Here is a 55953-nt window from a genome sequence, read left to right as displayed (position 1 = left end):
TTTTTATCGCTTCCTGCTAAGGGCCAATTTCTATCTCACATCAAATTTGTATGTTGTAAGGCATGACTAAACGCGCCTACAGATACCGGTTTTACCCAACAGCTGAACAAGCAGAGCTGCTTGTAAAGACGTTTGGCTGCGTGCGTTTGGTCTATAACACCCTGCTGCGCTGGCGCACCGATGCGTTCCATAAGGAACAGCAGAAGATCGGCTACACTGCGGTTAGTGCCCACCTGACCGCACTCAAGAAACAGCCGGATCTTGCGTTCCTGAATGAAGTTTCCTGCGTCCCCCTTCAACAGTCCCTGCGCCACCAGCAGAGTGCGTTCAAGAATTTTTTGAAGGGCGGGCCAGGTACCCTACCTTCAAGAAAAAGCGAAACCATCAATCAGCAGAGTTTACGGCATCAGCATTCAAGTACCGGGACGGCGAGCTGTTTCTGGCGAAAAGCAGCGAGCCGCTGAATATCCGCTGGAGTCGTGCCCTGCCGTCTGCCCCTTCTACCGTGACGGTTTCAAGGGATGCAGCCGGGCGCTACTTCGTCTCGTGCCTATGTGAAGTTGAGCCACAAGCCTTGCCCGTCACGCCGAAAATCATCGGTATCGACATGGGCTTGAAAGACCTGTTTGTACCCTCCGAAGGCGAGCCGGTTGCCAATGCTCGCCATACCGCTAAATATGCCTCCCGGCTGGCATTGGCACAACGCCGGCTGAGCCGTAAGGAGTTTGGCTCTGCCAATCGAGCCAGGGCCCGCCAGAAAGTTGCGAGGATTCACGCCAAGATCTCTGATTGCCGACTCGACGGTTTGCACAAGCTGTCGCGCAGACTAATCAACGAAAACCAAGTGGTCTGTGTCGAAAATCTTGCTGTAAAAAACATGATCAGAAATCCCAGGCTAAGCAAAGCTATCGCTGACGCGGGCTGGGGTGAACTGGTCCGCCAGCTGCAATACAAGGGTGCCTGGGCAGGCAGGCAAGTGGTCGCCATAGACCGCTGGTTTCCCAGCTCAAAGCGTTGTTCTGGCTGTGGGTTTGTAATGGACTCGATGCCGCTTAGTGTCCGCTCTTGGGTTTGCCCTCAATGCAAGGCAGAACATGACCGCGACGTGAATGCCGCACTTAATATCAAAGCGGCCGGGCTGGCCGTGTTAGCCCTTGGAGCGAATGTAAGCGGCAGAGGTCAAGTACCTGTGTCCTGTTCGCAGTGAATTGGGAATCTCCGTCCTTCAGGACGGGGAGCAGTCAAAACCTCTGGTCTACTAGCCATTGGTGAAACATCGGCTACGGATTGCGACTTCAGAATCGTCTGGCACTATGCTCTGAATATCAAAGCCAAGGAAATAGGGGAGATGGCGCATGTCTGACGATCAGCGTTCAACCTACGAGCAGAATCTGTCCTTCATAAAGGCCAATGTGGAGCGCTTGCAGCGCGGTGAGGTCTCCATCGATGAGCTAGAAACGCTGACCGCCCAGATGAACCAGGCCTTCAAATTCTGCGAGGATCGACTGACTAGGACACGGCTGACGGTTGCTGAAGCTATGAAGCAGTCTGCCCCTGCCGCCGAGTGCTGACATGAACGCGCCAGCACCAGCGGTGCATATCTCGCTACACAGCTATCTCAAGCAGATCGAAGGGGTGATCAAACGCTCCTTTGCCGAGCATATCTGGGTAGTGGCTGAGCTGAGCGAATTCAATGTCCGCAATGGTGGTACGTGCTGGTTCACCCTGATCGAGAGCGCTGATGGCAAGGAAATCGCCAAGTGTTCGGCTGTGATGTTTGGCAGTGTCTCAAATGTGCAGCTAAGGGCCTTTGAACAGGTTACTGGATCAAAACCGCAGCCCGGCATGAAAGTGATGCTCAAGGTCTGCGCCACGCTACATCCCCAGTATGGCTTCCAGCTGCAGGTCTATGGCATTGACCCGAACTACACGCTGGGTGAGATGCACGCCAAGGTCGAGCAGATACTGGCGCGGTTAAAGGAAGAGGGCATCCACGACCGGCAAAAGGCGCTCGCAGCGCCAGCAGGCTTCTGGCGTATAGCGGTTGTCTCGCCTGATCAAGCCGCGGGGCTTGGTGACTTCCGGCGCGAAGCGGATCTGCTCGAGCGTCATGGTCTTGTGAGCTTTGACTACTACACCGCCACGTTCCAGGGCGAAAAAGCCCCTGAATCGATCAAGCAAGCCTTTCTCCAGCTTTATGAAGAGCATGGCAAGGCACCCTATGACGTGGTGTGTCTGATCCGGGGAGGAGGGGCCAAGGCCGATATGGCATGGCTCAACCACTATGGGCTGGCCAAGCTGATATGCCGCTTGCCTATCCCGGTCTTTACCGGCATAGGCCATGAGCGCGACGAGACCGTGCTCGATCTGGTAGCGCATACCCGTTTCGATACGCCGTCCAAGGTAATCGGATCGATCCTGCGCCATCTCCAACTGGAGTCTGAGGAGCTTGGTAGAAGCATTGAGCTGGCCAGGCAGCTGATCGATCAGACCCTAAGCCGTGAAGAGACCTGTCTCGTCAGCCTGCACGGGCAGTATCAGAACCTCTCCCAGCAAAGGCTAAGCAACGAGACCCTCTCGCTGGCCGAGCTAAGCCACTGCTACCGCCGAGGCGTGGATGACTGCCTGAACCGGCACGAGAGACAAGTGACGCTTTGGCAGACCCAGGCGCAATCCATGATGCGCGAGTTGCTGCAGAGTGCCGGCGATCGCTTGCACAACTATCAGGAGCGATATCTGGCGCAGCTTCCGTCAGCCGTAGCGGAAGAAGAGCAATGTCTAGGTAATTTCCTGACGCAGTATACCTATCTGGCAGAGCGCAAGGCCTCTGATGTAGCCCATGAACTCATGCAGGTAAGGCAAGCCTTGTCCATGCAACTTGATGCTCGACTGGCTGAGGAACAGCGCTGTGTTGACTCACTGGCCGGTCAGTACCAGCTGGCAGCACAGGGAAGCCTTCAGCAGGAGGAAGCCTCGCTACAGCGCTACAAGGATCTTTATGCAGTGCTGGATCCACGAGCAATCATGGCCAAGGGATTTGCGCTGGTTAGGCGGCAGGATGGTCAATTCGTGAGATCAGCCATTGAGGTAACTTCAGGAGATCGGATAGAGATCAGTTTCTTCGATGGGAATAAAGCGGCCATCATTCAACAATGATAAGGATAATGTGCAGCGGTTACTTTTGCGGATACGCGCTTTCCGACTAGTCTGAAATAGGACTTACCGATCACAGGAACAATAAATGCAGAGACTTACATTGCAGGAACGCCGTGAGTGTTTTGTAAAAGCTGCTCGAAAAAGTAAATTCATAACCTTTCTTTTTGTCCTGCTAGGCGTATTCCTCCACTTTATGAACCAGTTGGGCGGCGTACCAACCACAGCAGACATGATTGAACCACTAGCACAACTGATCTTCATTTTCGGCGGTATAGCTGCGTTTGCTGAATTTGGACGTATGTATATTGAGTTCCGTCTCCAAGAAGAGGCTTAAACTGGCCTTATGGACGATGCGTAAACACAAAACCGCCTTCGGGCGGTTTTTTATGCTGTGGGGTCAACTAACAAGGTATGTCATGACATCGATATCAAGCCAAGACCATTCCAAGGTAAACACACTCTTTGAGCTGATCCATCTGCTCCATATGGCTATCAAGCTAGATGGTTTAGAAATACAGGAAGAGGAAATCGTTGACCTGATCGTCGAGATAGCCAACGAGCTGGACGATACGAGCCCGACGCCTTATCTCCACAATGCCCTGATTGATCCGACCCAGCCGATGGAGCCCATCTGCTGGGTGACGCTTTATATGACCCTACTGCCAGCGGTAGGCCGCACGCTGGGACTCTTGATCACAGAAAGTGTTGATCCCCGAGCATGGGTTAAAGAGGACATGAAGCATACCCAGAATCTTGTTAGCGAGTGGTCACGTAATGCAGAACGGGTCATGGCTGACGTTAACAACGCCATGCGTGATCAGGTGGGATTTGATGCTGAGGAGTTGTCTGAGCACATGCAAAGGACAGGCGAAAGCATGGGCCAGGCTGAGGCACGGCTATACAGCCAGCGGTCAGGGTTGAAGACAGTACATTAGGAAAGGTGGCGATATATTAGCTATAAAACAAATCGCTAGTGGAAAGGTAGAAGCGATATCAATTTAACATAACGGTTATTATACGAAGTTATGGGTTAAGCTTTAAAGGCCGTAGTGACCATGACTGTTAATAGCCTCGCTATTTCCGATTAATGCTTTAATCGGAAATCATCAAACTAGCAATTTGAGGCTAGTACATACTACTCAAGGTCATTTGGAACAGCTCTTTTTACAGTTGGCTGTACCACACTATTACAGCATATTGGTTACTCTTCTCGCCTGCATAAGCCCCGCTAAAGCGAAACAACAGACTAATTGCTTTCTCTAGTTAAACGTATCGATAGGCAAACTTCACGTTTAGGCGCTGTTAAAAAAGTATCACATCTCTGACGGTAGATGATTTGTTTGCTTTTTTTAAAGCTGCTCTAATCAAAGCAGCCACCCCGCTGCACGATGTATTGACTATGGTGACGTGCTGCGGATTACAACAACAATAAAAGCTTCCTCAAGCGACTACAGCTATAGAGGAAAAGAGAGCGCACCATGAAAGCGGTAGCAAGTATATTTCTAGTATGTGCCGGCCTGTCGGTTGTGTTGGCTAGTCAAGCGGCTGAAACGCTGACGATTGCGACAGTCAATAATAACGACATGATCCGTATGCAGCGGTTATCGAAGACGTTCGAGGAGCAGAACCCCGAGATTAAGCTCCAGTGGGTCGTATTGGAAGAGAACACCCTCCGGCAACGTCTGACTACCGATATCGCAACCCAAGGTGGTCAGTTTGATATTTTGACCATTGGTACCTACGAAACCCCGCTCTGGGGCGTCAAGGGTTGGCTGGAAACCATGAAAGATCTTCCTGCCAATTACGATCTTGAAGACATCTTTTCTTCTGTACGTGAAGGCCTTTCGGTCAACAACACACTCTATGCTCTGCCCTTTTACGGCGAAAGCACAATCACCTATTACCGCACCGACTTGTTTAAGCAAGCAGGCTTAACTATGCCTGAGCGGCCGACCTGGACTCAGTTAGGTGAGTTTGCAGCCAAGCTACACCATCCTGATAAAGGACAATATGGAATGTGTCTGCGCGGTAAAGCTGGCTGGGGTGAGAACATGGCCTTGCTTACTACGATGGCCAATGCCTTTGGCGCACGCTGGTTTGACGAGAAATGGCAGCCTGAGTTTACGAGTCCTGAATGGACTAACGTGGCCAATTTTTACGTAGATACCTTGAAGAAGTATGGTCCTCCCGGTGTATCCAGTAACGGTTTTAACGAAACCCTTGCTTTGTTTAATAGCGGTAAATGTGCCCTATGGGTGGATGCCAGCGTAGCCGGTTCTTTTATCACAGACAAAACCCAAAGCAAGGTAGCTGATAGCACAGGGTTTGCAGCGGCTCCGCACGAGGTAACCGATAAAGGTTCTTCTTGGCTGTATGCCTGGTCACTGGCGATTCCGTCTACTTCCAAACATAAGGACTCTGCCAAGCGTTTTGTTACTTGGGCAACCTCCAAAGACTACATTCAATTGGTTGCGGAGAAAGATGGCATCACTCATGTACCGCCGGGCACTCGCCAATCTACTTACAACGAGGCCTACCTGCAGGCTGCACCCTTTGCCAGGGTCACCTTACAGATGATGCAAAGCGCTAATCCCCGTGAGCCTTCTGCCAAACCGGTACCTTACGTAGGCATTCAGTACGTGACGATACCTGAGTTCCAATCCATTGGGACGTCAGTAGGAAAGCTGTTCTCAGCGGCGCTGACCGGACAAATGTCCGTACAACAGGCGCTAAAAGCGGCACAGCAATCTACTACTCGTGAAATGAAGCGTGCGGGCTATCCCAAATAGCAAGCTGTGTTGTTATTACTCGCAGTAGCAGCTAGCCGCGCTCCCTTGCGTTGCTAGCTGCTAACCGTACAGTTACGGTTGGAGCCATCATGCATACCAATAATACAACGCTTAAGTCACCCTCGGCATACCAAGCAGCGGGCCCTCTTCCCAAACGTCATCATCAGTTCCGCTCCGGTTGGTTTCTGGTCAGTCCTTCAGTTGCGCTGCTACTGCTGTGGATGATTGTGCCGCTGGGGATGACCATCTACTTCTCGCTGATTCGCTATAACCTCTTGTATCCCGGCGAGAACGACTTTGTCGGGCTGGAAAACTTCGAATACTTCATTACCGACACCGGCTTTATGCCCGGCATGACCAATACCCTGCTGCTGGTAGGCAGCGTACTGTTGATTAGCGTGGTACTGGGTGTGCTGATCTCCGCGCTTCTGGAGGCTACCGAGTTTCTCGGCCGCGGTATCGTCCGGGTGCTTTTGATTTCGCCCTTTTTCATCATGCCCACGGTAAGTGCCCTGATCTGGAAAAACCTGATCTTTCATCCTGTCTCGGGCATCCTGGCGGCTGTGTGGAAGTTCTTTGGCGCACAGCCCATCGACTGGTTGGCCACCCATCCGCTTTTATCCATCATTCTGATTGTGTCCTGGCAGTGGCTACCCTTTGCCATTCTGATCCTGATGACAGCCATGCAGTCGCTGGATCAGGAGCAGAAAGAAGCGGCACGGCTGGACGGCGCCGGGCCGCTTGCCATTTTCTGGCACCTCACCCTACCCCATCTGGCGCGCCCCATTGCCGTCGTGGTGATGATCGAGACGATCTTTCTCCTGTCGGTGTTTGCCGAGATCTTTACTACAACCAGTGGCGGCCCCGGCTTTGCCTCTACCAACCTGGCGTACCTGATCTATAACCAGGCGCTCTTGCAATTTGACGTGGGCATGGCCTCTGCTGGCGGATTGATTGCCGTCGTGATCGCCAACATCGCCGCCATCATCCTGGTTCGGATGCTTGGCAAGAACCTGACCCAACAGTGAGGATGCGACCATGATGACGCTCAAGCAATCCCGGCGCCTGCACAGCGCCCTTCTTGGCACACTAGCCTGGGGCATTGCGCTGGTACTGTTCTTTCCGATCTTCTGGATGATCCTGACCAGCTTCAAGACTGAGATCGATGCCTTCGCGACCCCTCCGCAGTTCCTCTTCATGCCCACGCTGGAAAACTACCTGCACATTCAGGAGCGCAGCGATTATTTCCACTTTGCCTGGAACTCCGTTGCCATCTCCTTTGGCTCTACGGTGCTGGGCTTACTGCTGGCGGTTCCGGCGGCCTATTCGATGGCCTTTCATGAAACGCGCCTGACCAAGCAGACCCTGCTGTGGATGCTCTCGACCAAGATGCTGCCGGCGGTAGGTGTATTGATGCCTATCTACCTGATCACCAAAAGCCTTGGCCTGCTCGACACCAAGCTCTCGCTGATCGTTATCTACACGCTGATCAACCTGCCGATCATGGTCTGGATGGTGTACACCTATTTCAAGGACACCCCCAAGGACATCCTTGAAGCGGCTCGCCTGGATGGCGCAACCACTTTGCAGGAAATCGTTCGGGTGCTGCTACCAATCAGCAAGGGCGGCCTGGCTTCGACTGTTCTGCTATCCCTGATCCTGTGCTGGAACGAGGCGTTCTGGTCGCTCAACCTGACCTCCTCCAGCGCAGCCCCGCTGACCGCCCTGATTGCCTCCTACTCAAGCCCCGAAGGCTTGTTCTGGGCCAAGCTCTCGGCCGTTTCGACACTAGCGTGCGCGCCCATCCTGATCTTTGGCTGGATTAGCCAGAAACAACTGGTACGCGGCCTGTCCTTTGGCGCCGTCAAATAACAACAAGAGGACTTTTGCATGGCTACGCTAAAAATTCGCAACCTGCACAAAGGCTTCGATTCCCTCGAAATCATCAAGGGTATCGATCTGGACATCAACGACCGTGAATTCGTGGTGTTTGTGGGTCCCTCCGGGTGTGGCAAGTCCACTCTGTTGCGTCTGATTGCCGGGCTTGAAGACGTTACCGGTGGCACCATCGAACTGGACGGCCGCGACATTACCGAGGTCAGCCCCGCCAAGCGCGACCTGGCCATGGTGTTTCAGACCTATGCGCTTTATCCCCACATGACCGTACGCAAGAACATGTCCTTTGCGCTGGACCTGGCGGGCATTGCCAAAGCGGACGTTGAGAAGAAAGTTAACGAGGCCGCACGCATCCTGGAGCTGGGCCACCTGCTTGATCGCAAGCCCCGCCAGCTCTCCGGAGGGCAGCGCCAGCGGGTCGCCATTGGCCGAGCCATCGTGCGCAACCCCAAGGTGTTTCTCTTTGACGAGCCGCTGTCCAACCTGGACGCCGCCCTGCGCGTACAGATGCGCCTGGAGCTGGCACGCCTGCACCAGGAACTCAAGGGCACCATGATCTATGTGACCCACGATCAGATAGAGGCCATGACCCTGGCAACCAAGGTTGTTGTGCTCAATGGCGGACGCGTCGAGCAGGTCGGCTCGCCGCTGGAGCTCTATCATCATCCGGCCAACCTGTTTGTTGCAGGCTTTTTAGGAATGCCCAGGATGGCTTTTCTCAAGGCTAGGGTGACTCAGACCGGTGCCCAGTCCACCGAGATCGAGCTGGCCAGCGGGCCTCGCCTGCGCCTGCCCCGTGACGGTCGCAACTTGACCGTGGGCCATGAGGTGAGCCTGGGCATTCGTCCGGAGCATCTGATTATCGAAACGCAAGGGCAGCTCTCCGTGACCACGGATGTTACCGAGCGCCTGGGCAGCGATACCTATTGCCACATGACCACCGACTCGGGCGAGCCACTGACGGTACGTGTCTCAGGGGATTTCTCCTGTGCCTATGGCGAGCGCCTCAAGCTGGTTGTGGACGTCAACTATTGTCATCTGTTCGACGAGCAAGGCCAGGCGGTAAGCCGTGCCATGCAGCAGGCCGCCTGAGCTTTATAAACCCTTCTAATCACCTCAAAAGAGAACGATAGACAAATGAAACGTTTAGAGAACAAGAGCGTGCTCATCACCGGTTCTGCTCGTGGTATAGGCAGAACCTTTGCTGAAGCTTATATCCGTGAAGGCGCCACTGTTGCTATTGCAGATATTAATATTGAGCGTGCTCAGCGTACGGCTGACGAGCTAGGACCAAATGCTTATGCGGTCGAAATGGATGTTACCAGCCAGGCTTCAATTGATAGCACGATTGCCGCTGTTGTTGACAAGGCTGGCAGGCTCGATGTCCTAGTCAATAACGCCGCATTGTTTGATCTGGCACCAATTACCGAAATTACGCGTGAAAGCTATGATCGCCTTTTCTCAATAAACGTAGCTGGCACACTTTTCACACTGCAGGCTGCGGCCAAGCAAATGATTGCTCAGGGACAAGGTGGAAAAATTATTAACATGGCCAGCCAGGCTGGTCGCCGCGGAGAAGCACTGGTCGCTGTGTACTGCGCCACTAAAGCTGCAGTGATCAGCCTGACGCAATCGGCAGGCCTCAACCTTATCAAGCACAAGATAAATGTAAATGCCATTGCGCCTGGAGTGGTTGATGGTGAGCATTGGGAAGGCGTCGACGCGTTGTTTGCAAAATATGAGAACCGCCCCCTTGGTGAAAAGAAACGACTCGTGGGACAGGAAGTGCCTTATGGTCGTATGGGAACTGCCGAAGACCTGACAGGCATGGCTATTTTCTTGGCCTCATCTGAAAGTGATTACGTGGTGGCCCAGACCTATAACGTCGATGGTGGAAACTGGATGAGCTAAGGCCCATTCATAGTGCCCGCTGCGTCTAACAAGGCAGCGGGCACTGAAAATATCATGCCCCAACGTTAGCAAAAAACGACTTGGTGTGAGTATCTCAGACAGCCTGAGAAAGGCTGGTGGAATGATTCCAACTGTTGGCTGTGATTACTGGGAGTTCGTGCCGGCGCGGAAGGTCTGGACCACGACGTGTACAGGTTAAAGCGGCTGCCTCACATGCAAACGCCAACATGGCCTCTATCCTCTCCTGCTCAAGAGTTGCCACTGAGGCTGGGTGATCCAGCCCTTGTTCAGTTAGAAAGGCAATGACGGCAGCCTGAAAGGTATCCCCTGCCCCTACTGTATCCACTGGCGTCAATGGCCGCCCTGGATGTAACCAGTCACCTCGGTTTCGAGTGAAGACGCTAACCCCCTTTTCACCGTGCGTAAGGAGCACCCACTGGCACTGATTACTTAGCCAGTTACGAGCTACAACTGCTGGAGCCTCATTAGGATAGAGCAACTCCAGGTCTTCCTCGCTGACCTTAATGATATGGGCATGCTGAGCAAACGCTGCAATCTGCTTGCGCCATAATCCAACATCTGGTTCGACATTGAGGCGAACATTAGGATCTAGAGTGATCAGGCGTTCTTTTGAAGCATCTGCCACCAACTGATATAAGGCGTCGGCAGTGGGCTGGACTACTAAGGAATAAGAACCCACATGAACGCCTCGAACCTCAGCCTCAAGCTCAGGTAAATGGTGGGGGGCTAACTGCCGGTCAGCTCCCGCCTCACCATAAAAGCTGTAGTGAGGACTGCCCTGTTCATTTACGGTAACCATGCTGAGCGTAGTCGGAGCATTTACTTCCACCAGATAACGCGTCGACACCCCTTCTTCTTGCAAGACCTGTCTAAGTTGTTTCCCCAAGTAGTCGGTTGAAAGACCCGTCAACAAGCCTGCCTTGATACCCAACCGGCTCAGGCCTACTGCTACATTAAAAGGAGATCCGCCCGCTACAGCGTTAAGCCCGACTCGACTAGGAAGAAAACTTGTTTGAGGTTCTACAAACAGGTCGAATAGCGCCTCGCCACCGACTAAAAACATAACGCTACTCCTTAATTGACGAGCCGTTTAAACGCTCGATTGCGCGCGCTTATCCATTACCGGTTTAGAGGATGCGTGCGCAAACCGGTGCCGGTATTCACTAGGGGTTTCATGCATCTCATAGCGGAAATGCCGATTGAAGTTCGACAAATTGGCATATCCCACATCAAAACAGATGTCTGCTATGGTTTTCTGACTTTGTAGAAGCAGACGACACGCACGTTGAATACGTAGCTTACGGACAATGTCTACGAAGGTATGTCCAGACGTGCGCTTGAAAAAGCGGGAAAAAGACGGCTCGCTCATCTTCAGGCGCTGAGCAATTTCGGACATTCTAATCTCGCCAGACAAGTCTTTTAAAATGTACTCAAAGACCTGATTCATACGCGCGGTCGTAAGGCTATCGAGCATCGGAGCATAGTATTGGCTAGCGAGCGTATGGCGCTCGGCCTTATCGGCGAGTGCCAATACCTCCAGCAAGGAAAAGAACAGAGCTAACCGCCCCAGACCTTGGCTTTGGCCTATACGCTCCAAAAGTTCAGCAGCTTTGCGGGCTGCATCTCCTGTAAACTCAATGCCTTGTCTGGCCTGAGCAAACAACTTCCTGAGATTGCCCAGCTCAGGAAGCGTCTCGCTTAAGCGCAATAAGGTGTCGCCATCGAACTGCAACACGACATCGCGGCCGGCGATATGTTGTTCTGCACCTAAATCGCTGATCCAGTCGTGAGGTAAACCAGGCCCGATAAGCGCGACATGGCCTGGGCCAAAGGGACCAATATAGTCCCCAGCAAGTAATTTCCCATTGCCCTGGCGGATCAAATGAACTTCAAACTCGGGGTGATGATTCCAGCGGGCAAGCGGGTATGGGTAATCGTGTTCATACCATCTAAAACTATGCTCTGGCTGGGTAATGATCACTTCCAGCTCTGGACGTCTATCACTCAGTAACGTGTCCTTCATTTGCCCTAGGCTCCGCCCATAATGACGTCAGGCCAAACAGGTGACCTTACTACTGGCCACCAGCTTGTCACAGAGTCCAACCAGATAAGCACGAATACAAACATTAGCCTGCCCAACCTCTGGTAAATTGATGTTACGGATAACAAGCGCCTGCTGCTTTCCCGTGAACAACTCCCCCATGAGTAATCCCTGGTCAAACTGCATGACGTGCAGTGGATCGTCCGACAACCTGTGTATGAGGTTTGGCTTTCTGGACAAGGCCAGGCTGATCGACATGGATAAAATAGGTCAGCACTATGCCAACGGCATACAAGGAGGCATAAATCCAGACAACGCCCTCAACGCCAACGCTGGAAATAGCCAAGGTGGCAATAGCGGGTCCCATGAAGTTGGAGAGCCCAGCTGCCAGGTTATGCGCGGAAATGGCAGCACCTTTATGCTCAGGCGCCATGGCTGGAAAGATTGCCCCCATAGGAACGAATGCCGACACGCCAATGCCCAGCGCAACGGCCGCAATCACAGCGGCAGTAATGCTTGCGCCATAGAGATGAGGTAGATAGTAAAACGATAGGGTTGCCAGTGCGCATCCCGCGCAGCCAAACCAGCGCATTTGGCGTACCCAGCCAATGCGGTCACCAATCAGCCCCCACATGACATTAGTAAAGATGGTGACGATAAATACCAGTCCCCAGATACGAAGCCACTGCTCCATCGTGAAGCCTACCTCTGACGAAGTTAAGAACAGTGGCATGATGACCGGAAAACCGAACAGCGTAAGATTACAGATGATGCGAACTAGCGCTGCAATCAGAATGCTGCGGTTATCAAACAAAATGGTAACGCCCCGGCTGAGCTCACGTAGCCGTTCAGCCGAAGTGAGTGTGTTGGCCGTTCCTCTGCCGTGTTGACCCTTTACCAGAAACAGCACCATCGCACCGGCAATGGCCACCCAGCCAACGGCCATCCATAGCGTTCCCATAAAGCCTATGTGTGGGATGCTGAAACTTGGCAAGTAGGTGCCCAGAAACCCAATACCAATGGAATACATGGTCCAGTACCAACCCATCGCCGAAGCAAGCCTTGCCCGCGGCGCGACCTGAGCGACCCAGACCAGGAAGGCATAGATAAACAGTGGATAAGCCAGTCCACGAATGCCGTAGAACACCACCATGAGCAGGTAATTTTCCTGGCCCAGACCAAATGTCAGGAAGAGGATATGAAAGGCTATCCACGCCACTACACCGATGCGCATGATACGCTGCGGTCCGAAAATCTCAGCCAGTACGCCAGAGCTCCAGCTAGAGAACGCGGCCAGTAAACCGTAGACAGTGAAGAGAAACGAGGCTTGGGTAGGAGAAAAGCCAAGGTCGACGACATAACGTGATAAGAAGGCTAGTTCAATCCCATCACCGGTCATGAACAGAGCAATCGCGACATAGCCCCAGAGCAGGCATAACGGCATGCCCATGAGCAGTCCGCGTGAGTCTTCGCGGTTAACCATAACGCTTTCCTTTGTTGTACTTGTAAGTTCAACTTCCTAACTGGCCTTGGGCCAACATTGGTTGGAAGAAGACAGCATCAACTTACTGATGGAGTAGCTAAAGCGGCTAGCCCCTTTGTTAACGTTCTCCTGATACTTTTTTGCAGTGTTTGGCCTACTCAAGACGGATGCGTTAGGTAAAATTCAGCTAGGCCGCAACACTTTTCCCAGCTTGAGTGCCATTCCGCCCCTGCCTGGGCAAAGCTGTGCAGCCCTATGGGATAGAGGTCGTACATAAGGAAGTTAGTTAAACCTTTATCGAGCAAGAAACGCTTGGGTTGGCGTTAACTAACTTATCGAGTAGGCGGGATAACCGCTTAAGTTCTATTACCATCACCCACCGGAAAACACCTCTAGCCGACTGCTAAGCGAGAGAAGGGATTACAGTACCTGAGGGCGTCAACATGAAATGCGTACGCCCTTATTAGCCGTTCAAAGGTGCCGAAAAAGGGCCGCTACGAGTACGCCGGCTGTGATGGCTGGCAGAGGTTTTTTCGTTAGCAGCATCGTTAGTGCCGTAGTCAACAAAGCCAAGCGCGCGGCATTGTCGCCTTCAAGCGCTAGCGGGGCTAGAAGCGCGACTAGAACCGATCCCGACATAGCACTAATAAACTGTTGGACCCTCAAGTTAATGGGGACAAAAGACATTACAAATACCCCGCCCCAACGGGTCGCTAACGTTACCACGGCCATGATGAGCACAATGATTAACGTGCCGGCGCCTGCCGTTTCAATACTCATCTAGTTTTCTCCATCCATATAGCGCCCAAAATACCCCCAGCGAATGCGCCTACGACGACATGGCTATTGGCGGGCAAGTATTTATAAGCCAGGAGCGATGAACAGGCAGCGACAATCCAGATAATCAACATCCGCAGGTTCTTCTGCCCACCAATTACCATAGCCAGCAGAAAGCAGCCCATTACCATATCCAGTCCCAAGCCGACTGGGTCATGAATAGCACTGCCAAAACGAAGACCTAGCCAACTGCCGAATATCCACGAAAGCCACAAGGCAAGGCCGCCGCCAAATAACAAGCCCAAGCCAGGTTGCCCACGACTAAAGGCCTGCATCGACATTGCCCAATTAGCGTCCGATACAACAAGCATTACGCCATAGCGCTTGGCTGGCGATAGAGTGCGCATCCAAGGGTACAGCGTCGCCCCCATTAGAAGATGCCGGGCATTAATGGCGAACACAGTAATTATCATAGGGATAAGCGGTACGTGATCACCCCATAAATCTAAGACTGCAAATTGCGCTGCGCCTGCAAACACCAAGGTACTCATCGCGACGACGGAAGTATTGGTTAATCCTGACTGTGCTGCGGCGAGACCAAAGGCGATCCCGAATACAACAACAAAAAGAGAGATAGGAATCAGTTGTTTAAAGCCGCGCCAAATATCATCGGAGGTGAGTATGTGCAGATCTGTATCAATACTAGACAAAACAAATGATCCTTTCTTTTAACTCTAGAAATCAGAGACGTGCGTGCTTTCAAAAGGTACTCGTCTTAGATCATGGTTTGGGCACTCCAACATACGTGAGCAGATCAGCAGTATCTCCCTGACTTTTATTTTCGAAAAGTGCATAATTCAGCATGGTGCTATTCGCTAAACTAATACTTGAGATAAAGATGTACCCTCAGGATCTTCAGATTGACTGGCTAAAGTGCTTTATTGCGGTAGTAGATGCTGGGTCAATGTCCAACGCTGCCACCCAGGTGCATCGATCTCAGTCTGCGGTAAGTATGCAAATCAGAAAGCTTGAGACTGCGGTGGGACGTCAACTGCTTGTACGAGACGCTCGGCGTCATCAGCTTACGGCTGATGGTCAGATGCTCTTGGGTTATGCTCGGCGAATGCTGGATTTACATAACGAAGCACAGGCTGTATTTCATGGAAATCAGTTAACCGGGCGTGTAAGGCTTGGCGTCCCCGATGATTATGCTGCCAAATACCTAACTCCAGTGCTCAAGCGTTTTGCACATCACTACGGCGCGGTCGAAATTGAATTGGACTGCGAACAGTCAACTTCTTTGATTCCTCGGGTTGAGCGTGGCGATCTGGACCTTGCATTAGTATCAAGGGATCACCCACGTCGTGGAACCTTACTGTTTCATGAACCCATGGTATGGATTGGTTCACCTCAATTTGAAGCCTGGAGACGTGATCCGCTACCGATTGCGGTGTATGAGAGCACTAGCCTGGCAAGACGAAGCGCCATTAATTCATTGGCTTTGCAGGGGCGTCGTTACAAGGTCGTCTATAACAGCTCAAGTTTGGCCGGTCAGATTGCGGCTGTTGAGAGCGGCCTGGCTATAGCAGTGCTGACTCAATGCAGCGCACCGCGGCACCTAGCAATATTAGGCAGTGAGCATGGACTGGGTCCGCTTGAACCAATGGAGGTATCTGTTTATCGCTGCCGTGCCTCGCAAGGCTCTGCAGCTGTTGATAGTCTACATGAACTGCTAATCAAGACGTTAAGACACTCTGCCGCGCATTGAGTCTAAGGCCCAGGATCATCTTGTTAAACCTAGTCTACATGACCTTACACAAGGGGTTCATGCAATAGCAGGGGACAGCTCTCTTAGGGAGCCTTGAAGTTTGGAATGCTACTCAGATTAACAGCTTATACAGAAGGAATATGCCACCGCCGATAACTGGGACAGCAATCGCAGTCGCTTGCAAAAGCGGAACAAAGCTATTTCTTTGGTTTTTCTGCATCTGATGGATGATGCTTTGAACCTTCTGCGGATCGTTCAGGTATGGGTTCTTGAACTGTTGTTTGGTGCTCATAGTAGACCTTTCGTGCTTTAAGCACGGCAGATACTGGATCGTCACGATGAAATCCAGTGAAGTATATAAGCACCAGCTACTACCATTGGACCCCAGCAACACCTGCCTTGGCAATCAGGGCCAGGCTACTTTTGGACTGTTGATGATCGATCTTGGCCAGGAACGTTTGAAACTCCTGCTCGCTCCGATACGGGCTTTTCAACGGCTGTTGCTGCTTATTGATCATGTTTAGGAGCCTTTGGAATTTGGGTTCGGGTTAGCCGCTGGTAATCCGAAACAAGGCATAGGATGCCCCTACTATGACCGGAATGCTAAGTATTGCAGCGGCCCACGGTATGAAGCTACTGTGGCTTTGGCGCGCTTCGACTTGGTGCATGAAGTTCTGGAAGTCTCGCTGAGCCTTGGTCTTGGGTGATTCTTGCGGGTTTAGCATCTTGGTACTCCTGAACCTTGTAGAAGGCGGTTGCACCGGTAGCAACTGCTGCGCTGATAGCCGCGACCATAGTGACCAGTTTCTGCGTTCTCTCCCATTTCTGGTAGGCTCTATCGCTTCGCAGCTTGGCAATTTCTTCCATCAGCTTTTCTTTCTCAGCTGCAGGCCGGTATTCCTCAAACCTCAGCTTCTAGGCTTAGCTTTTCAATTTCAAGTGCCGTCTTTCTTAGTGTATAGACTGCCTGCCGGGATGCAATATCCTCTGGCTTGTCTGGTAGATCTGATTCGATCATTGGCCCAATCCTTAATCAAGCGACCCCATGCTGATGACACAGATAATCCAGCGCCACCTCGCTATAGCTGTCTCCAGCCTCCAGCTTGATCTTTCCCTGTGCTTCAAGCTCTTTACCCAATGCGGCCAGCTTTTGCGATTGCGGATACAGTTTCAGGATTGAAGACATCCAAACAATTGCGTTCTCTACATCCAATGCGAACTGATCAAGCTTTTTACTCTTAACGATGGAAAGAGGATATGGCCGGTCTACACCATCTTTTTCGGACTGTAGTTTTTGGCAGAGCTCCAAAAGCTCAATGCCTCGCATTACCTGAGATCTGTATGTCGTTGTCACTTTGATTTCCTCTAACTCTTCCATCCGTTGATATGAAATCAGCTTCTCACGAGTTTGGTGAAATGCAAGTCAGGCAGAAACCAGGCTATCAAGCGCGAGCAATATTCGTGTGAGCAGGCTTCAATAATGCCTCTCGACTCTTTTCCCTTATACCTATGGCCCTCTCCAGCGCCTTGGCAAAATGAGCCTCCCAGGTATTGGCGGTACCTATATAGACATTCACCGGCTTTCCTCTCAAGGGCGTCACCTTGAAGCTGTAGAGCAGCTGTGAGCCCTTGCCGCCCCGGTTGAGCTTTGTACGCGTGGCCAGCGTGATTCCTACAGGTAGGTCAGGACGGCCTTTATCGCTGCGCTGGTGTCGATAGTGGCGTACTGCTTCGGTATATGGGCGCAAGGCATCGTTGTACGCCTTGGCAGCTGCATAGCTGGCGTTGGGAGCGTGAGAGTATGCCGCATCGAAAAAGGCCTTGGGAGACTCCCCGCTCCGGATAGGAGCTACATACCAGCCGTCGTCGGTCCGGTTTCGAGTGATTCCATGGTCTGGATGGATTTCAGCGTACACACCTTTCCCTCTTATCAACCCAAGTGCATAGAACTGATAGGACTGACCTACCGTTTCAGCTTTGAAATTTAACTTGGCAATCCGCTACGCTGCATCCACTTTCCCCCATTTAGAGATTTATTTGCTACCAAACCAAGTGCCGATTTGATCGCCTGCCTTGGTCTTCAACTGGGATGTTGGGGCGCAGTCTTCTCCAAAGAGCTCAGCTTTCAGTGATGTGACGTTCCTTGCGCTGCAGGCAACAATGAACCTACCCATGATCTCGGTTGAGCACATCAAGACCGAGACCCTGACCTGATGCATCGGTACAACTGGATTAGACCGCACCAATTCAACAATGGACTGGCCCCAGCTCAGGCCGAGAAAAAACTTAACGTCGTGTCCGGGATTAGTGACCTGCCCCCAGTTTTAGTACCGCTGCCTATTTAGTAGGCCCTGGGGTTGATATTAATATTTCGTGTTGCGATTGGTGCTGGCTCGCTCGCCAATGCGCAGCGAACTCTGCCGGGGTGTTATTACCGATAGCGCTGTGCGGTCGGTGTTCGTTGTAGTCCCTTCGCCAGGCCGCGATGCGGATTCTGGCCTCGGCCAATGAGCAGAACCAGTGCTCGTTCAGGCATTCATCCCGAAACTTGCCGTTGAATGATTCGATGAACGCATTCTGTGTGGGCTTGCCAGGCTGAATCAGCTTCAGCTTGACATCGCGCTGATAGGCCCATTGATCAAGTGCCTTGCCGGTGAATTCGGGGCCCTGGTCGGTGCGGATTGCCTTGGGGTAACCGCGGAATCGGGCCATTTCATCCAATGCGCGAGTAACGCGAAAGCCGCTGACACCGTGATCCACAAGGATACCCACCGCCTCCTTGGTGAAATCATCGACCACCGTCAGACATTTGATCCTCCGCCCCGTACTGAGTGCATCGAAGACGAAGTCCATCGACCACACCTGATTCGGCGCGCTCGGCAGACTCAGCCGTTCGCGCTCTACGGCGACACCGTGGCGGCGCCTCCGGCGCTGCACCATCAAACCGGCAGCCCGGTACAGGCGATAGATCCGCTTATGGTTGACCTGCATGCCAGCCCGCCGCAGCAGGATATGCAGGCGCCGGTAGCCAAAGCGCCGACGCTCCTGTGCCAGCTCCACGAGTTGGGTTTGTAGCCTGATGTTTTGCTCGCTGGAGCGGGGTTGATAGCGCAGTACCGAGCGAGACAGCCCGATCAGCTGACAGGCACGGCGCAGGAGATGCCGGTTCTGGCCTGCATCTCCTGCGCCGCCCCCCGCCGTGCTGTCGGGCTTACCCTTTTCCCCGAACGATTACCTTCAGTGCCTCGATATCCAGATGGGCTTCGGCCAGCAGCTTTTTCAGCCGGCTGTTCTCCAGTTCGAGATCCTTGAGTCGCTTGGCGTCTGGCACGGTCATGCCACCGAATTTGGCACGCCAGGTGTAGAACGAGGCATCACTGAAGCCGTGCCGTCGGCACAGCTCCTTCACCGGCACACCGGCCTCTGCCTGCTTGAGAAAGTCGAGAATCTGTTCTTCCGTAAAACGCTTTTTCATTGCCGTCTCCTGCGCAGAAAACGGACTCTACTAAGTTCAGCGTGGTACTGAAATCGGGGAGCAGGTCATTAGTTGACCACTACAAGATTCATCATGCCGGAATTTTCTAGTTTTGGTTGACCCAGATCATTGAGTCAACCTCAGCAAGCTTTTCCAAGCATTAACAGCAGTGACCCCCTAGCTTCTGGCAGAAGATGTGAAGAAAACAGGCATAGATAATCAAGTTCTATTCAGCCGCTTTGCCCACGATACACCTCTCCTATGTGCCTTTTTACAAGGTCACTACCGCTCAGTATTAAATAAGAACAAGAGATCACAGCGATGAGTCAGCTTGAACTACAACAACTGTTGATGGCTGCTAAAGACCAAGCACCCGATCTTTCAGATGAGCCCCATGAAATCCGTCGAAAATTCGATGCTATGTTGGAGCCACTGCCCTATGATTCTCGGTTGAACCTAAGTAGCCGCGCCATTGGCTCAATCGAAGGACTATGGGTAGATGCTCCCCATCTAAACAGTGGACGCATCCTTCTTTATCTACACGGCGGTGCCTATGTATTTGGCGGATCAACAAGTTACAGATCCCTTGGCGCTGCCTTAGCTAATACTTGTCAAGCGCCCTGCTTCATTCCGGACTATCGTCTGGCTCCTGAACACCCTTATCCCGCTGCGGTGAATGATGTCTTAACTGTCTACCAAGATCTTCTAAATCAAGGATACGAGGCCAGCCATATCAGTCTGATCGGTGATTCGGCTGGCGGTGGTTTAAGTCTGGCGCTACTGGTATCTGCAAGGGAAAAAGGCTTGCCGTTACCTGGTAATGTCGTCTTACTTTCTCCGTGGGCCGACCTTGCCATGACGGGCGAAAGCCTGACCCGCCAAGCTGAGCGTGATCCATTACTGACCGAAGCAGGTCTTCGTAAATCCTCTCTTCTCTACCTGAAAGACCTACCTCCTGACACGCCTTTGGCCTCGCCTCTTTACAGTGATCTAACTGGTCTTCCCCCCATGCTAATTCAGGTAGGGTCCCGCGAAATACTCTTAAGCGATGCCGTGCGTATAGCCGAGCGGGCAGGCTTGGTAGACGTATCAGTAGAACTGAGCATTTGGCCAGGCATGGTTCACGTTTGGCAACTTTTCAGCGCGCACCTTTCCGAGGCCAGGCTTGCCTTGAACGCAATCGGTCGGTTTGTTCTTTCCCAACAAAAATAGGAATACCTTCCATGTCTGAAGCTTCGCTTGAGCGCGAGCACGCCGTCGCGTCTGTGGACCTAATCATTGTGGGAGCCGGCTGGGCTGGCATGTATATGCTACGCAAAGCACTCCAACTGGGACTAAAAACGCAAGTGTTCGAAAAGGGAGAGGACGTTGGCGGAACCTGGTACTGGAACCGTTATCCAGGTTTGCGCTGTGATGTAGAGAGTACCGATTACTCGTATTCGTTTGATGAGGACCTACAGCAAGAATGGGAATGGTCCGAGCGCTTTGCCAGCCAGCCGGAAATCTTAAAATATGCCAAGCATGTGGCAGACCGTTTCGGCTTACGCCCTTACATTCGCTTCAATACGCAGATAAGCGCACTGCATTATGATGAGCAGGCGAGCCTCTGGCATGCAACCTCTAAAACAGGTGATCGTCTTACCAGTCGCTTCGTTGTCATGGCCAGTGGCTGTCTGTCTGTGCCTAAGCCGGTCGATATTCCAGGGTTGGGGAGTTTTACTGGAGAGGTGTATCACACGGCCGATTGGCCTCATACCCCTGTCGACTTTACAGGTAAGCGCGTCGGTCTAATTGGCACAGGTTCTTCTGGAATCCAGGTGATGCCTATCCTTGCGCAGCAAGCAGAGCACCTTTTTGTTTATCAACGGACACCCAGCTTTAGTCTTCCCGCGCATAACGCACCGCTCAATGAAAAGCATGTACAACGTCTAAAGGCAGATTACTCCAAGCACAGACGTATCGCGCGTGAAAACACTCTTGGAGGCATTCCCTTCGTTAGCTACAACGAGTCTGCTTTGAATGTCAGCCCAGTAGAGCGCTGGCGCGTCTATGAAGAGATTTACAATCGCGGAGCTCCATTCGCAATGATGTCAGCTTTTAACGACATTCTTGTCAATGAAGAAGCCAATCAAACGCTTGTTGAGTTTGTCGCTGAAAAAATACGGGGCAAGATAAAAGATCCGGCGTTGGCTGAGCAGCTCATTCCTAAGGACCAACATATTGCCACAAGACGGCTATGCATCGATTCGGGCTATTACGAAGCATTTAATCAAGACAACGTCAGCCTCGTTAATCTGAAGCGAACCCCCATTGAACGAATTACACCCGATGGCATAGAAACCGTAGTAGACACACAGAAGCTAGACTGCATTGTCTTTGCCACTGGCTATGACGCCATGACCGGCGCTTTACTGGCTATTGATATACGTGGCCGGCAAGGAGACAGCCTGCAAGATAAATGGCGCGACGGCCCACATACGTACTTGGGCTTATCAATGGCAGGTTTCCCCAATCTATTTACTGTAACCGGCCCTGGCAGCCCGGCTGTGCTCAGCAACATGTTCGTCTCGATTGAGCAGCATGTGGAATGGATCGCTGACTGCTTGGCCTGGATAACACAAAACGGCTGGCAGCGCATTGAGGCCGAGAATAGTGCAGAAGATAACTGGGTCACCCATGTTAACGAGGTAGCTAACTCTACTCTCTTCCCTAAGGGAAACTCTTGGTACCTCGGAGCAAACGTCCCAGGAAAACCACGCGTTTTTATGCCCTACATAGGCGGAGTAGGTAACTACCGAAAGATATGTAACGACGTGGCTAGCAGTGGCTATCGAGGCTTTAAGTTTAGTTAGATAACTAGAAATTCTGTCTGCATATCTAATAATAACAAGGTGACATATGCATCCGTTCGTAGAGAACATTAACGTTGCAGCATCCCGTTTTGTTCGATTAGCAGCTGCTTTTATGCTGAGCACTACCGCTTTTCCAGCTGCTGCTATTGAGGTTATGCCTAACGACTCGGTTCCGGTAACGCCAGGCACTCACGCCTTGGTATTCTATCAATTGCATAACTATTCCACTTCCTACCATCCTGTACATGGCCGGACGATTAGCAACGATACTGAGTTACTAAGCAATATTAGTATCTTTCGATATGCGTACTGGTTTGAATTTGGTGGCAAGACATTTATTGCCAATATTTTGCAACCCTATGGTGAAATCAATCATGCCTCTATAGGAGGAAATAATCTAAGTCGGGACTCCTGGCAATTAGGAGACCCTCAACTACAGCTTGGATTCTGGCCGATTAACCGCCCTGATAAAGGGCAGTATCTCGGTACATCATTATTTATTTCTCCACCTACTGGTCATTACGATCACGATAAAACATTAAACCTAGGCTCCAACCGTTGGAGCGCTTCCTGGCAAGTTAATGCAGTGCAGCGTCTTGCACCGAAAATAGATTTGGAAGTTATTGGTGATACTACGTGGTTCTCGGCAAACGATGATGCCAACGCGTTTGGTCAAGAATTAAAGAAGGATCATGTCTCTACGCTGCAAGTTTGGATGAAGTATAACCCTAAGCCATTAACTACCTGGGCCATTGGCTATCAAGGAAGTTGGGGCGGAAAGGAATACCTAGCTGACGTTTCCACCGGTACCCGTAATGAATTCGATCGGATTCGGCTATTTTATTCAACCTTTGTCAGCCCAACCGTCCAGCTTGGCGCTGAGTTGAGCCGAGATCTCGATACTGTTGGTGGATTTAAGCAGGATTACGGTTTTACGTTTCGTCTGGTCAAACTTCTCTAGCTCCTACTAACGGCCCTTATTTATGCATAAGCTCAGCATTTTTTATCATAGACCAAGCGATCCGGCACACTTTGAGGACTATTACATAAACCAGCATATTCCTTTAGTGCCACAGCTGCCCGATCTCATCCGCTTCGAATACAGCTTTCCTCAGCTAATCAACGGCGAACCCGCACCTTGGTTCTGTCTCTTTGAAGCGTATTTTCCCGACTTAGCCACTTTACAGGCGTCAGTGCAAAGTGTTCAGGGGCAGCAACTGGCAACCGATGTTTCAAATTATGCGCAGGAGATACCGCTTATACTGGTATCAGAGGTTGCGACACTCGGTAAGTAAAAGGACAGGCCAGTCCCTAGGAAAGGGCCGGTTTTGAAGTTAGATTCGATGGATACATGGTTATGTTGGGAGTAGTACTTGATGCCAACATAACCATCCGTATTAAACACATAACAATAATAGAGTAAGGAGTGCATCTATGCCTGCTGCCCATCCTGAAAAAGAGCGCTTTCAGAGCTGGATCGAAACGATTCGAATGAAGTGCGGGAGTCGCTTTTATGCTCGTACTTCTCTAAAAGGTTGGCTTTTTATCGGCGACATTTCGAGTCATGGTCTTCCAGGTCTTGAAATCAGCCGTGTCCGAACTAACGTCCAGCAACTTGCACGCCCTTCGCCTTGGAAAAACCAGGATGGAGACCAACACTGCTTTCTTATTATGCAACGCAGCGGTAGAACACGTGTTAGACAATTTGACCACACCCTGGAATTAAACCCCGGCGATATTGCACTTATTGATTCGGCCGGAGCTTCAGAGCTATTGCCCTTAGGCCTAGTCGAACACGATGCCATGCATTTATCGCGTGATATTCTCTATAGCCACTTACCACATAGTCGCCAGGCCTATGGAAAACTTCCACAAAATGGCGTTTGTGGCCATTTCTTAAAGCTGATTTATACTCAGCTAAGCACGCTACAGAATATAGATAATAATGAAGCTAAAGAGCAGGAAAGTCAGGCAATGCATGAAGCCATTATTAAGCTACTCACTCCTGTAATGTGTGACGAGAGGGCTGCTACCACTCATATTCTAAATGAACTTCCTAACGACAAGCTACTTCATTACGCACAGCAGTTTATCCACAACAATATCTTTGACCCAAGCCTTAATTCAGAACGGGTAGCTAAGCAGTTAGGTATGTCTTTACGTCAACTGTATCGGATATTTGAGGGCACCGACGATAGTATTTATAGCTATATCCAGCGTACCCGCCTAGAGCGTTGTGCACGGGATCTCCGAGATGCCACTCTGCATCACTTATCTATTGCTGAGATTGCACAGCGCTGGGGATTTACTAGTGCGTCTAACTTTAGTAGAGCTTTTAGACATCAATTTTCCTGCACACCGCGCAGTTATCGAATTTAAATATATATTTCTAGCGCTCATACGCTGTACCTATAAAAATTATATCAGCAATAAACCCTGGAATTTTTGAATTATTGTTTTAACTTAATATTGATAGCAAGATAAAGCAGATTAGAGGTTTTTGCCACGTGGGCAGAGCTTTTCGTTATCTAATCATTACTGTCTATAAGTAGCCATTTATATATCTACACAGGAGCAAAACACAACTAATGAGAACTATGAGAGCGGTTCGCTTTATCGAGAGCGGACGTCAACCTGAGATTGTTGATACTCCGATCCCTGCGCCCGGTCCGGGTGAAGTATTGATCCGTATCGGTGGAGCAGGTGTATGCCACTCTGACCTGCACGTCATTGAGCACGGCATTGGTCCTGCTACCAATTTTACGCTGGGGCATGAAAATGCCGGCTGGATAGCCGCTCTTGGGGAGGGGGTTAAGGATTGGAAAGAAGGTGATGCTGTAGCTGTCTATGGCCCATGGGGTTGTGGTACATGCCATAGCTGCCAGGCCTCGGCAGAGAATTATTGTGAGCATCATGCAAATATTGCAAGCATGGGCGGCGGTTTGGGTTCAGACGGCGGAATGGCTGATTATATGATAGTGCCTTCGGCCCGCCTGCTGGTCTCGCTTGGCAACCTCGATCCCATATCAGCTGCCCCTCTTAGCGATGCCGCTCTTACTCCATACCATGCGATTAAAGCCGTGTTGCCTGCTTTGACTCCCGACGCATCGGTACTTGTTATTGGCGTCGGAGGACTAGGACACATGGCAGTGCAAATCCTGCGTGCATTGACCCCGGCACGCGTCATTGCAGCTGATATTGATGACGCCAAGCTCAAGCACGCTTGTGAACTTGGTGCTACCCATGTGATCAACACGCAGCAAAAGACTGCCCAAGAAGAAATCCGCGATATCGTTGGCCAGCGCGGGGTAACCGTTGCGCTCGATTTCGTAGGCGCGCAACCCACTGTCGATCTTGCAGCTAACGTAGTAGGACGTAATAGTCGGATTTCAATAGTCGGCTTAGGGGGTGGGACGTTGCATTACTCAGCTAATACACCCCCATTCGGTACCCAAGTAAATATCCCCTATTGGGGATCACGTACTGAACTGATGGAAGTCATTGCACTTGCTGAGGCTGGACGTATCAGGACTACGGTTGAATCGTTTCCGCTCGAAATAGCCAATGACGTCTATAAGCAATTACAGGAAGGCAAGATCCGGGGGCGTGCGGTTTTAGTACCTTGACCAAATAGATACTGTAATTAACTTCAAGTTAGGAAGGTCCATGATTGATTATCGACTTAATGGCAAGGTTGCTATTGTTACCGGCGGCGTGTCTGGTATTGGCCTAGCAGTAACCGAACTCCTCGCCTGCTCCGGTGCGCATATATCAGTATGGGATCTGCAGCAGGATAAACTGGACAAAGTTGTTACGTCGCTGCGCTCTCGAGGAGTTAAGGCCATGGGCGTAGCGCTGGACGTTACTGACTATACGGCAGTAGACGCAGCGGTAAAACGCACAGTAGATGAGTTGGGCAGCTTAGACATTGCTGTTAACAATGCCGGCCTTGGAGGTCAGCATGCTCCTAGCGGCGATTATCCGGTCGATGAGTGGCGGAGAGTTATTGACGTCAACCTCACTAGCGTTTTTCTGTGCCAACGCGCCGAGATTCAGGCGATGCGTGTCATTGGCAACGGCGGTAGCATCATTAATATGGCCTCAATCTTGGGCCAAGTAGGATTCCCCAATACGCCTGCTTATGTCGCAGCCAAGCATGGCGTGCTTGGCCTGACCAAGACAGCCGCATGGGAATATGCAAAAGAAGGCATTCGTATTAACGCAGTAGGTCCGGCATTTATCAATACCCCCCTGCTCGAAGGATTGGACGCAGCAACGCGTGGAATGCTTGAAAGTAAACATGCCTTCGGACGTCTCGGCACACCAGAAGAAGTAGCGTCTATTGTAGTCTGGCTAGCAAGCGAAGCGGCTTCGTTTGCTACCGGCACCTACTACCCTATAGACGGAGGGTATCTAGCCCAGTAAACCCTTCTAAGTGCAGTACCTTTACATGCTAGGTCCTAGGAAGGAGAGGTTTGGATCGGTTAAAAAGAGCTGCGGCTGTTTGGTCTGCCGCGAGACCGCTCTTGCTGCACGACGGGTTGCCCTGAGCTGAATTACAATAGCTTGTAATGCGCTTGATGAGTGGCATGAACCACTTCGAAGCATGACCCGTCAACTGATCTGACTCTGTCAGCATGGCGTCCTAACCTCTCTGGCTATCGAAACATTATGTCGGCCTACCGGACTACACTTAAAAAAGTATTCAAGCATGTCATCGGCCCGATCAAAGGTTCATGTTGAGTAGCGGACTTATGGTATGCCGGACACAAAAAAGCAGGTATCGAAGACTATCGATATATAATAATCTTAAATTAGAGGGTGTAGACAAAACAAAACCTTTCAAGCCACTCTATTGAGCAAGATACGCGCATTAGCTAGCCATACCCAGGCTGCAGCGACCGAGAGCTTGCGATCATGATGCATGATGGTACGTCGCCAACGCTCAATCCAAGCATGGGTACGTTCTACGACCCAGCGCTTCGGCAGAACAGTGAAACCAGCTCCTCTCTCAGGCAGAGCCAGAGCCGTTTGCAAGGTTCCGGTAGCGCCATTGCCCGGTCGCCGTACCACTTCGACCACAAGCGCATGAGCGTTTTCGATCGCCCGGGCACGACTTCCTCCATAAGCGCCGTCAGCATAGAGCCTCTGCATACATGGCACCTTATTGCAGGCCTTCTCAACAACAGCCGCTGCCGCATCACGATCCTGAACATTAGCCGCTGTGATCGTTATGGCTACCAATACGCCCAGGGTATCGACGATCAGGTGGCGCTTTCTACCCTTGACCTTTTTCCCAGCGTCAAAGCCGCTTTCACCGCCTTGAGGGGAAGCACGAGTCGATTGCGCATCAATGACCGTAGCGCTGGGTTGGACGCCGCGGCCCATGCGCTGGCGCCATTGTTCACGAAGGCGATCCTGCAGTTGCTCGAAGGTACCAGCCTCTACCCAGCGTGCGAAGGATTTATAGACGGCCTGCCAGGGTGGAAATGATGTAGGAAGCAGACGCCAGGCACAGCCGGTACGCAGCACATAACAGCAGGCATCGACCAGCTCACGTCGAGCGTAACGGGGCGGAGTTCCACGGGTACCAGGGTCACGTTCGAAAAGATCAGCAACCAGAGCCTACTCGGCATCAGTGAGGCTTGTACTATAGGGCGTCACCTGTTCACGACGATGGGCCTGGGTATAGCCATAGCGTTTACCTGCCTGAGCGGGTGTGTAGACGTGACGTTTGACCTTTAACCGTACGATGCCCTGAGCACGTAGGCAGCGTCTAATCGTAGCGGAACACACCTGTAGCCCGCTCTGGCGGTAGAGTTCGTTAGCGATCTCATCGAGCGATGCCTGTGGATGCTCAGCCACGATTTTGAGCAATACTTGAATATGGGAAGGCGTGAGTGCTCGAGGGCGACCACCCCGATTGACCATAGCTGAGGCTTCTTCAGTCCTGTTATGCTTAGTCATAAACAGACCCCCAAAGGCTTGAAACCAGAGGGTCAGCTTACTCCAAGTATATTTTGTCTACTCCCTCTTAGTTTGTCAGCAGTTGTCCAGTTAGCATTCGCATAAACGTTTAGCTGATCGTGGCAATCACAAGAAGCAATACGCATGCTCGTCAGCCTTTGCCAGGGCTGATGCCAAATGAGTAGAAGGCTAGCTGCACGTTTATCTAACCCCACTACCTGCCCCCTTCCAGGACAAAGCCTAATAATCCATATGTCAGTTGTTTAAGGCCAGTGGCTATAAACCTTATCATATGAGGTATAGACGAGGCCTTTAAACATCATTCGACTAATTCATCTTTCATCATGGCAAGTGGCCTCGTTGATAGTAATGCTGTAGCGCTTGGATTAAGGATCATATCAGCAGCCTTTTCACCAATCATGATAGCAGGAGCATTGGTATTACCTGTAATCAGGGTTGGCATAATCGATGCGTCTGCGATCCGTAGACCTTCAATCCCGTGAACACGTAGCTGTTCGTCCACCACCGCCATCGAGTCATTTCCCATCTTGCAGGTACCAACTGGATGATAAACCGTGCCTATGTTGGTCTTAACCCAGTTGGCAATCTGCTCATCGGTTCGTATATCAGCCCCAGGAAGTAGCTCACCTGAGATATAGCGGGAAAAGGATCGGGTTGAAGTAAGTTCACGTACTTTCTTAACGCCAGCTACTAGAACAGCCAAGTCATCGGGGGCACTTAAGAAATTAGCCTCTATTAACGGCTTGGCATGAGGATCTGAAGAGCGAATCGTTACCCGTCCACGGCTTCTAGGGTGTAAGGCGCATACATGAATGCTAAAGCCATGGCCTAGCGGGATGACTCGATCAGGTTGATTTTTTAGAGCCGGCGCAACATGGAACTGAATGTCAGGGGTCTCTGAGTCTGGGCGTAAACGTAAAAAACCGCCTGATTCCACAGAGTTTGATGTCAATGGCCCTTTACGTCCTCCTAGATAATACTTGAAGGGCGACCTTATCAGCGGCAGCCAGCCTGTAATGGAGCTGCTGAAGCCAATACGCTTATCAGTCTGGTACATCAGGCATACATCCTGGTGATCCTGTAGATTACAGCCTACCCCTGGTAGTTCATGGCGAAGCACGATACCGTGCTTCGCCAGCTCGTCACTTGGGCCAATACCGGACAAGAGAAGTATCTGCGGTGAGTTGATCGCACCTGCACTCAGAATTACTTCACGATCTGCCGATAGTTTATAAAGTGATCCAGCTTGACTGACCTCAACGCCAATTGCACGCTTACCTTCCAATAACACCTTGTTAGTAACGGCACCGCTGATAACTGTCAGATTACTACGATGCAGAATTGGATGGAGGAAAGCATGGGCTGCGCTGCAACGCTCGCCGTTCTTTTGGGTGACGTGGTAATAGCCGATGCCTTCCTGCTCGCCCGCATTGAAGTCGTTATTATGTGGCCAACCAAGCTCATCGGCGGCTTCGAAGAACACATTGTTAATAGAGCTGTGCGCCCGTTGCTCGGCGACATTTAGTTCTCCGCCCTGATTATGCCACTCGCTTAGGGCAGGTTCGAAATTTTCAGACTTTTTGAAATAAGGGAGCACATCGTCATAACCCCAACCGTTATTCCCAAGCGCCTTCCAATGGTCATAATCAGCCCGATTACCTCGAATATAGATCATTCCATTGATAGCGCTGGATCCGCCCCAAAGCTTGCCGCGGGGACAGGGCATATTAGCTCCGTCAGCACTATGCATGATCTCGTACATCCAATTCCATTTCGGATTGGCGATCAGGCGAAGAATTCCGGCTGGCATTCGAACATAAAATCCAGGGAAAAACTGCTTATCGGACGGACCTGCTTCGATTAGGCATACGGAGACCTTAGGGTCTGCTGAAAGACGGTTGGCCAATACGCAACCTGCCGATCCAGCGCCTACCACAATATAGTCAAAACGTCGATGAGAAAGGGACATACCAGGCTCTCTCTTTTATTATTGAGCTGGTTATATTGAATGCTTCTTTCGGTAACTGAGCTTGACTCTCCGTGCCATAGTTGCGTTCCGATGCAAAATAAAGAGCAGGCCAACAAGCGCTTTCTTTTAGGATAAGTCCGCCTCGATGAGAAGCCGGTTAGGTTGCTTTGTAGTGGTCTACTGATCACGGACACCGATTTAGGCGAGTATGCTCGCCAAAGAGAGGTGTCTGATGACCAGGCAACGTCGTTCCTTTACGCCTGAGTTCAAACGCGAAGCTGCTGCCCTGGTGCTCGATCAGGGCTACAGTTGTATCGAGGCAGCCCGCCCGCTTGGGCTGGTCGAGTCCGCCCTGCGCCGATGGGTAAACCAGCTCCAACAGGAGCGAAACGGCATGACCCCGACCAGCAAAGCCCTGACAGCTGAACGGCTGAAGATTCAGGAACTGGAGGCCAGGATCAACAGGCTGGAACGGGAAAAATTCATAATTAAAAAGGCTACCGCGCTCTTGATGGCCGAGGAGCACGAGCGCTCGCGTTGATTGATCAACTGCGCTCCGATGTGTATTGGCAAATGGAAAAAAAGGTAATTGCCACACGGAGTCCTTCTGAAAACGAAGAGACGATCATTGGGCCAGACGGAAAGCCTCAAATCATCATTACTACTAAGACGCTGGTAACTGTAGGTGATGAATCACTACTGGTCGCCTACTTTATCAATGTGACAGATCAGCTCCAGTTCGAGGAGCAATTGTGCCAGGCGCAAAAAATGGAAGCTGTCGGCCAGTTGACGGGCGGTATAGCGCATGATTTCAACAACCACCTCGGAGGCATTATCGGCTCGCTTGGAATCATGCAAAAGCGTATTGCAAAAGGCACATCTATAGGCCTTGAACGCTATACAGACAACGCCATGGCTTCGGCGCAACGTGCAGCCACCCTCACCCATCGTTTGCTGGCTTTTTCTCGCCGACAATCGCTCAACCCAAAGCCGCTGAAACTCAACGAGCTTTTTGATGAATTCCAGAGTTTTATTAGCCAGTCGTTAGGGGGTGAGTATCGGTTTGAAGTGCGCTTTGAAGACGACCTCTGGACAACATTTTGCGATCATCACCAGCTGGAAAATGCTGTCCTGAATCTGGCGATCAATGCACGTGATGCAATGCCCACCGGTGGAACTATCATTTGCCAAGTCACCAACAGTGCTTCCGTTCCTGGTTTATTTTAGGGTGAGTTTGTTTGTATCAGTATTGTCGATACCGGAACAGGTATAGCGCCTGAGATAATGGATTGGGTTATAGAGTCCTTTTTTACTACGAAGCCCATAGGTGAAGGCACAGGCCTAGGTCTTTCCATGGTTTATGGGTTTGTGAAGCAAAGCAACGGGCATTTTACCATCGACTCGACTCAGACCAAAGGCACAACGGTAAGGCTTTATCTGCCACGGTATATTGGAGAGACTCTTCAGCTTGCTGGATCAACTGACGAGCCGTTGAGGAAAGGACGACAGCAAACAGTCTTGCTTGTCGAGGATGACGAAGTCCTGCGTGAGATCATTATCGAGGTTTTAGAGGATCTTGATTATCATGTTCTAAGCACGGGCAATGGCCAGCACGCATTACAGCTCGTAGCCTTAGCGGTCAAGCCCATGAATCTCCTTCTGACCGATATAGGCCTGCCTGGCATAAACGGCCGTGACCTGGCGGCACATGCATTGGATAGGTTTCCCAAGCTAAAAATCATGTTCATTACCGGATATGACAAGACAGTAACCTTGCCCAAAAGCTTGTTCCGCCATGATGTCGAAGTTATGACGAAGCCTTTTACGATTTCAGAAGTAGCCTCAAGGGAGCAACGATTACTTGAGCAAGATTGATAGATGCGCTGGCATAATAGTTATCATGCCAGCAAATAGTTGCTAGCGTTAACCGCACGCTATAAATTAATTAATGTGACCTTTTAAGGCATATTCTGAGTCCACTTATATCCCCCTAACCTTGAATTTGCAGGTTGTGGCCGGCTGAACAGATAGCCCTGAAACTGCAAGCATCCCTACTCCATAAGCTTTACAAGCTGTCTGGTAGTTTTAATCCCCTCTGCAGTGATCCTGATTCCAAGACTTAAGCTCAGACCGATAATGGCTTTCACAATGGATAACGCTTGCGGGTTGGACTCCATTTGGTGAACAAATGACTTGTCAATTTTGATCTTGTCGAGTGGAAACGACTGAAGATAACTCAGGGAGGAATAGCCGGTTTCAAAGTCATCCAGCGTTATTATCATGTCTATGAGTCTAGAGCGGCTAACGTAGATCTTTGTGTTTGTCGAAATAAGAAGAAAGCTACTCCACTCCTGCATCAATCCTCTTCTCTATTCCAGCAGATCGCCACGGTTATAGGCCGCTTCCACCTTGCTGCCCAGCGTACGTGCTAAGGCCATTTCACAGACCTCGCGGGGGTAGTTCGTGGTCTCCGCCGCCCAGGTTCTGAAGGTTGCGCGAAAGCCATGCATGACCAGAAAGTGATCCTTTAGAGTATCTAATTATTCTAATACCGCGCAACGGTAGAGTTACGATGCTGTACGGTTCTTATCGAGCGGATTCGACGAGGTATATTCCCCTATACAGTCACTATGACTTGGGAATGCCTATGCTAGACAGGAAGGAAGAATATGACATGGAATGTTATGCGTCAGACGCGTTCAGCACCTTATCTATTAATTGGCGTCTAGTAGGAGTTAGGCAGCAAGATGGCATTCGTTCGCGATATCTGCCCTATTGAACAATTGTCTCTAGGTCAGGGACTAACAGAAGACTCGGAGATGAGCCCACTCGGCCGAAGCCTGATCTTCGATCTTGACTCACGCAGCGCCCTCATTCCTCATCCATTCCATTACTCGGACTATCCAGACCGAAGGATGAGCTTCTACATTGTGGGAAAGTGCTTTAACGTTTGTGAGCTTGTGCAACGATCCGATGGACCAGATAAGGTTGAAATCTACTTCGGTAGAAAGTTTGAAACAAGTCACAGATCAAATGCCATTCTCTTGCTTCAACAAGCAGTTGCGATCCTCCGAAATGAGCCAATCTGCTTGCTGCCAATCGTCGAACGCGATGTATGACCATGAGCATCGCTTACCTCGCATTGCCGCCTAACCCTTTCATCCAGAGGAACGTTAATCTCACAATCAAATCTATCCCACCCAAACCGTTCGCTTCGCTCGCTGGGACGGGCTAAATCCAGCCCCTTAACCAAACATTAGGTATCAACATGACATGGACGTCCAAATATGCTTTTGCAATTACGCCGCCGATAATTTTCTTTGCGCTCTGGAAGATAGGAATTTTCTCCTATCATCACTTCGGCTGCCAAGGAAATATCAAGAATCTGGCCCCGTGTTCTATCGCCGGCTTTGATCTTCTGCCTTGGTTAGGTTTCAGTATGGGCTGGAGTGCTATCCTATTTTGGCTATCGCTAGCTATCTCTGTTTTCTTTTTGATCGATATAGGAGCCAAACACATAGGCTCAAAGCGGGGCGTGCTATGAAACCTAACAACTGGTTTAAATCGTTCGCTTCGCTCACTAGAACGGGCTTCAAGGGACGGGCTTAGCCGGTCCCTTAACCAAACGTCAGGGCTCAATTGGGGCAACCTCGTGATCGTAGATGTCACATGCAAGACTGATCGCTTCAACCTCTCCGTTGTCGAACCAGACTTCATCAATGACTGCTGCTTTGGCGAGGATTTCTCCAAATGGCTGGTATCGGCCCTTTTTGAAGCTGGTGTTTCAACAGACATCATTTGCATGGAGGACTTCGGCTGGGCCAACCAGACTGAATACCAAGGTACCTCCTATCTTGTGTGCGTTGCTGGCAATTCGAAGGGAGATTTGAGCCGTCCTAACTACGGTGAATGGCACGTCATGCTTGAACGCCATCGCACGTTCATGCAAAAGCTCCTCGGTAAAAACAAGATTTCCGCCAATGACCCTTTCGTCGGCAAGGTCGTTCAAGCACTTAGGGCCGCCGGGTTTGCAAATGTTGAGGTTAAGCCCTAACGATTCGTCCAAGCCAACGCCGCTTTGCGGCACGGCTTAACTCAGGTGTTAGCTCTCATGAAAACCGTCGTAGTTGCCCCATTCTCAATAGAGTGGTCCAAGTACTTTAGTAAGATCCGGTCTGAGCTCGAAACAGTCTTTCCAGTGGAGACCACTCGAATAGAGCACATTGGAAGCACCTCAGTTCAAGGGCTTGCAGCTAAGCCGATTATTGATGTCCTTCTGGGTGCAGAGATCTTAGCGTTCATTGAGAGCAAGATTGGGGCTCTGTCTCAGCTTGGCTATGAGTACATCACGAAGCACGAAGCTGAGCTGCCAATGCGTCGCTACTTTGTTCGCCCGGCCGCGCGCAACAACCTTCGGGTTCACCTCCACGCGGTAGAGCGCGATTCGCGCTTCTGGTCCGATCACATCCTGTTCCGTGAAACGCTTCGAGAAAGACCTGATCTCGTTGGGCAGTATCAGGATCTGAAGGTGCGTCTCGCTGCGGAGTTTCCGAATAACAGTGCTGCGTATACAGCAGCAAAGGCGCCCTTCATTGCGTCCGTCCTGGCGTCGGCCTCGTCAGAGCACAATGCGGGCTAACCCCCTATCGAGCGGATATGCCCTAGCAGGCCAGATTACGCGTCTGCATGCCGGACTGAATATATCGCTCATACCACCAGATGAGAAACAGGCTTAGAGCCAGGCGGCCCCTAATCAGATCGATAAAAATATACCAGTTAGACGCTTACGTTAGATGCATTGACTAATGAAGTTGAGTGAGTCTTACAAAGATAGCCGCTCCACTCCTGCATAAGCCCCCTTCTCTTCTCTAACAGATCCCCACGGTTATGAGCCGCCTCCACCTTGCTCCCCAGCGTATGCGCCAGCGCCATCTCGCAGACCTCGCGCGGGTAGTTCGTGGTCTCTGCCCATAGCGCGAAAGCCGTGTGGGACTGCCATGTGAATCTTTAGGGTATCTAATTATGCTGATACAGCGCAGCGGTAAAGTTACGAGGCTGGACGGCTCTAATCCAGCGGATTCGGCGATGTATAATTCCCATACACAGTCATTACGACTCGGGAATACCTGTGCTAAACAGGAAGGAAGAATATGACATGGAATGTTATACGTCAGACGCGTTCAGCGTGTTATCAGTCAAGTGACGTCTAATAATAGTTAGCCACCATATGAACCTAAACCGTGCCAGACAACTAATTCACGAAGGCATTGACCGAGACAATCCATCGGAAAGTCTCATTCATGTTCTAGAATCAGCGATCGAGTTAGTTTCTATCCCAGACAATGACTTTTGCTGGTCATCCTGGGATGGTGAGCAAGAAGCAAAGCAAGAAATACTAAATTTAATTGCTGCCATAAAGAACGGCGTCTTGCCAGACAAGGTAAAAATCGCAGTTCTATTCGCTTCAACTGGGCCGCTGCAGGAGGTCAGCCTCAGCAGTGGCTGGGCGGATGCTTTTCTAAAAGTAGCGGAAAAATATGATGAAGTTGAAGCGTTGCTATGGCGGGGCGGCTAACAATGCGTATATGGACTCTCCCCACAAGCAGTGAGGATAGCTTTTTCGATCCTGTCGTCAGCGCGGTTGCATTCGTATATCCGGCCTTTACTGGGCACTGCCCTGGCCATTCTGTAGTTCGCGCAGCAGGGGCCAAGCGTTCAAGCGACCACAAAGATCATCATTGTTATCGGCCTTGCTCTGCTGCAGGACTCGCCTGTTCCGACAGTCTCGCTTCTCACCACAACCACTAGAAACTCACTTCATTGTTAGCCTCGCCGTCAGGCAGGCTTTGTGCTTTGCCAGTTACCGCTGAACCGTCGCTCATGGCACCACACCGCCCAGCAGATCCTTACCAGCTTGTTGGCTAATGCCACGGCGGCCTTGTTATGGCCGATGCGTTCAGCGGTGTCCAAGGCCCAACGCTGCAGATGAGTCAGCCGCTCAGGTGTTCGCGCCTTGCAGCGTTTAGCTGCCAATAATGCGGCTCGCGCACCATGAATCAGCAAAGTGCGGACGTAGACGTTGCCTTTGCAACTGATCCGTCCAAGCTTGCGACGTTCCCCACTGCTGTATTCGTTCGGCGTCATGCCCAGCCAGGCGCTGAGGTGTCGGCCGCTGGCGAAACGTTCAGGCTTGCCAACGGCGGTCTTCAATGCACTGGCTGTCAGCAGGCCAATGCCACTGACTTCGTCGAGCTTATGGACTATTTCGTCATCGGCATGCCAGCGTGCCAGTTGCTCCTCGCACTCGCGCATCGACTGTTCATAGAGGTTGACTTCAGCCAGCACTACTTGCAGCGCACCGCGCAAGGCGCGCACTTCGGCCCGCTCGATCAGCTCGCACGCCTGGCGCAGAAAGGGCTTGATGCCATTCGGTGCGTCAACCCCTGCTTCACGCAGGATGCCGCGCAACAGGTTGATGCGTTGAACACGGGATTTCTTCCAACCCTCGCGCAGCTTGTGGAGTTGCTGCACCTGCTGTTGCTGCATACTCTTGACCGGAACCGGGCGGATTTCCTGGCAGCGCGCTGCTTCCAGAATGGCGTCACAGTCGTTGCGGTCTGTCTTGTTGCGTCGCCGATACGGGCGCACGTAACGAGGGTGTAAGAGCACGACACGATGCCCTTTCTCCTGCATCAACCGGCCCCAATGGTGAGCGGTGCCACAGGCTTCCATCACCCACTCGACAGGCTCGAGCTGCTCCTGTACATATTGCGCAAATGCCCTGGAGTCGAGCCGCTTGCGCCGATCCACCCGACCGACCTGAACACTCTCGGCAACCTGGTAAACGGACTTGGCCAAATCAACCGCTATGCGTTTCATTGCACCTCTCCCAGCGAACAGTCACCACTGTGTTATAGAAGAAATGTGGTGCAGGGAGAGTCCATTACAGCCCTCAAATCGCTCACTTCGTTCGCTGGGACGGGCTAAGGCCCGCCCCTTAGCTTAATCGTTAAATGCCATGAAAGAAATCGGAGAGCTAGAGCGCCTTTTTGTCGCTCACAAGAGCCATATGGCGCTGCTACCGATATTGGAATATTCATACCCAGCAGTCCTTGATGAGCTGCCGGAGCATGGGGTAATTACCGAGAGACTGCTCGCTGAAGTCATTGACTACTCTCTGGCTTTTCCAAGTCGTCATTGGGCTCTGCTTGCAGCGAGCTGGATGGAAAGTGGGTTCTCCATTTCGCAAGAAATCTGTGACAAGCTACTTGCCGTTTCAGCCAATAAAGCAGAATCACAAAAACTGCGCCACAGGTGCTTTGCCCTAGCTAGAAGGTGGCAACGGGCAAAGGGCATTTAACAAGTGGTTCAAGTCGTTCGCTTCGCTCACTGGACGGGCTAAAGCCCGCCCCTTAACCAAACGTTAGGCCAGGAAGATCCTCAGAGCGACCATGGACGTACCAGAGATCAAGCGCCGGTTGGCGAAGCCTGCCACCAAGTTCATCGCCGGAGGCTTCAGGCCGACAGGCCAGGATGACGAGAGTTGGATCGGCAAGGTCTTTCTCTATCGGCCAGATGAGGCTGTTCCGCTTGATGAGTCGGGCGAGCAAATGCTTCCTCTTGCACAGTTCCATATACCCGGTCTTCCCTTCTGTAGCCCACTCCTGAGCGATACATACGTCCTCACGCTGTTCATGTCGAAGACCTATCCCGAGCAGTTCGAGACGATAGGCAGGAACTGGCTCATAAGAGAGTACGGCTCTCATGAGCACCTGGAGCGTAGAGAAGAATCCGTTCCGGTGCCATCTCTTAAGCCATTTCCGCTAAGGGCTGAGTTGGTCGACGCGGATTTCCCGCTATGGGATGGCGGTGGTGTGCCGCCGGTCTTGGAGGAGGAACTTCTACGTTTGGAGCGCGCCGGCGAGATTGAAAGCTATTACGACATCATCTCCCACACCTATGGGCACAAGATTGGTGGGTATCCATCATTTTGCCAGGCGGGCGTTGATCCGGGCGAGGGCTTCGAGTTTGTCTTCCAGCTTTCGTCCGACGCGAAGGTGGGTCTCAACGTGGTAGACAACGGAAGCCTGATGTTCTGGAAACACGAGGACACTGGGGAGTGGGTGCTCTACTATGACTTTTACTGAACCGTCTTTATCAAGCGCTGCAGGTGAAAAGCCTGCGGAAGAAGAGCCTAACCAGAGCGTGGAGCCGACAGCGAAGACGCTGCGGCTCACGCCGGGTCGTTAGCTGCCAAAATTCTAAAGCTACGCCAGAGAGAGATCATGTTTGCAGAGTTGAAAAACAAGGAATTGCATCTTCACGGCAATACAACGGAGTTGAACGCAGTAGCCCGTTCCATCCATAGAGGTAGGTACGGGGCATCATCATCCTTTAAACTTTGCAGTGAAAACTCTTCACTTACTCTACTGCAAACCAGGTGCCACGGCAGACTCTCCAATATTCAAATTGATGGCTCCGAAATTAATATCAGCTATTCCGAGTCCGTAAAAAATCGCCTCTACTCTTACTTCTCTATGCCATCTAGCACACAACCGGGCTCTCTGTTTTTTCTTACTCATTCAAGTCAAGAGCACGCGCCTTTGCTACTAAAAAGCTCGCTTGAGCTTTTCGTCCATGTTGTTGCTAGTGATATATGAGCATTCGGCTAACTAGCGGTTCAAGCCGTTCGCTACGCTCACTGGGACGGGCTAAAGCCCGCCCCTTAACCAAACGTTGAGCGTTATAGAGGACGGCATGCACACCGATCTCACAGAACCTGAAGCACAGCGGCTAATCGAAGCTTTTCTAAGCCATGTCGAACGCGCTTCGGCTACGCACGAACTTGCGGCCTACGGTGTAAGCGCAATTCCCATGCTGCGTGCAATTTTCGATGGTACGGCAAGGAATCAATTCGGCGTTTCCTATTGCAAGCTCGGTATGCCCATTGATTGTGCGCTAGTGGCGGTCTCCCTCCTCGGGCAGGTTGCAGCCCCGTTAGAAGAGTATGTGCGCCAACAGTTGGCAGCGGGCCACCCTTATGCAGAGAATGCCCTGTCGGCGTTAAAGAGCGGCGAATGATCTCAAAGCAATCGCGCAGTGACGCCCAACAATTCAATCCAGGGGACGCCCTAGCGGGCGGCCCTGATTTCAACCGTTAGGCTCCAGAAGAATACCTATGCCTAAAATATACTCATACTACTTTGAAGAGCTTGTTTTTAAATTCACATTCGATCTCAAGGATGGGGCAGGAAGCCCTGAATGGCGTGAAAGTGAGGAGTTCCCCCCGCTACCGCCGCGGCTGGCAATTACTGCATCTAGAGTCGCGATACTTGAAATGCTTAGGGCTTATCCATACGCCGAGCCGGAATTTCATTCTTGTGCTTTAAAAAGGGCAAGCGAATTTGAAGGCGCCTGGTGGTACTACGAGATAGATTGGATGGTTTGGCCACCGGACGAAGGTGACAGGAGCGGTGTAAACGTACCGGTTATGCTAAATGGGCAAATCCCTTCGTATGAAGTTTTCAAATACGAAGATCGTGCCTCAGCATGGAGAGCCTGACAATGCGCTCAACTATCGCTCACTTCGTTTGCTGGACGGACAAAAGCTGCGCTTTTGCCTTCCTGTTAGCTTAATGGTTAGGGAAAACAAATGTCCACCGCTGTATTTCTTCAAAAATTTTGGCAAGGAGAAGAAATAGCCATCCCCTTCGAAGACGCCATGTCTTTCCTCTCCGCATATGGAGTCGTAGGTAAAGGTAGTGGCGGATACGAAGTTACCTTTCCACCGGACGAGATAGCTGATATGGCGAATCTCGTAGGAAGTGAGCATGAGGGGATATTTTGCATAAGGGTAGAGCGGCCCGTTTACGGAGACTCATTCAGAGAGTTTGCTTTCAAAGCAATGCAGAAATTTGGACTTATATTGTTCGATGATGCTTTAGAGGATATTTACATCATCAATACTAGTAGCATTGCTGATATTCCGAGTCAGATTTTGGAAGAGATCGAAAACGGGGTCACGAGTGTTGATAGCAAAAATGAGATTTGGCAGATTCCTAATTAGTGATTCAAGCCGTTCGCTTCGCCACAGGGGCAGGCTAAATAATGCCCCTTAACGAAACATTAGGTTTTCACAATGTTTAATTTTCTGGCCAAACTGCTCAAAAGAGATTTCACAATCCCGGCGGAGCCTATTGATACGAATGTATCGGAGGATGCAACTTGGGAGATCTTGCATCCTAATGATAAAGCGATGTTACCGCTTAGGAAAAAGAACCTCCAAGCATTTATTCAATTTGCAACGCGTCAATTGAATAAGGCTGAATCGCAACGTTTATGCCTAGTTGCGAAGCGAGCTCTAGATGACTATGAAGGGACGTTCGAAGCGTTGAGCGAAGTAATATGCGGCGAAGAGGGACAGCAGCGAGGTAAATGGGTATTTATCCAACTGGATTGGAAATCACGCGAAGAAATCGTATGGCAGGTTTCTGAAATTTTAAGTACGTTCGGCATCAGTGAGCATTGGGAGTGTGATTGTGAAGCGGAATTTGATTCTGTTCACGAAGCACTACTTGCCTTGTCTAACTGGTTGGCAGCTAGGAATCTTGCGCTTCTGCACATTGAGACTAACTCTGATTCCTACTGCTCGCTAATTGTCAGAGTATCTGACGTTCCTACAGCCAAGGAGCTTGCTATGGCGGCTCAACTAACGCTCTATGACCATGTAAAATTCTCTCATCAAAATAGCTAACCCTGCGTCCAGATCGTTCGCTTCGCTCACTGGGACGAGATAAAGCCCGCCCCTTAACCAAACGCTATATGAATAGCGAAAGTCATCATCGGGACAAATATTATTATGTCGTTAGTTGAGATAAACATTCCCTCACCAAATCAACTTCGCGGGGGCTGGGCTGCTTTAGCAGCAGTTTATGCTGCAAGGGGGTGGGGAACTGATGTATACGCAACTCAAGAACAATGGCTTTATCATGATGGCGGCGGCAATTGGGTTTGTTTGCGTTTTGCAAGCGAAGGGCAGTGTGTTCTGATCGGGCATGACCATGAGTATTCAGAAACGTATTATGGTGAAGCAGCAGAATATTTTGATGAAAAAGAAACCGATATTTTAGAAGGTACGCCTGATTGGTGGGCTTTTAACTTGAGCCCACTACCATTCGGAGAATGGATTGGATTTGTTTATGGGTGGGATGGCACAAAATGGCAAAGAGCTAATTACAGTACAAATGATGGCTATGAGGACATCGGCCTTCTTGATGCATGCTCTATACACGACACTACACTCTTAAGCGAGTTCGCTTCTGATGCTCCAGGTCTAAATGGAAATCCACCACCTGTAAAAGCCCTTGCAGCACTGGTTGCTGCTGACGGAAAAATAACACAAGAACTTCTTGAGGCAGTGGTACCGGGTTGGGATATCGATGCCGGAATTGCCGCCGCAAGAAAATTCATATGACAATCGGTCAAGCCGTTCGCTTCGCTGGCTGGCACGAACTAAAGCCGCCCTTTAACCAAACGTTAGGTGCCAATAGTGCAGACCATTAGACCACCAATAACTCTCAGCTGGCTCGGCACCGTTAGCCAAGGTAAGCAACTAGAGCTGGGAGCCACAACCCATACAGATAACCTTATTCTGGCAACAATAGTTGCAGATGACGCTGATGAGACACTTTGGTTTGAGCTGTACATTGAGAATCAAGCCGTTCAAATACCTCTAGAGGTAATCAGCAAAGCTATTGAGGCAGCAAAACAGAATGTTCACTCTGAGGCTTGGTACGAAAAGAATGTTTATCCAAGCTCCGAGAGCACCTAACAGTTCGCTCAACTGTCGCTCACTTCGTTTGCTGGACAGGCAAAAGCTGCGCTTTTGCCTACTCGTTAGCTTGATCGTTAGGTGTCATTAATGAGCCCGCAAGATGCTGAGGTGATATTTTGGAGGCACGCCAATGCCGTTACAGAGCTAGATGACGGTGGAGCCGACACGCCGGATTTAGAGCCAGAGCTTTTGCAACTTCTTCAATTTGTGAAGGCAGAGCGCGAACACCAGGACCTATTCAAACGGCTGTTCATCATGGCAGCAACGGGCGAAAAACAAGTAAGCAGTTGGATAATTCTCTACTGCATGCGAGATCTTCAGTACCTCGAAGTCCAAACGGCAATCAACGATTGGTTTGAATCAAAGGGCGGCACGCGAAGCGCGCCGCGTCTGATGAGTTTTGTTAGTGACGTTAATTGGGTCTATGACAATTCGCCTTGGGAACATGCTGATTTCTTCAAATATCATTGGGAACGCGAGCATCCGGGAGGGCCTTGGCCGTGCGAATGACACCTAACCCCGCAGTCAAGCGGACCGCACACGCTGCGCTTGTGGTTCACTCCGCGCTACGCTTACTTCCACGTTAGGTGCTATATGAAACTGCTCCGATACTTTGAGACCAATGATGGGTCTCTTCCCGAGATTGAATTGATTTTCAGCAATCCGGAGAAAGTATCCCAAGCATTCGAATTGCTATTAGCAAGTGATGCGCGGGATGTAACGGCCGGCGGAGGCTCTCTCTGGCTCAAGGCCCATCAAAAACAGAAGCCTTTCATGGGAAGTGGTGATGCAGCACTTGTTATTGCAGATATAGCCGAGCCATTTCACGTAGTGTTGGCCGGTATAACCAGTGACGGTTGTACACTTCCCGATTTAGGCGTCCTCGTCACGCAGTCGTGTTTAACCATCGACTACCGAATGGGGCACTCTTGGCGCGAAGCAGAAGTCAGATCTTTTCTCGTAGTATTGAAAAAGCTATGCGAGTTCGGTGGTACGCTTTCTGTCCCATGGTGGGGCACCGATGGTGAGCAAGTATTTATGGAAGCCATACGTGGCACCAAACAATCGGTATATGGACTCTCCCCACAAGCAGTGAGGATAGCTTTTTCGATCCTGTCGTCAGCGCGGTTGCATTCGTATATCCGGCCTTTACTGGGCACTGCCCTGGCCATTCTGTAGTTCGCGCAGCAGGGGCCAAGCGTTCAAGCGACCACAAAGATCATCATTGTTATCGGCCTTGCTCTGCTGCAGGACTCGCCTGTTCCGACAGTCTCGCTTCTCACCACAACCACTAGAAACTCACTTCATTGTTAGCCTCGCCGTCAGGCAGGCTTTGTGCTTTGCCAGTTACCGCTGAACCGTCGCTCATGGCACCACACCGCCCAGCAGATCCTTACCAGCTTGTTGGCTAATGCCACGGCGGCCTTGTTATGGCCGATGCGTTCAGCGGTGTCCAAGGCCCAACGCTGCAGATGAGTCAGCCGCTCAGGTGTTCGCGCCTTGCAGCGTTTAGCTGCCAATAATGCGGCTCGCGCACCATGAATCAGCAAAGTGCGGACGTAGACGTTGCCTTTGCAACTGATCCGTCCAAGCTTGCGACGTTCCCCACTGCTGTATTCGTTCGGCGTCATGCCCAGCCAGGCGCTGAGGTGTCGGCCGCTGGCGAAACGTTCAGGCTTGCCAACGGCGGTCTTCAATGCACTGGCTGTCAGCAGGCCAATGCCACTGACTTCGTCGAGCTTATGGACTATTTCGTCATCGGCATGCCAGCGTGCCAGTTGCTCCTCGCACTCGCGCATCGACTGTTCATAGAGGTTGACTTCAGCCAGCACTACTTGCAGCGCACCGCGCAAGGCGCGCACTTCGGCCCGCTCGATCAGCTCGCACGCCTGGCGCAGAAAGGGCTTGATGCCATTCGGTGCGTCAACCCCTGCTTCACGCAGGATGCCGCGCAACAGGTTGATGCGTTGAACACGGGATTTCTTCCAACCCTCGCGCAGCTTGTGGAGTTGCTGCACCTGCTGTTGCTGCATACTCTTGACCGGAACCGGGCGGATTTCCTGGCAGCGCGCTGCTTCCAGAATGGCGTCACAGTCGTTGCGGTCTGTCTTGTTGCGTCGCCGATACGGGCGCACGTAACGAGGGTGTAAGAGCACGACACGATGCCCTTTCTCCTGCATCAACCGGCCCCAATGGTGAGCGGTGCCACAGGCTTCCATCACCCACTCGACAGGCTCGAGCTGCTCCTGTACATATTGCGCAAATGCCCTGGAGTCGAGCCGCTTGCGCCGATCCACCCGACCGACCTGAACACTCTCGGCAACCTGGTAAACGGACTTGGCCAAATCAACCGCTATGCGTTTCATTGCACCTCTCCCAGCGAACAGTCACCACTGTGTTATAGAAGAAATGTGGTGCAGGGAGAGTCCATTACAGCCTTCAAGCTTTTCGCTTAGCTCACTTGGGACCAGCTAAAGCCGGCCTCTTAACAAAACGTTAGAGGCTCCATGTCAGGATCACGCATTCACCCGATACTTGAATGTCCATCGCAATATCAGATTGAAGCGCTTGCCTGCTACTTCGATCCAGAAGATGAAGACAAATCGTATCTAGACCTCACGCTCCGCAAGGATGAAGCGCGCGTAACGCTTAGGTTCAAGCGCCCAGTAAATCTTGCTATCGAACCAGGGTTCCCACATCACACTGGCGGTATGGTCATCTACGACAGGAGCAAAGACGGTCTGGAAAATATCGGGGTCGAAGTAGCGGATTACGAGTCATCGCACGGCGCTATTACTTTTCTTGCAAAGTCAGTTGGCCGCCTCTAACGATGCGCTCTACCACCGCTCACTTCGTTCGCTGGATTTCCAATAGCTACGCTTTTGGCCGCCCGTTAGCTTAATCGTTAGGCTTTTATGAGACAGATCGCTGTCTGCAGTAAGAAATTAAGAGGTGTACCTCGCCGCCTGCGGTCTCTAGAGAAATGGGCCTCACGCTTTGAGGGATTCTCACGCCCTCAAACAACAAACGAAGAAAAATATTTCAATTGGAAAATTCCAGTCCACTCGGCACTCGTGGAAGGAAACCAAACAACTATTGAAATTCAAGCACTTTGCGTTATGCAACTTTTGAGGATGGCTGAATTTTTAGCTGACGCAGCCCCAGATAATCCAAAACGTTATTATCGGGTAGCCTGCTTGCTTACATGGCCGTGGTTACACCAGAGCGAAGTAACAATTTTCTACAACCAGGATTACTACAAAGGGTTCCTCGGGGAGAATAATTCACTTGCTCCAGAGCGTATATCTGAAAAGCTGGGCTTGCTGCTACCACAAAGCTTTATCGAACATGGCCACGATGTTACACAGCCGGATGACGAGGCAACTATTCAATGGTGGTGTCTTGGCCAAAAGGCTTAACTACCGGTTCAAATCATTCGCTTAGCTCACAGGGGCAGGCTAAGTATTGGAACAGCCTTACGCGATAGTAGCCGTTAGGCCTGTCTCCGCCTTTGAAGTCCGCTCACAGTGCATATAAAGGAGATCACTCCACTCCTGCATAAGCCCCTCCTCTTTTCGAGCAGATCCCCACGGCTGTATGCCGCTTCCACCTTGCTGCCCAAGGTATGCGCCAGTGCCATCTCGCAGACCTCGCGAGGGTAGTTCGTGGTCTCTGCCGCCCATGTTCTGAACGTTACCCGAAAGCTATGTATGGCCAGAAAGTAATCCTTTAGAGTATCCAATTGTACTGATACCGCGCAGTGGTAGAGTTATGAGGCTGGACGGCTCCAATCCAGCAGACTCGGCGATGTATAATTCCCATACACAGTCATTACGACTCGGGAATACCTGCGCTAGACAGGAATAAAGCATATGACACGAGATGTTACGCGTCATACGCACTCAGCGTGTTATCAGTCATAGCGGTTAAATCATGAAACTCTCGCATAGCATCATAGAGCGAATACGAGCTAGTGATCTGGATATAGGAGATGAACCCTTTTTTGTAAAGAATCATCGAGCATTTCCTGGCGGATACATTGTTTCAAAATCCAGCAGAGTTGCAGGAAATAGTGTTCCTGGCTACGAGGTTTGGTTTAGAAACCACAAAGGCATTGACGAACCTAGTGATGCCCCTTGCGTGTATGTTTATCACGATACTAAAAGCTGGATATGCGAAGTCTCTCTTTACGCACCTGGCCCAGGCGCAGGTGACTTCCGTGTAAGACACGAAATCGAAGAAAGTATTATTGAAACGTTACTCGACTATTTTTTCACTGAAAACATAAAGTTCAATGAACTACTTTCTGTTCAAACTAAACGTTAACAGCGTTCGTTTCGCTCTCTGGACTTGTAAAAGCTGAGCTTTTACTCGTTGGTTAACTTAATCGTTAGGCGTTTACGTGTCTCTGAGCTTGAGCACTGCTGCTAATGGTCATCTAACAATTAGTTTGAACAATTTACCGTATTGGCTTTCGCTGGTTGCATATCTGATTCAGATACAGAGTTCAAACAAGTCAGTAAGCGCATCGCCTAACATGCGCTTCAAGGATCATTCATTTCGCTCACTAGGACATTTAAATAGCAGCCGTTAGGCCTGTTTCCATCGGAGAGGTTCCTTCACGATTTCTATAAAGAAAGACGCTCCACTCCTGCATCAGCCCCCTCCTCTTCTCCAACAGATCCCCACGGTTGTAGGCCGCCTCCACCTTATTGCCCAAGGTGTGCGCCAGTGCCATTTCGCACACCTCGCGCGGATAGTTCGTGGTCTCTGCCGCCCAGGTTCTGAAGGTTGCACGAAAACCATGCGGCACTGCCATGTGAATCTTTAAGGTACCCAGTACGCGGCCAATGGCATTGCCGGGAATACAGCCCGTGCGACGACTGTTTGGGAAAACCCACTCCGGATGCTGGCCCTTCTGCTGGCTGATCACCTCAATCATGGCCTCGGTCAGCGGGATGCGGTGCGTCTTGCCCGTCTTCATGCGCTCGCCCGGAATAGTCCAGAGCTTATGCTCAAGATCCAGCTCGGACCAGCGGGCACCGCAGGTCTCGCTGTTACGGGTTGCGGTCAGGATCATGAGTTCTGTTGCGCGTGCTGCAGCACCCTCCAGACTATCGAGTCGATACATGAGCCGTGCGGTATCCTCGGCAGACAACGAGCTAAACGGCTTGACCCTGCTGCCCTGTTTGGGCAGGAGCTTGTCCAGGTGCCCGCGCCAGCGCGCCGGGTTCTCCCCTTCCCTCAGCTTTCTGGCCTTGGCCGCATCGAGGACTAGTTCAATACGGTTGCGCAGGCGACTGGCCGTTACCGGGATAACGCTCCAGATAGGCTCCAGTACTTCCAGGACATCATCGGTGTCTACTTCGGCAAGAGGCATTGAGCCAATCACGGGGAAGACATGCTTAGCCAGTGAGTTCTGCCACTGCTGCGAGTGCTTGGTGCTCCAGCTGGGCGAGTGCGTTCGAATATAACGTGCAGCCTCGGTCTGAAAGGTCTTGGCTTCCAGCTTCTCAGAAGATTTGCCCTCACGTTTTTTCCGGCGCTCAAGGACTGGATTGATCCCGCGTGAGATTTCAAGCCGGTACTTGTCTGCCGCCAGGCGCGCATCACGCAGGGAGACTGCTGGATAGCTGCCCACCGAAAGATCATGCCGCCGGCCATTGATCATGTAGCGAAAGATCCAGCTCTTGCGCAGCTGGGCGGAAATGCGAAGCTGAAGGCCCCGGCCATCCTGATAGCTTCCGGGCTCGGCAAGGGCTTTTACAAGTTTTGGGGTTAGCTTGCTCATAGACCTGATACTGCATTGCGCTGAGCAGCTATCTGCTCTCTGGCAACACTCAACTCCTGCGCCTCGTTCTCAAGACGTTCGCAGCGTCTGGAGAGCCTGTCCAGATCATCATTGATCAATAACCGACCCTGATTCAGCTCGCTCTGGACTTGATCACGATGGCATGTAGAGCCAGCCGTAAACTGAGCGATCTGCTCGGCGGTGGCAGGTTGCTCGCCATAGCTGAAGTATTCATCAAGCGCACCGAGTGCCCAGTAGACCAGCCCCAACATGACCAGGACCAGCACAAGCATGGCCGGAGCTGCGCGCAGTGTCTCGCGGGTTTCGGCTTCAACCTCGGCTTCGGTGCGCAGGTTTCTGAAGGCGGCCCAGTATTGATGGTCGTTCTCTCGTATCGGCTGATCGAGCCGTACCTCGGCCCGGCGATCGGGACTGGTACTGACAATCACACCGTTACCAAAACGAGTTACCACACGTACGCCCGGTAGCGCTGTTGCGTTGTCCAGAGCCATCTTTCTCTCCATGGCAAATGTAGTCTGCTGGCGCTGGGTCTAGCATCAGGCCGTGATGCACTCAGCGCCAGATCGTGCGATCAGTCAATATCGACAAAGACAGGCTGAAGTACCCGGCTGGCGCTCTGCTCTGGTGTTTCGTCCCAGCACCAGCAACCGCGACTCTCCCACCACGACTCAAGAAGATCACACGAATGATTAATATAGGGAGCGCCGTCGTGGTATGCACCGCAGTTGGCGACGTAGTTTTCTCCCAGCAGAATGGCAAAGCTCTCATGCTTGATGACCAGCGCCTTGCCCGGATTGGCCTGTAGCAGGCGGCGGTAGGCTCCTATCATGCCGCGATAGGTCGTCAGGTCGTGTTCGCACTCGCTGTCCCAGGCAGCAGGCCGTGCAGAGACTTCCCGCTTAAGTTCGGAGGTGGCTTCTCTACGGTTTCCGAAGAACCGGCGACTCCCTTCCGGCCAGGACAAGATCCATTCCTCCTGTCCTTTGGGTTCGGCCATGTATAGGGCACCGCTTGGATGCGTAAGTTGGATTTCAGTTTGTTCTGTCATGACAAATCTCTCAGGTTACGGACATTGTGCTTGCTAACACAGCAGATTTAAATGACTTGTATGAGGACACGGTATCCTCATACATATATACCTATAAGCCTCATGAAAACTGCGATTACCAAAGAGTGTCTAAAGCTATCCCACACCTTTTCCCCACAGCTCCCTGGCCCAGCGCCTAGCTATGTCCCAGCGCCTGAGCCAGCGTCTGTCGGGCTACCTGAACCGGGCGGTCCACCATTTCGGTGATGAGTGGCGAAAGGGATATGGCCGAGACAGCGCGCTCCAGCCGGTCAAGCGAATTAACCAGTGCCGGCGCAGCCCTGCACAAGGCATCGATGCGTGCCATGTCCTTTACCCGGATGCCGGTGGCGTTCCACTGCTTGAGCAACAGTGAACCAAGGTCATCATCCAGACACAGGACTCCAGCCCTCGCATGTGTCTCTTCAGGCAGGTCGAACAGGCACAGCGGGCGACTATCCAGGCACAAGGCATGGTAATGATCTGTCTTGTACTGCCCCTCGCTGATGGTTCCTACCGCTATTTCCTCAGCCTCAATTCCCAGGTAGCGGGCCAGCGGTGGAAGCCACGGAGCAGTGACCAGTGCATGCGCTAACCCAGACGCCATGCGGCTTTCAGGCTGGCCGCAGATGATAAACGGCCTGCTGTCGCACAGTACCGCTATACGCTGTTTGCCATCCATAAGCGACAGGCGTTTGAGCCTCAGAGGCGAGCCTGCCAGCGCTTCAATGACTCGGCTGGGCGCGAGAACACAGGTCTGCTCGGGATCAACCAGAGGCGTGGGCTCTTCCCGGATGGCCTCTTCATGTTCATCCTGAACCGGCAGACGAACAGGCCTCGCCTGCTCCGGCACCACGCCATGGCTGGTGAATTCCTGAAACCATCCCGCTACATAGAGCCGCTCGCTGGTGACATTGGGACGGCCCTTGGCACCCAGCTCAATCAGGTCATGCTCGGCAAAGGCCAGTACGCGATCAACGAAACGTTTAATTTCACGCTCGCTGAGCGAATGTTTTGATATATGAATGCCTCCCTCAAGTTTACCGGCATGGGGATTGAATTCACGTGCTTGTTGAAAGATGACTTCATTACGCCCGTTCTTCTTTAACAACCCTTCGGACGTTATCTCAAACGTAATAGTCTGAGAGCGCATGATCGTTCTTTTAAAATCAATTTCCGTAACTTTAAGCGAGGCCATGTCCAACATCACATCAACTACCTGACCAGACTCCCTGACCTTTTGTTTTGTCTTGTAGGTACGGTAGTGAACATTGCTGATACAACTGGTGAGAAGTGCCGGTTCTTTTATTGAATCAACAAGTGAGATAAACATGGCTGACCTGCCTGAACACTGGAAGTTAATTCCACTGTCTCATGCAAATCCGGTTATGCAAGTACTCCGAAGGGATAAAAGTTAACTAAGCTGGAAATAAAAAAGCCTGCGCGAGCAGGCCTTGATAATCAAAGTCAGATCAGGCCACACTTTCCTTTAATTGCTTGCCCGGCTTGAACGCCACCGACTTGCTGGCCGCAATTTCGATAGGTTTTCCCGTCTGGGGGTTACGCCCGGTACGCGCTGCACGTTCCTTGAGACTAAAGGTACCGAACCCTACCAGAACCACATCCTGACCATCCTTTACGGACTCGGTGATTGACTCGACAAAGCCGTTAAGCGCAGCCTCAGCTTCCTTGAGCGTCAGCTGCCCCTTCTCAGAAATAGCCTTTACCAGTTCAGATTTGTTCATGCTGTTTCCTCTTGTGGTTGAGACGTTATACCCGATCTTGCGGACGCCGTTCAAAGCAGGTTACAACGGTTTTCTGCTCGCCGTCCCGGATCAGGAGATACAGGAATTTGCTGGTCTCGTGCCCCCAGGTCTCCACTTCATCCACGCTGCCAAACTTGAACAGCTTGTGGCGTCTGATCCGCTCTGGCATGGGTACCAGCCTAAGCTCAGGATGCGAAAGCCTGCGTGCCAGGCTTGACCATGGGCAGCGGGGTTTGCCACTGCTGACACGCTCAAAATAGGCATCTACTGCGTGCTGGGTGAGACTGATTCGGCCTAGGGCAGGCGTTTCCAGCATGACCTTGCACTGGCGATATTCTTCCGTGGGATAGACATACTCCACTTCGCCAAAGTCAGGGTCGTCACGATTAAACGGCAGATCCCGCTCATTGGGCACCTGTGTCTTGGACCCATAGAGTCGACCCAGTAACGCCGCATAGGGATACAGGTGCTTGGGTGGAAGGCCATTACCCAGGATCTCAACCATGGCTTCATCCGTGACACTTAGATAAATACCGGCCCCTGTTATGGGATAACGATTAAATACCTGCCTGAAGTAAAGAAGATGTCTAATGGCTACCAGTTCGACAGCCAGTTTGACATCCTTTATATAATCCTTGAACTGGACAGAAAGTACACCCTTCTTTTTAAGACCTGTCCACCAGTAGACAAGGTAACTACCATCTTCTGCCAATACCGTACGTGTACTTAATAACATCATGATAGCGTTCCCCGTCACCGGAAAGTATGTTTGATATAAACCTACCACCAAATTTCAGAATGCAAGTCATAATGTACCTCTTTGTAAAATTGTTAGCCCAAGAGACACTTTGCCGCTAGGCTAAATCTGTCCCTGACAACTAACCGGATTAATCAAGATGACATTATTGAATGAGTTCAAAGAAACCGAAGCAGAACTAAAGCGTTTGCAAGCGCGTCTGGAAGAACTGACTTCAAGCGAAGAACTTAAAAAGGATCTCCAATTTCTCGACGAGCTTAATGAGCTGATGGAGAAGTATGGCAAACGCCCACGTGATGTCGTTGCTGCGGTAGCGCCAGAACTCCTCCAACAGAAGGCCAGTGCTGCGCCAGCCGAGCAAAGCAATCCCCGCCGCGCCCGTAACATCAAGGTCTACCGGCATCCGGAGACCAACGAGATCATCGAAACCAAGGGTGGCAACCACAAGGTACTCAAGCAGTGGAAAGCCAAGTACGGCGCCGACACCGTTGAGAGCTGGATGTCCATCAAGGACTAGGTCCGCTTCTGCTGGTCAGTTAGAAAAGAAAACCAGCCCGAAGGCTGGTTTCTTTTTGTCACTTAACAACAAGGTTGTAGCATTCCTTCCCGCACTTCTTCACCAGACGGTGAACGATGCGAGCCGCCATCGTGGCATACGGCCCTGCACAGGTCACAGGACCCTGAGCCGCTTACCAGATGATAACTAATATCCCGCCGGATACCTTGGAGCGAGCGCTAGGCTTGAGAAACCTAGAAGGGTGCATCATCCCATCGTTGCAGTCGGCTCATTGACCGCGGGTATCTAGAGCGTGGAGCAATAGAAGATCTGAGCCGTTAGGTGCTTATAGAAACATAGTCTAGTTTCTCTGTGCAAGTTATCAGGTATGCGGATGGCCTACTCTTGTTAAGCCCTGCTCATATATCTCTCGATTGAGTTGTGCAGAGAGCAAGGCCATGTCGATATATTATCTAACACCAAGCGCTAGAAGCTTCCTCCGGACTTCAATAGGCGTCTGTTTTTGTTGCAGCGGCTGTATTATGAATAGGTTAAAAACGGAGTAGTCTGGATTAACATCGTCTTTCCACTCTTCAATCATATCGCTAAAGGTATTGAACTCCAGCCTCACTCGCGCTCCGCAGATTATTACTGCCTGGTGATTCTTGTAGTCATTTAACATTATTTTATGAGCAATAAAAATAATTTTTATACTCCAGTCACCGATCTCTGCGATGCCCTCTAGTTCTTCTTTTCGAAGCTCTAAGCTTTTTCTGAGGGTGCGTAAGTGCTCTCTAACGTAAATATCAGTTAGCGAGCCTCCATGACTCTCAAAAGCCACTATCTCTCTTGTATCTGCGAGCTGATAATCACAGTCACCAAGTCTTCTACTGCTTATATTGGTCGCGTTAACTGAGGCTCCGATTCCTCTTGAGCGCCACCCAGCACCATATTTTGACCAGCTTAGGGAGTCCACAATACGTTGTTCTAGGATTCCGAATGTTGAGGTATTCGCTTCACTTACAGCAGTCAATACCTTATTCCATTCATCTTGACTGAAATCTATTGGTAATAGATCAGCAAGAGGCTTAGTAAGTCTAATGATCCGGTGTAACCATAAGCGAATTAGCCGTGCCAATTCCCGACGTGGCGCAAAGCCCATCATCTCTAGGTTTTTTAGAATACTTTCTAGGGCGGCAGTCCCGGGTCGCTCTGTTTTTTTCTTCATGCGAACCCAGCCAGCATCTGCTCTTTCTACAGACTTGGCATTATTCAAAAACGGATTACCAGCTCGGCTAAGAGCTTCTGGATAAGCGTCAAATAACCACAGGGCTGATCTACCTCTAGGGCTAAACTCGTAAAGATCAGTTAGAGCGTGGTCGAAGTATTCTGCAAGCGTACATTGAAAATGAAGGATTTGAAGGTACGGAGCATATTTTTCAAGATCATCGTCAGTAGCAAGTTGCAGTAGACTTTGAGAAAGGTCCGCTGCATAGCCCAAAGACTGTGCAGCAGAACCAACCATACGTGCTGCCTCGTCTAAGCTAGCATCAGCGAAGAAAGCTGCTTCTTGCTCAGAGTCGATTGAGAAAACAGCTTGCACCTGTTCTAGGGACAATGCAGGACCGGACTGTAATTTGTCTAGGAAAGTTTGCGTTGTTTGACGATTGAATCTTGCTCTACTGTCTCGAACAGCAAGCATACGAGCAATTTGAGCAGCGGTGAGCCTGTCTCTTTGTGATAACTCAAGCATCATAAAAGAATGACTTAAAAACCACCTAGCTTCCGCATGTGAAAAAAAATGATCCTCTTGCAATTTTTTATGAATCAAGAAATATTGTTGGGAAAGGGACTCTGGCGATATATCTCCCGCCTGTAGTAATATTTTTTGAACTGCACTTTTAAGCTCTTCAGACGGACTTTTGTTGTCTTCCCACAGCTCTAAATTAATAATGGCCCAGTCATTAAAATCTTCTTGCAAAATTCCCTGCATATTAAGGTACTGCTCAAGGACCGAAGCACAAATAACCTCTCGATTATTTGCTGGGCTTATCGGTAATAATAAAGTTCTTAGCGCCCTGACTGCTTCATTGCTAGCCATTAAATAATTCCGTTAAATTAATTTTTAAAGCTTTCGCAAGCTTGGCTATCGTCTTGAGAGAGGGATTTCTTTTGCCCCTTTCACATCCACTGACATATGTGCGATCAAGTTCGGCTCGGCTGGCCAACTCTTCTTGAGACATACCAGCAGCCAGCCGGATGTCCCGAAGTCTTCTTCCAAATACCTTGCATGTATCATCATCATTCATCATTGCGTAATGCTGAGCGGGTTGTGGACTATGAGTCCACTGCATATAAGTCACATATATGTAGATTTGTAAGGGCAATGAGTGTAGGATTGGTGGGAATTTTTTATTCGAGTTCGACATGTCGATCGTAGACACTCTTTCAGCTGTATCTCTCTTCTCCGGCGCTGGCGGGATGGACGTAGGGTTTATGAGCGCTGGCATACTCCCGGTCTTCGCGAACGAACTCGACGAGGCTGCGAGCATGACTTATGCCGCCAACCATGGCGATTACATCCAGGCTGGGAGCATCTTGGATCATTTCGAGAGTCTGCACAGGTTTCGTGGCGTAGACGTTGTTTTCGGTGGCCCCCCATGCCAAGGATTCTCAGTTGCTGGAAAAATGGACCCGCACGACGTACGTAGCGGTCTAATAAGGACTTTCTTTGATGCTATAGACGTCATCAAACCACACGGTTTTGTATGTGAAAACGTCAAGGCGCTAGCCGTTCTCTCCCGCTGGGATAGCGTCCGGAATGAGCTAATAACGCGCTCAAGAAAAAACCATTTTTCAGCTCTGGTCGTTTTAAATTCTAGTAATTATGGCGTTCCCCAAAATCGCGAAAGAATGTTTTTGGTCGGAGTATTGAAGGGCGGTTCTATTCGTTCTAATGAGCATTTACATCAAGTTTTGCTTAGAGAGCTAAACGAACATAAAAAAATGGCGCCAACAGTTGCAGATTTGATTAAAGAGCTTGGTCCAGCCGGTTCAATAGGAAATCCACGCATATGTAATGCCAAAATTACTTATGCATCAAATCCAGTTCTTCGAAAGTCCCCCTATGCCGGAATGATGTTTAATGGTGCGGGGCGCCCACTTAATCCACTAGGGCACTCCTGTACGCTACCAGCCTCAATGGGTGGAAACAAAACTCCGATTGTGGATGAAGAGTACATATTTAATGGTGGAATTAACTATATAGAGCAATATCATCAGTATCTTATGGATGGTGGTTCACCGAAAAAGGGGGAAGCACCTAATCGTCTTCGTAGGCTAACTGTAGATGAGTGTCTAGCGATACAAACCTTTCCTAAAGATTATATTCTTGTTGGCTCACAAAGTGCGGCTTTCAAGCAAATAGGTAATGCAGTTCCTTGCTTGATGGCTGAGGCAGTTGCGGCTAGCATGAAAAAGATCCTCGAGATGAACTCTGAGCATCATTCAGCTTTTGAACCCTTGGCCGCATACGGTTAATCATCTTAGATCCAGTTACTGTATAGCTCGAATTGGCGTCAATAACCGCTCATAGTAATTTTACTGCAGTTCCTTTGATCAGTCTGGAATCCAGAAATCAAAGAGGGCAACCACAAGGTTTCCAAGGCATGTAAAACCAGTGCGGCACCGACACGGTTGAGAGCTGGATGACCTTCAAGGAATAAGCCCTCCTCATATCTGCTCTTTTGCCGGATAGAAAAGAAAACCAGCCCCGGAGGGCTGGTTTCTTTTTGTCACTTAACAACCAGGTTGTAGCATTCCTTCCCGCATTTCTTCACCAGACGGTGAACGATGCGAGCCGCCATCGTGGCATACGGCCCTGCACAGGTCACAGGACCCTGAGCCGCATACTTTATGATGAACAGAATGCGCGCCTGTGTTTCCCGGGCATCGAAACGATCCCGGATCAGGGCAGCATAGTCCTGCTCACTCCCCTCCCAGCCGACCGGAGGCGCAAAAACGCCTCGTGTGGCCGAACCCGGAGTGGTGTCGAGCAGATCAGCAGGCAGGTGTGGATTGGAGTGCATGGCTTAACC

General features: G+C 50.9%; 62 protein-coding genes and 5 pseudogenes (1 of these 67 only partly in view). 39 read left to right on the top strand and 28 right to left on the bottom strand.

Going from position 1 to position 55953, the window contains the following annotated elements:
• Positions 1-62: 62 nt before the first annotated feature.
• From EAW52_RS26605 to EAW52_RS25215, 11 genes and pseudogenes are all read left to right on the top strand, one after another.
• Positions 63-137, top strand: a pseudogene (locus EAW52_RS26605) (helix-turn-helix domain-containing protein); the annotation flags it as partial.
• 146 nt (positions 138-283) lie between these two features.
• Positions 284-1207: a transposase gene (locus EAW52_RS25260; protein WP_256680868.1), complete on the top strand. Its 924-nt coding sequence runs from the start codon at positions 284-286 to the stop codon at positions 1205-1207.
• Positions 1208-1355: 148 nt separating this feature from the next.
• Positions 1356-1571: an exodeoxyribonuclease VII small subunit gene (locus EAW52_RS25255; protein ID WP_122044583.1), complete on the top strand. Its 216-nt coding sequence runs from the start codon at positions 1356-1358 to the stop codon at positions 1569-1571.
• A gap of 1 nt (position 1572) precedes the next feature.
• Complete coding sequence (gene xseA / locus EAW52_RS25250; protein WP_122044582.1) at positions 1573-3156, top strand: exodeoxyribonuclease VII large subunit; 1584 nt, start codon at positions 1573-1575, stop codon at positions 3154-3156.
• 85 nt (positions 3157-3241) lie between these two features.
• A complete protein-coding gene (locus EAW52_RS25245) occupies positions 3242-3490 on the top strand; it encodes a hypothetical protein (protein ID WP_122044581.1) in 249 nt (82 codons plus the stop codon).
• Positions 3491-3572: 82 nt separating this feature from the next.
• Positions 3573-4091, top strand: coding sequence for a hypothetical protein (locus EAW52_RS25240; protein ID WP_122044580.1), 519 nt, complete (start codon positions 3573-3575; stop codon positions 4089-4091).
• 543 nt (positions 4092-4634) lie between these two features.
• Positions 4635-5945, top strand: a complete 1311-nt coding sequence (locus EAW52_RS25235) for a sugar ABC transporter substrate-binding protein (protein ID WP_122044579.1) — start codon at positions 4635-4637, stop codon at positions 5943-5945.
• 89 nt (positions 5946-6034) lie between these two features.
• Positions 6035-6973 (top strand): carbohydrate ABC transporter permease, encoded by a 939-nt coding sequence (locus EAW52_RS25230; protein WP_122044578.1) that lies wholly within the window; start codon positions 6035-6037, stop codon positions 6971-6973.
• Positions 6974-6983: 10 nt separating this feature from the next.
• Positions 6984-7817, top strand: a complete 834-nt coding sequence (locus EAW52_RS25225) for a carbohydrate ABC transporter permease (RefSeq protein WP_122044577.1) — start codon at positions 6984-6986, stop codon at positions 7815-7817.
• 18 nt (positions 7818-7835) lie between these two features.
• Complete coding sequence (locus tag EAW52_RS25220; RefSeq protein WP_122044576.1) at positions 7836-8933, top strand: ABC transporter ATP-binding protein; 1098 nt, start codon at positions 7836-7838, stop codon at positions 8931-8933.
• A 45-nt stretch (positions 8934-8978) separates the two neighbouring features.
• Positions 8979-9752 carry an L-iditol 2-dehydrogenase gene (locus tag EAW52_RS25215; RefSeq protein WP_122044575.1) on the top strand — a complete coding sequence of 258 codons (774 nt, stop codon included), beginning with the start codon at positions 8979-8981 and terminating at the stop codon, positions 9750-9752.
• 94 nt (positions 9753-9846) lie between these two features.
• Here the strand turns inward: EAW52_RS25215 and EAW52_RS25210 are convergent, their stop codons facing one another.
• From EAW52_RS25210 to EAW52_RS25190, 6 genes are all read right to left on the bottom strand, one after another.
• Complete coding sequence (locus EAW52_RS25210; protein WP_122044574.1) at positions 9847-10836, bottom strand: carbohydrate kinase; 990 nt, start codon at positions 10834-10836, stop codon at positions 9847-9849.
• A gap of 27 nt (positions 10837-10863) precedes the next feature.
• Positions 10864-11796, bottom strand: a complete 933-nt coding sequence (locus EAW52_RS25205; RefSeq protein WP_122044573.1) for an AraC family transcriptional regulator — start codon at positions 11794-11796, stop codon at positions 10864-10866.
• A 27-nt stretch (positions 11797-11823) separates the two neighbouring features.
• Complete coding sequence (locus tag EAW52_RS26140) at positions 11824-11976, bottom strand: hypothetical protein (RefSeq protein WP_162997739.1); 153 nt, start codon at positions 11974-11976, stop codon at positions 11824-11826.
• A gap of 13 nt (positions 11977-11989) precedes the next feature.
• Positions 11990-13297: an MFS transporter gene (locus EAW52_RS25200; RefSeq protein ID WP_122044572.1), complete on the bottom strand. Its 1308-nt coding sequence runs from the start codon at positions 13295-13297 to the stop codon at positions 11990-11992.
• Between the two features lie 471 nt (positions 13298-13768).
• Complete coding sequence (locus EAW52_RS25195; RefSeq protein ID WP_122044571.1) at positions 13769-14077, bottom strand: AzlD family protein; 309 nt, start codon at positions 14075-14077, stop codon at positions 13769-13771.
• Positions 14074-14784, bottom strand: coding sequence for an AzlC family ABC transporter permease (locus EAW52_RS25190; RefSeq protein ID WP_122044570.1), 711 nt, complete (start codon positions 14782-14784; stop codon positions 14074-14076). The genes EAW52_RS25195 and EAW52_RS25190 overlap by 4 nt, the downstream gene beginning before the upstream one ends.
• 188 nt (positions 14785-14972) lie before the next feature.
• Here EAW52_RS25190 and EAW52_RS25185 point away from each other — a divergent pair, with 188 nt between their 5' ends.
• A complete protein-coding gene (locus EAW52_RS25185) occupies positions 14973-15842 on the top strand; it encodes a LysR family transcriptional regulator (RefSeq protein ID WP_122044569.1) in 870 nt (289 codons plus the stop codon).
• A 112-nt stretch (positions 15843-15954) separates the two neighbouring features.
• Here EAW52_RS25185 and EAW52_RS25180 read toward each other — a convergent pair whose 3' ends face one another.
• From EAW52_RS25180 to EAW52_RS25160, 6 genes and pseudogenes are all read right to left on the bottom strand, one after another.
• Positions 15955-16134 (bottom strand): hypothetical protein, encoded by a 180-nt coding sequence (locus EAW52_RS25180; protein WP_162997738.1) that lies wholly within the window; start codon positions 16132-16134, stop codon positions 15955-15957.
• Positions 16135-16213: 79 nt separating this feature from the next.
• Positions 16214-16360 (bottom strand): hypothetical protein, encoded by a 147-nt coding sequence (locus EAW52_RS26135; RefSeq protein WP_162997737.1) that lies wholly within the window; start codon positions 16358-16360, stop codon positions 16214-16216.
• Between the two features lie 30 nt (positions 16361-16390).
• Entirely contained in the window at positions 16391-16567 is a 177-nt protein-coding gene (locus tag EAW52_RS26130) for a hypothetical protein (RefSeq protein ID WP_162997736.1), read from the bottom strand.
• A gap of 308 nt (positions 16568-16875) precedes the next feature.
• Complete coding sequence (locus EAW52_RS25170) at positions 16876-17196, bottom strand: hypothetical protein (RefSeq protein ID WP_256680687.1); 321 nt, start codon at positions 17194-17196, stop codon at positions 16876-16878.
• A gap of 88 nt (positions 17197-17284) precedes the next feature.
• Positions 17285-17758 (bottom strand): hypothetical protein, encoded by a 474-nt coding sequence (locus tag EAW52_RS25165; protein ID WP_122044565.1) that lies wholly within the window; start codon positions 17756-17758, stop codon positions 17285-17287.
• Between the two features lie 421 nt (positions 17759-18179).
• Positions 18180-19317 (bottom strand): annotated as a pseudogene (locus EAW52_RS25160) (IS3 family transposase).
• A 321-nt stretch (positions 19318-19638) separates the two neighbouring features.
• Between EAW52_RS25160 and EAW52_RS25155 the strand changes: the two are divergent.
• The 7 genes from EAW52_RS25155 to EAW52_RS25125 all read left to right on the top strand — a co-directional run bounded on the left by EAW52_RS25155 (position 19639) and on the right by EAW52_RS25125 (position 26594).
• Entirely contained in the window at positions 19639-20529 is an 891-nt protein-coding gene (locus tag EAW52_RS25155) for an alpha/beta hydrolase (RefSeq protein WP_122044564.1), read from the top strand.
• Between the two features lie 11 nt (positions 20530-20540).
• A complete protein-coding gene (locus EAW52_RS25150; RefSeq protein ID WP_122044563.1) occupies positions 20541-22169 on the top strand; it encodes an NAD(P)/FAD-dependent oxidoreductase in 1629 nt (542 codons plus the stop codon).
• A 46-nt stretch (positions 22170-22215) separates the two neighbouring features.
• On the top strand, positions 22216-23130 hold the full coding sequence (locus EAW52_RS25145) for a transporter (RefSeq protein WP_122044562.1): 915 nt from the start codon (positions 22216-22218) through the stop codon (positions 23128-23130).
• A 22-nt stretch (positions 23131-23152) separates the two neighbouring features.
• A complete protein-coding gene (locus EAW52_RS25140; RefSeq protein ID WP_122044561.1) occupies positions 23153-23464 on the top strand; it encodes an EthD family reductase in 312 nt (103 codons plus the stop codon).
• Between the two features lie 139 nt (positions 23465-23603).
• On the top strand, positions 23604-24548 hold the full coding sequence (feaR, locus tag EAW52_RS25135) for a transcriptional regulator FeaR (protein WP_122044560.1): 945 nt from the start codon (positions 23604-23606) through the stop codon (positions 24546-24548).
• A 209-nt stretch (positions 24549-24757) separates the two neighbouring features.
• Positions 24758-25795 (top strand): NAD(P)-dependent alcohol dehydrogenase, encoded by a 1038-nt coding sequence (locus EAW52_RS25130; RefSeq protein ID WP_218567912.1) that lies wholly within the window; start codon positions 24758-24760, stop codon positions 25793-25795.
• Between the two features lie 40 nt (positions 25796-25835).
• Positions 25836-26594 carry an SDR family NAD(P)-dependent oxidoreductase gene (locus EAW52_RS25125; protein WP_122044558.1) on the top strand — a complete coding sequence of 253 codons (759 nt, stop codon included), beginning with the start codon at positions 25836-25838 and terminating at the stop codon, positions 26592-26594.
• Positions 26595-27011: 417 nt separating this feature from the next.
• Here EAW52_RS25125 and EAW52_RS25120 read toward each other — a convergent pair.
• Positions 27012-28100 (bottom strand): annotated as a pseudogene (locus EAW52_RS25120) (IS5 family transposase).
• Positions 28101-28455: 355 nt separating this feature from the next.
• The gene (locus tag EAW52_RS25115) at positions 28456-30126 is read right to left on the bottom strand and encodes a GMC family oxidoreductase (protein WP_122044557.1); all 1671 of its coding nucleotides are present in this window, start codon (positions 30124-30126) and stop codon (positions 28456-28458) included.
• 232 nt (positions 30127-30358) lie between these two features.
• Between EAW52_RS25115 and EAW52_RS25110 the strand changes: the two are divergent.
• The 3 genes and pseudogenes from EAW52_RS25110 to EAW52_RS25100 form a co-directional block, all read left to right on the top strand.
• A pseudogene (locus tag EAW52_RS25110) lies at positions 30359-30681 on the top strand (transposase); the annotation flags it as partial.
• 18 nt (positions 30682-30699) lie between these two features.
• Entirely contained in the window at positions 30700-31353 is a 654-nt protein-coding gene (locus tag EAW52_RS25105; RefSeq protein WP_122044919.1) for a histidine kinase dimerization/phospho-acceptor domain-containing protein, read from the top strand.
• Positions 31354-31368: 15 nt separating this feature from the next.
• Positions 31369-32001: a response regulator gene (locus EAW52_RS25100; RefSeq protein WP_305955131.1), complete on the top strand. Its 633-nt coding sequence runs from the start codon at positions 31369-31371 to the stop codon at positions 31999-32001.
• Between the two features lie 176 nt (positions 32002-32177).
• On the opposite strand, the gene EAW52_RS27050 is transcribed toward EAW52_RS25100, so the two are convergent.
• Both EAW52_RS27050 and EAW52_RS25090 read right to left on the bottom strand, forming a co-directional pair.
• Positions 32178-32408, bottom strand: a complete 231-nt coding sequence (locus EAW52_RS27050; protein WP_162997734.1) for an EAL domain-containing protein — start codon at positions 32406-32408, stop codon at positions 32178-32180.
• Between the two features lie 87 nt (positions 32409-32495).
• Positions 32496-32642: pseudogene (locus EAW52_RS25090) on the bottom strand (integrase); the annotation flags it as partial.
• 1136 nt (positions 32643-33778) lie between these two features.
• On the opposite strand from EAW52_RS25090, the gene EAW52_RS25075 reads away from it, so the two are divergent.
• From EAW52_RS25075 to EAW52_RS25060, 3 genes are all read left to right on the top strand, one after another.
• Positions 33779-34180, top strand: a complete 402-nt coding sequence (locus tag EAW52_RS25075; protein WP_122044552.1) for a hypothetical protein — start codon at positions 33779-33781, stop codon at positions 34178-34180.
• A 57-nt stretch (positions 34181-34237) separates the two neighbouring features.
• The gene (locus EAW52_RS25070) at positions 34238-34765 is read left to right on the top strand and encodes a GrpB family protein (protein ID WP_122044551.1); all 528 of its coding nucleotides are present in this window, start codon (positions 34238-34240) and stop codon (positions 34763-34765) included.
• Between the two features lie 588 nt (positions 34766-35353).
• Positions 35354-35701 (top strand): hypothetical protein, encoded by a 348-nt coding sequence (locus tag EAW52_RS25060; protein WP_122044550.1) that lies wholly within the window; start codon positions 35354-35356, stop codon positions 35699-35701.
• Positions 35702-35961: 260 nt separating this feature from the next.
• Here EAW52_RS25060 and EAW52_RS25055 read toward each other — a convergent pair whose 3' ends face one another.
• Entirely contained in the window at positions 35962-37005 is a 1044-nt protein-coding gene (locus EAW52_RS25055) for an IS110 family transposase (protein ID WP_122042252.1), read from the bottom strand.
• Positions 37006-37144: 139 nt separating this feature from the next.
• On the opposite strand from EAW52_RS25055, the gene EAW52_RS25050 reads away from it, so the two are divergent.
• From EAW52_RS25050 to EAW52_RS25010, 9 genes are all read left to right on the top strand, one after another.
• Positions 37145-37486 (top strand): hypothetical protein, encoded by a 342-nt coding sequence (locus EAW52_RS25050; RefSeq protein WP_122044549.1) that lies wholly within the window; start codon positions 37145-37147, stop codon positions 37484-37486.
• Positions 37487-37577: 91 nt separating this feature from the next.
• Complete coding sequence (locus tag EAW52_RS25045; RefSeq protein ID WP_122044548.1) at positions 37578-38273, top strand: DUF1963 domain-containing protein; 696 nt, start codon at positions 37578-37580, stop codon at positions 38271-38273.
• A gap of 610 nt (positions 38274-38883) precedes the next feature.
• Positions 38884-39207 (top strand): hypothetical protein, encoded by a 324-nt coding sequence (locus EAW52_RS25040; protein ID WP_122044547.1) that lies wholly within the window; start codon positions 38884-38886, stop codon positions 39205-39207.
• 97 nt (positions 39208-39304) lie between these two features.
• Positions 39305-39688 carry a hypothetical protein gene (locus tag EAW52_RS26125; RefSeq protein ID WP_162997733.1) on the top strand — a complete coding sequence of 128 codons (384 nt, stop codon included), beginning with the start codon at positions 39305-39307 and terminating at the stop codon, positions 39686-39688.
• Positions 39689-39778: 90 nt separating this feature from the next.
• On the top strand, positions 39779-40192 hold the full coding sequence (locus EAW52_RS25030; protein WP_162997732.1) for a hypothetical protein: 414 nt from the start codon (positions 39779-39781) through the stop codon (positions 40190-40192).
• A 72-nt stretch (positions 40193-40264) separates the two neighbouring features.
• Positions 40265-40879: a hypothetical protein gene (locus tag EAW52_RS25025; protein ID WP_122044544.1), complete on the top strand. Its 615-nt coding sequence runs from the start codon at positions 40265-40267 to the stop codon at positions 40877-40879.
• Positions 40880-40984: 105 nt separating this feature from the next.
• Entirely contained in the window at positions 40985-41599 is a 615-nt protein-coding gene (locus tag EAW52_RS25020) for a proteophosphoglycan 5 (RefSeq protein WP_122044543.1), read from the top strand.
• 447 nt (positions 41600-42046) lie between these two features.
• The gene (locus EAW52_RS25015) at positions 42047-42469 is read left to right on the top strand and encodes a hypothetical protein (RefSeq protein WP_122044542.1); all 423 of its coding nucleotides are present in this window, start codon (positions 42047-42049) and stop codon (positions 42467-42469) included.
• 84 nt (positions 42470-42553) lie between these two features.
• Positions 42554-43138 carry a hypothetical protein gene (locus EAW52_RS25010; protein WP_122044541.1) on the top strand — a complete coding sequence of 195 codons (585 nt, stop codon included), beginning with the start codon at positions 42554-42556 and terminating at the stop codon, positions 43136-43138.
• Between the two features lie 143 nt (positions 43139-43281).
• On the opposite strand, the gene EAW52_RS25005 is transcribed toward EAW52_RS25010, so the two are convergent.
• Positions 43282-44325 carry an IS110 family transposase gene (locus EAW52_RS25005; protein ID WP_122042252.1) on the bottom strand — a complete coding sequence of 348 codons (1044 nt, stop codon included), beginning with the start codon at positions 44323-44325 and terminating at the stop codon, positions 43282-43284.
• Positions 44326-44466: 141 nt separating this feature from the next.
• On the opposite strand from EAW52_RS25005, the gene EAW52_RS25000 reads away from it, so the two are divergent.
• The 3 genes from EAW52_RS25000 to EAW52_RS26120 all read left to right on the top strand — a co-directional run bounded on the left by EAW52_RS25000 (position 44467) and on the right by EAW52_RS26120 (position 46285).
• Positions 44467-44787: a hypothetical protein gene (locus EAW52_RS25000; RefSeq protein ID WP_122044540.1), complete on the top strand. Its 321-nt coding sequence runs from the start codon at positions 44467-44469 to the stop codon at positions 44785-44787.
• An 87-nt stretch (positions 44788-44874) separates the two neighbouring features.
• On the top strand, positions 44875-45378 hold the full coding sequence (locus EAW52_RS24995) for a DUF3916 domain-containing protein (RefSeq protein WP_122044539.1): 504 nt from the start codon (positions 44875-44877) through the stop codon (positions 45376-45378).
• A gap of 514 nt (positions 45379-45892) precedes the next feature.
• Complete coding sequence (locus tag EAW52_RS26120) at positions 45893-46285, top strand: hypothetical protein (RefSeq protein ID WP_162997731.1); 393 nt, start codon at positions 45893-45895, stop codon at positions 46283-46285.
• A 250-nt stretch (positions 46286-46535) separates the two neighbouring features.
• On the opposite strand, the gene EAW52_RS24980 is transcribed toward EAW52_RS26120, so the two are convergent.
• The 6 genes from EAW52_RS24980 to EAW52_RS24955 all read right to left on the bottom strand — a co-directional run bounded on the left by EAW52_RS24980 (position 46536) and on the right by EAW52_RS24955 (position 51342).
• Positions 46536-47750 carry a site-specific integrase gene (locus tag EAW52_RS24980; RefSeq protein WP_122044537.1) on the bottom strand — a complete coding sequence of 405 codons (1215 nt, stop codon included), beginning with the start codon at positions 47748-47750 and terminating at the stop codon, positions 46536-46538.
• Positions 47747-48262, bottom strand: a complete 516-nt coding sequence (locus tag EAW52_RS24975) for a hypothetical protein (protein WP_122044536.1) — start codon at positions 48260-48262, stop codon at positions 47747-47749. The genes EAW52_RS24980 and EAW52_RS24975 overlap by 4 nt, the downstream gene beginning before the upstream one ends.
• An 80-nt stretch (positions 48263-48342) precedes the next feature.
• The gene (locus tag EAW52_RS24970; RefSeq protein ID WP_122044535.1) at positions 48343-48819 is read right to left on the bottom strand and encodes a hypothetical protein; all 477 of its coding nucleotides are present in this window, start codon (positions 48817-48819) and stop codon (positions 48343-48345) included.
• 175 nt (positions 48820-48994) lie between these two features.
• Positions 48995-49990, bottom strand: a complete 996-nt coding sequence (locus tag EAW52_RS24965; RefSeq protein WP_162997730.1) for a hypothetical protein — start codon at positions 49988-49990, stop codon at positions 48995-48997.
• A 319-nt stretch (positions 49991-50309) separates the two neighbouring features.
• Positions 50310-50618: an HU family DNA-binding protein gene (locus EAW52_RS24960; RefSeq protein WP_256680865.1), complete on the bottom strand. Its 309-nt coding sequence runs from the start codon at positions 50616-50618 to the stop codon at positions 50310-50312.
• Positions 50608-51342: a hypothetical protein gene (locus tag EAW52_RS24955; protein ID WP_122044532.1), complete on the bottom strand. Its 735-nt coding sequence runs from the start codon at positions 51340-51342 to the stop codon at positions 50608-50610. Before EAW52_RS24955 ends, EAW52_RS24960 begins: the two co-directional genes overlap by 11 nt.
• A gap of 157 nt (positions 51343-51499) precedes the next feature.
• On the opposite strand from EAW52_RS24955, the gene EAW52_RS24950 reads away from it, so the two are divergent.
• Entirely contained in the window at positions 51500-51877 is a 378-nt protein-coding gene (locus EAW52_RS24950; RefSeq protein WP_122044531.1) for a histone-like nucleoid-structuring protein, MvaT/MvaU family, read from the top strand.
• Positions 51878-52325: 448 nt separating this feature from the next.
• On the opposite strand, the gene EAW52_RS24945 is transcribed toward EAW52_RS24950, so the two are convergent.
• Both EAW52_RS24945 and EAW52_RS24940 read right to left on the bottom strand, forming a co-directional pair.
• Positions 52326-53957 carry a hypothetical protein gene (locus tag EAW52_RS24945; RefSeq protein ID WP_122044530.1) on the bottom strand — a complete coding sequence of 544 codons (1632 nt, stop codon included), beginning with the start codon at positions 53955-53957 and terminating at the stop codon, positions 52326-52328.
• Positions 53950-54168, bottom strand: a complete 219-nt coding sequence (locus EAW52_RS24940; RefSeq protein ID WP_122044918.1) for a helix-turn-helix domain-containing protein — start codon at positions 54166-54168, stop codon at positions 53950-53952. The genes EAW52_RS24945 and EAW52_RS24940 overlap by 8 nt, the downstream gene beginning before the upstream one ends.
• A 115-nt stretch (positions 54169-54283) precedes the next feature.
• Between EAW52_RS24940 and EAW52_RS24935 the strand changes: the two genes are divergently transcribed.
• Positions 54284-55396: a DNA cytosine methyltransferase gene (locus tag EAW52_RS24935; protein ID WP_162997729.1), complete on the top strand. Its 1113-nt coding sequence runs from the start codon at positions 54284-54286 to the stop codon at positions 55394-55396.
• Between the two features lie 254 nt (positions 55397-55650).
• Here the strand turns inward: EAW52_RS24935 and EAW52_RS24930 are convergent, their stop codons facing one another.
• The gene (locus EAW52_RS24930) at positions 55651-55944 is read right to left on the bottom strand and encodes a hypothetical protein (RefSeq protein WP_122044529.1); all 294 of its coding nucleotides are present in this window, start codon (positions 55942-55944) and stop codon (positions 55651-55653) included.
• A 3-nt stretch (positions 55945-55947) separates the two neighbouring features.
• Positions 55948-55953: the 3' end of a toprim domain-containing protein gene (locus EAW52_RS26300; RefSeq protein ID WP_218567911.1), read on the bottom strand. It continues 1518 nt past the right edge of the window; only the last 6 of its 1524 coding nucleotides appear in the window; its start codon lies beyond the right edge, outside the window; its stop codon occupies positions 55948-55950.

Source organism: Pseudomonas sp. LTJR-52, from assembly GCF_003691465.1.
GTDB classification, from domain to species: Bacteria; Pseudomonadota; Gammaproteobacteria; order Pseudomonadales; family Pseudomonadaceae; genus Chryseomonas; species Chryseomonas luteola.
Note: the sequence above shows the minus strand (reverse complement) of the source record. Positions and strands in the feature narration are given on the sequence as shown.

Bases quoted from the DNA above. Each gene is read 5' to 3' on its own strand.
- EAW52_RS25255 (WP_122044583.1), top strand. From the start codon at position 1,356: ATGTCTGACGATCAGCGTTCAACCTACGAGCAGAATCTGTCCTTCATA.
- xseA (WP_122044582.1), top strand. From the start codon at position 1,573: ATGAACGCGCCAGCACCAGCGGTGCATATCTCGCTACACAGCTATCTC.
- EAW52_RS25245 (WP_122044581.1), top strand. From the start codon at position 3,242: ATGCAGAGACTTACATTGCAGGAACGCCGTGAGTGTTTTGTAAAAGCT.
- EAW52_RS25240 (WP_122044580.1), top strand. From the start codon at position 3,573: ATGACATCGATATCAAGCCAAGACCATTCCAAGGTAAACACACTCTTT.
- EAW52_RS25235 (WP_122044579.1), top strand. From the start codon at position 4,635: ATGAAAGCGGTAGCAAGTATATTTCTAGTATGTGCCGGCCTGTCGGTT.
- EAW52_RS25230 (WP_122044578.1), top strand. From the start codon at position 6,035: ATGCATACCAATAATACAACGCTTAAGTCACCCTCGGCATACCAAGCA.
- EAW52_RS25225 (WP_122044577.1), top strand. From the start codon at position 6,984: ATGATGACGCTCAAGCAATCCCGGCGCCTGCACAGCGCCCTTCTTGGC.
- EAW52_RS25220 (WP_122044576.1), top strand. From the start codon at position 7,836: ATGGCTACGCTAAAAATTCGCAACCTGCACAAAGGCTTCGATTCCCTC.
- EAW52_RS25215 (WP_122044575.1), top strand. From the start codon at position 8,979: ATGAAACGTTTAGAGAACAAGAGCGTGCTCATCACCGGTTCTGCTCGT.
- EAW52_RS25210 (WP_122044574.1), bottom strand. From the start codon at position 10,836: ATGTTTTTAGTCGGTGGCGAGGCGCTATTCGACCTGTTTGTAGAACCT.
- EAW52_RS25205 (WP_122044573.1), bottom strand. From the start codon at position 11,796: ATGAAGGACACGTTACTGAGTGATAGACGTCCAGAGCTGGAAGTGATC.
- EAW52_RS26140 (WP_162997739.1), bottom strand. From the start codon at position 11,976: ATGGGGGAGTTGTTCACGGGAAAGCAGCAGGCGCTTGTTATCCGTAAC.
- EAW52_RS25200 (WP_122044572.1), bottom strand. From the start codon at position 13,297: ATGGTTAACCGCGAAGACTCACGCGGACTGCTCATGGGCATGCCGTTA.
- EAW52_RS25195 (WP_122044571.1), bottom strand. From the start codon at position 14,077: ATGAGTATTGAAACGGCAGGCGCCGGCACGTTAATCATTGTGCTCATC.
- EAW52_RS25185 (WP_122044569.1), top strand. From the start codon at position 14,973: ATGTACCCTCAGGATCTTCAGATTGACTGGCTAAAGTGCTTTATTGCG.
- EAW52_RS25180 (WP_162997738.1), bottom strand. From the start codon at position 16,134: ATGAGCACCAAACAACAGTTCAAGAACCCATACCTGAACGATCCGCAG.
- EAW52_RS26135 (WP_162997737.1), bottom strand. From the start codon at position 16,360: ATGATCAATAAGCAGCAACAGCCGTTGAAAAGCCCGTATCGGAGCGAG.
- EAW52_RS26130 (WP_162997736.1), bottom strand. From the start codon at position 16,567: ATGCTAAACCCGCAAGAATCACCCAAGACCAAGGCTCAGCGAGACTTC.
- EAW52_RS25155 (WP_122044564.1), top strand. From the start codon at position 19,639: ATGAGTCAGCTTGAACTACAACAACTGTTGATGGCTGCTAAAGACCAA.
- EAW52_RS25150 (WP_122044563.1), top strand. From the start codon at position 20,541: ATGTCTGAAGCTTCGCTTGAGCGCGAGCACGCCGTCGCGTCTGTGGAC.
- EAW52_RS25145 (WP_122044562.1), top strand. From the start codon at position 22,216: ATGCATCCGTTCGTAGAGAACATTAACGTTGCAGCATCCCGTTTTGTT.
- EAW52_RS25140 (WP_122044561.1), top strand. From the start codon at position 23,153: ATGCATAAGCTCAGCATTTTTTATCATAGACCAAGCGATCCGGCACAC.
- feaR (WP_122044560.1), top strand. From the start codon at position 23,604: ATGCCTGCTGCCCATCCTGAAAAAGAGCGCTTTCAGAGCTGGATCGAA.
- EAW52_RS25130 (WP_218567912.1), top strand. From the start codon at position 24,758: ATGAGAACTATGAGAGCGGTTCGCTTTATCGAGAGCGGACGTCAACCT.
- EAW52_RS25125 (WP_122044558.1), top strand. From the start codon at position 25,836: ATGATTGATTATCGACTTAATGGCAAGGTTGCTATTGTTACCGGCGGC.
- EAW52_RS25115 (WP_122044557.1), bottom strand. From the start codon at position 30,126: ATGTCCCTTTCTCATCGACGTTTTGACTATATTGTGGTAGGCGCTGGA.
- EAW52_RS25105 (WP_122044919.1), top strand. From the start codon at position 30,700: ATGGAAAAAAAGGTAATTGCCACACGGAGTCCTTCTGAAAACGAAGAG.
- EAW52_RS27050 (WP_162997734.1), bottom strand. From the start codon at position 32,408: ATGATAATAACGCTGGATGACTTTGAAACCGGCTATTCCTCCCTGAGT.
- EAW52_RS25070 (WP_122044551.1), top strand. From the start codon at position 34,238: ATGAAAACCGTCGTAGTTGCCCCATTCTCAATAGAGTGGTCCAAGTAC.
- EAW52_RS25060 (WP_122044550.1), top strand. From the start codon at position 35,354: ATGAACCTAAACCGTGCCAGACAACTAATTCACGAAGGCATTGACCGA.
- EAW52_RS25055 (WP_122042252.1), bottom strand. From the start codon at position 37,005: ATGAAACGCATAGCGGTTGATTTGGCCAAGTCCGTTTACCAGGTTGCC.
- EAW52_RS25050 (WP_122044549.1), top strand. From the start codon at position 37,145: ATGAAAGAAATCGGAGAGCTAGAGCGCCTTTTTGTCGCTCACAAGAGC.
- EAW52_RS25045 (WP_122044548.1), top strand. From the start codon at position 37,578: ATGGACGTACCAGAGATCAAGCGCCGGTTGGCGAAGCCTGCCACCAAG.
- EAW52_RS25040 (WP_122044547.1), top strand. From the start codon at position 38,884: ATGCACACCGATCTCACAGAACCTGAAGCACAGCGGCTAATCGAAGCT.
- EAW52_RS26125 (WP_162997733.1), top strand. From the start codon at position 39,305: ATGCCTAAAATATACTCATACTACTTTGAAGAGCTTGTTTTTAAATTC.
- EAW52_RS25030 (WP_162997732.1), top strand. From the start codon at position 39,779: ATGTCCACCGCTGTATTTCTTCAAAAATTTTGGCAAGGAGAAGAAATA.
- EAW52_RS25025 (WP_122044544.1), top strand. From the start codon at position 40,265: ATGTTTAATTTTCTGGCCAAACTGCTCAAAAGAGATTTCACAATCCCG.
- EAW52_RS25020 (WP_122044543.1), top strand. From the start codon at position 40,985: ATGTCGTTAGTTGAGATAAACATTCCCTCACCAAATCAACTTCGCGGG.
- EAW52_RS25015 (WP_122044542.1), top strand. From the start codon at position 42,047: ATGAGCCCGCAAGATGCTGAGGTGATATTTTGGAGGCACGCCAATGCC.
- EAW52_RS25010 (WP_122044541.1), top strand. From the start codon at position 42,554: ATGAAACTGCTCCGATACTTTGAGACCAATGATGGGTCTCTTCCCGAG.
- EAW52_RS25005 (WP_122042252.1), bottom strand. From the start codon at position 44,325: ATGAAACGCATAGCGGTTGATTTGGCCAAGTCCGTTTACCAGGTTGCC.
- EAW52_RS25000 (WP_122044540.1), top strand. From the start codon at position 44,467: ATGTCAGGATCACGCATTCACCCGATACTTGAATGTCCATCGCAATAT.
- EAW52_RS24995 (WP_122044539.1), top strand. From the start codon at position 44,875: ATGAGACAGATCGCTGTCTGCAGTAAGAAATTAAGAGGTGTACCTCGC.
- EAW52_RS26120 (WP_162997731.1), top strand. From the start codon at position 45,893: ATGAAACTCTCGCATAGCATCATAGAGCGAATACGAGCTAGTGATCTG.
- EAW52_RS24980 (WP_122044537.1), bottom strand. From the start codon at position 47,750: ATGAGCAAGCTAACCCCAAAACTTGTAAAAGCCCTTGCCGAGCCCGGA.
- EAW52_RS24975 (WP_122044536.1), bottom strand. From the start codon at position 48,262: ATGGCTCTGGACAACGCAACAGCGCTACCGGGCGTACGTGTGGTAACT.
- EAW52_RS24970 (WP_122044535.1), bottom strand. From the start codon at position 48,819: ATGACAGAACAAACTGAAATCCAACTTACGCATCCAAGCGGTGCCCTA.
- EAW52_RS24965 (WP_162997730.1), bottom strand. From the start codon at position 49,990: ATGCGCTCTCAGACTATTACGTTTGAGATAACGTCCGAAGGGTTGTTA.
- EAW52_RS24955 (WP_122044532.1), bottom strand. From the start codon at position 51,342: ATGATGTTATTAAGTACACGTACGGTATTGGCAGAAGATGGTAGTTAC.
- EAW52_RS24950 (WP_122044531.1), top strand. From the start codon at position 51,500: ATGACATTATTGAATGAGTTCAAAGAAACCGAAGCAGAACTAAAGCGT.
- EAW52_RS24945 (WP_122044530.1), bottom strand. From the start codon at position 53,957: ATGGCTAGCAATGAAGCAGTCAGGGCGCTAAGAACTTTATTATTACCG.
- EAW52_RS24940 (WP_122044918.1), bottom strand. From the start codon at position 54,168: ATGATGAATGATGATGATACATGCAAGGTATTTGGAAGAAGACTTCGG.
- EAW52_RS24935 (WP_162997729.1), top strand. From the start codon at position 54,284: ATGTCGATCGTAGACACTCTTTCAGCTGTATCTCTCTTCTCCGGCGCT.
- EAW52_RS24930 (WP_122044529.1), bottom strand. From the start codon at position 55,944: ATGCACTCCAATCCACACCTGCCTGCTGATCTGCTCGACACCACTCCG.